Below are 56726 nucleotides of genomic sequence, written 5' to 3'. Positions count from 1 at the left end.
GCTCGAGCGTTTTGGCGAACGCTTTGTCAATCGGTGCTTCACAGACATAGAGATTGCAAAATCGGACGGCCGCAAAAACCGCGCCGCCTCCTATGCCAAGCGCTTCGCCGCCAAGGAGGCCTGTTCGAAGGCACTGGGCACCGGCTTGGCTCAAGGGGTCTTCTGGAAGGATATGGGCGTCGTCAACATGCCCGGAGGGAAACCGACGATGCAACTGACCGGCGGCGCAGCCGAGCGGCTCCAGAAAATATTACCCGCAGGTCATCGTGCTGCCATCCACTTGACGATCACGGACGACTTCCCGCTCGCACAAGCCTTCGTGATTATCGAGGCGCTGCCCGTTGCCCCGGTGGAGGGAACGGTTTAGAGCATTCTGCTGAAAGACGGACCGGCGGTCGCTTGAAGCGCAGAGTTCCGGCAACATATACGATCGAATTGCGTGGCGACGCGCAGCACGGAGCCTGAAGCGCAGGTATCGGGCATCCGAAGCAGGATGACAAAGGAAGACAGCAGCGTGCGAGAAAAGACAGAAACGAAGCAGAGCGGCCTCTGGGAGAATGTCAAGGTCATCATCCAGGCGCTGCTTTTGGCGGTCGTCATCCGAACAGTCTTCTTCCAGCCCTTTACGATCCCGTCGGGTTCTATGATGCCGACTCTGCTTGTGGGCGACTACATTTTCGTAAACAAGTTCGCCTACGGCTATTCGAAGTACTCGCTGCCGTTCTCGCCTGACCTTTTTAACGGGCGAATTTTCGCGAGCGAGCCAAAACGCGGCGATATCGTGGTCTTCCGCTTTCCGCCGAATCCCGACATCGACTACATCAAGCGTCTCGTCGGCCTCCCGGGTGACCGGATCCAGGTGAGGAACAGCATCCTCTACGTCAACGACAAGCCCGTCGATCGCGTTCCGGCCGGCGCATTCCGCGCCGACGACCAGTACGACACCGGTGGCGATGTGCCGGTCTACCGTGAGACGATGGACGACGGGGTTTCCTACGACACGCTCGACCAGTTTCCGGATTCGCGCGGCGACAACACGCGTGAGTTCATCGTCCCCGACGGCCACTATTTCATGATGGGCGACAACCGCGACAATTCCGCCGACAGCCGCTTCGACGTCGGCTTCGTACCGGCCGAGAACCTGGTGGGCCGGGCTAGCCTGATCTTCTTCTCGCTCGGCAACGACACGTCGTTCCGCGAGGTCTGGAAATGGCCGGCAAACCTGCGTTATGACCGCCTGTTCAAGGTGGTCGACTGATGAAGGGGCGATCGCTGAGCGCGGAGGATCGGGCGAGGCTCGAGGCCGTGATCGGTTATCAGTTCTCCGAGAAGGAACGTCTGGACCGGGCGCTGACGCATTCCAGTGCCCGCAGCGCCAAGGGCAGCAACTACCAACGTCTCGAATTCCTGGGGGATCGGGTCCTCGGCCTGTGCGTTGCCGAACTGCTGTTTCAGACTTTTCGCGATGCGAACGAGGGTGAACTTTCCGTCCGACTGAACCAACTGGTCAGCGCCGAAAGCTGCGCGAAGGTCGCCGACGATCTGTCGCTGCACGAGTTCATTCGCACCGGTTCGGACGTGAAAAAGATCACCGGCAAGCACATGATGAATGTGCGCGCCGATGTGGTAGAGTCGCTGATCGCCGCCATCTATCTCGACGGCGGTCTGGAGGCGGCGCGCCGCTTCGTGCTGCTTCACTGGACGGACCGGGCGGCCAGCGCCGACGGAGCCCGTCGCGATGCGAAGACCGAATTGCAGGAATGGGCGCACGCCAAATTCGGGGTTGCGCCGAAATACAGGACGGATGATCGCTCTGGCCCCGATCACGACCCGCGCTTCACAGTGACGGTCGAGGTTGCGGGCCTTCAACCGGAGACGGGAACCGATCGCTCCAAACGCGGCGCCGAACAGGTTGCCGCGACACGATTGTTGGAGCGTGAAGGGGTTTGGCAGCAGAAATCTGCTGGAAATTGACGGAAGCTATGACGAATATTGAACATGATACGGCCGCCACCGGCGCGCCGACCCGCTCGGGTTTCGTGGCGCTGATCGGCGCCACCAATGCCGGTAAATCGACGCTCGTCAACCGCCTCGTCGGTGCGAAGGTATCGATCGTCAGTCACAAGGTGCAGACGACGCGCGCCATCGTGCGCGGCATCGCGATCCATGACAACGCGCAGATTGTCTTCATGGATACGCCCGGCATCTTCAAGCCGCGGCGCAGGCTCGACCGCGCCATGGTGACGACCGCCTGGGGTGGTGCCAAGGATGCCGATGTGATCACGCTACTGATCGACAGCGAACGCGGATTGAAGGGCGACGCGGAGGCGATCCTCGAAGGCCTGAAGGAAGTGCATCAGCCGAAGATCCTGTTGCTCAACAAGATCGATCAGGTTCGCCCGGAAGATTTGCTCAAGCTTGCGGCTGCCGCAAACGAAGTGGTCAAGTTCGAACGCACTTTCATGATCTCGGCGCTTTCCGGCTCCGGTTGTGACGATGTCATGGATTATCTTGCGAAGGCGCTGCCGGAAGGCCCCTGGTACTACCCGGAGGATCAGATTTCGGATCTTCCGATGCGCCAGCTTGCCGCCGAGATCACCCGCGAGAAACTGTTCCTCCGGCTGCATCAGGAGCTCCCCTATGCCTCCCACGTCGAGACGGAGAGATGGGAGGAGCGCAAGGACGGTTCCGTGCGCATCGAGCAGGTGATCTATGTCGAGCGCGATAGCCAGAAGAAGATCGCGCTCGGCAAGGGAGGAGAGGCGATCAAGGCGATCTCGACCGCCGCGCGCAAGGAAATCTCTGAAATCCTCGAGCAACCCGTGCACCTTTTTCTGTTCGTAAAAGTGCGCGAGAACTGGGGCGACGATCCGGAGCGCTTCCGCGAGATGGGGCTCGAATTCCCGCGATGACCGCTGATTACAGCGCCGCGCCTCTTATCAGAACGCTGTAATACTTTGAATTGCTGCATGTTTTTATCCTTAAATCGAGTACGATCTGAGGAACGTGCAGGAGGCTGCGGCTATTCGTTGTTGGCTTGGTGGTTCGTGGCCGCCATCCGTTTGCCGAGAAGCGGGGCAATCGTCTCCGCCCGGTTGGTCCAGACGTAGCCGGCGAAATTCTTGGGTACGAGCGTCAAGTCGTCGGCACTGTCGATGCCAGAGGTAAAATCGCCGCCACCATAGCGCCCGAGAAGGATGACCTCACTTCCGGCGTCTCTCATGCGCGCGGCAAAGCGGTCGGGCCAGCCCCAAAGGAACGGCGCGTAGTTGGCCGGCACGGCGACAAGTGTATCGCGGCAGGCTTCCGGTACGATGCCGGTCCATCCGTAGGCGGCATAGCGGCCAAGGCAGGCAAGCGTGGTTTGCTTGTCATAGCCGCGCAAGCCAGGAACCAGCCGCAGGGTTTCTTGCGTCGGCGCGCTGCCGCCATAGACGCCGAAGACGGATTTCCGCCATTCGGGATGGGCGCGCAGCAGGACCGCCAATGTCGCGCCTTCCGCCCGCCGCTCGCTCTTGAAATTGATGAGGAAACGGCCCTGGGGCAGGGCGTTGAATACTTCCGTCAAGGTCGGCATCTGGCCTTGCGCGCGGCCGCGGAAGGGAAAGCTCTTGCCGCCGTCGGCGGTGTAGCCGTAGCCGATGTCGAGCGTCTTCAGTTTCGACATCGGCGTTTGCTCGGTCACGCCCGTTCCATCCGTGCGGCAGTCGAGCGTCCAGTCGTGAAACACAGCAAACTCGCGATCGGGAGTGAGGTGAACATCGAGTTCCACCACCTCCGCGCCGCTGTCCATAGCCGCTTGCATGGAGGCGATCGTGTTTTCGAGATAGGCGTGGCGTGGCGGCTCGATCCGCTCGGCCGTGCATGTATCGTTTTCAACGCCGTCCGGTTTGAACACCTGATGAATGCCGCGATGCGCAAGGATTTTCACCGCGCCGGACGGCGGCGTCACGAGCATGGATGTATTTAGAAACCAGAGGGCGGCAACAATGGCAAACACCGCAACGATGAGCTTCTTCATCGTGACTTCTCCTCTGACGCCGCTTCACCCGGCAATGGGGCCTGAGGATGATGCGAACGCAGGCACGGATTGCGAACGATCTGTCACCTCCGCGCGCAATTGACCGGAAATCAACCCTGTGGAACCTAAGCCATCGGTGCCGGTTTAGGCAACGCCTGCAGGAGGACTCAAATGCCGCAGCTCGTCGATGGAAAATGGGTCAAGGGTGACGTCGCCGCGAGCGAGATGAAGGACGGTGCCTTCCATCGTGAACCGACCCGGTTCCACAGCTGGGTCACGCCCGACGGACGGTCGGGCCCAGATGGGCAACCGGCGCTGCCCGCGGAAACAGGGCGGTACCGGCTGTTCGTCGCTTACCCGTGTCCCTGGGCTTCACGCACGATCGCCATGCGCAACCTCAAAGGCCTCGAAGCCATAGTTGGCGTGACGGTCGCCGAACCCGTTCTGGATGAAGATGGCTGGACCTATGGCCAGCCTGTCGACGCCGGCGTGCGTGTTGGGGAGATTCGATACCATCATCAGCTCTACACGGCGAGCGATCCGCACTATACCGGCAAGGTGTCGGTACCGGTGCTGTGGGACATGAAGGAAGGCCGCATCGTCAACAACGAATCGGCCGACATTATTCGCATCCTCAATTCGGCATTCGACCATCTGACCGGCAATCGGCTGGATTTCTATCCCGCCGCCCTCCATGCGGAGATCGATCGTTGGAACGAGCCGATCTATGCCCGCGTCAACAATGGCGTCTATCGCGCCGGTTTTGCCAAGACGCAGGCAGCCTATGACGAGGCGGTTTTCAGCCTATTCGACATGCTCGACGAACTCGAGCGGCATCTTGCTGCAAATCGATATCTCGCCGGCGCCTATCTCACCGAGGCCGATATCCGGCTCTTCGTCACCTTGATCCGTTTCGATGTTGCCTATCACGGCGTCTTCAAGTGCAACATCCGCCGGATCGAGGACTACCCGTCGCTGTCGAACTATATGCGCGAAATCTATCAATGGCCGGGCATCCGCGAGTCTGTGCGCATCGATCACATCAAACGTGGCTACTACGGCATCCGCCATGTCAATCCGACCGGAATCGTTCCGGCGGGACCGGTGCTTGATTTCGACCGCCCGCACGATCGCAATCGTCTTCGCGGCCTCGGCGTGTTCGGCAGGTAAAGCGGATGGGTGACATACGCGCAGCGGACAGTTCGCCTTTCTTCGAATTTACTAAGGAAGCAGATCTTTGAGGGGCCACAGAGAGCCCCATTGATAAACTGTGGAACGCCGCTAAGTTAATGGAAGTTCTGATGGATAGGAGCCCGGTGGGCCAGCCTGACGAAATTCCCGGTGCGCGGCGACCTTGCGGTGCCTGCCAGCCGGAAGCCGTGGGGCTGCTGCCAAGTCGGTTCTCGCTTTTCAGGATGCGTCGGCGCCGTCTCTTGAAGTGCATGCCGGCGCGCAATCCTCCAAAAGCCGATCGAACCGCCCGAGCATCTCCTATGCGGAAGAACGTTATGTCCGTGTAGGTCTGATGCTGAGGTAGGATATGAATGCGGGATTATTGAACATGCTCCGCCGTCTTGTCCAAAAGGGCAAACTGACGGTTGTTTTCTCATCGGGCGAAGAGGTCGTCCTCGGGGATGGCAGGGGCAAACCCGCCACCATACGGATCGCCGATGCCGAGGCTGAAAAAGCCATCGTACGGGACCCCGGTCTCAAGTTCGGTGAAATGTACATGGACGGTCGCGTCCTCGTCGAGGAAGGCGATATTTTCGACGTGCTGTCCATCGTCAAGAGCAACGATCTCGGAAACGCTGCGACCTTCCGAAATTCGATCGTGGCGCTGCTGCATGTGCTGCGTCAGCAGCTGAAGAGCCGGCTCCCCGTCAACCGCAATCGCTACAATGTCGCGCACCACTATGATCTCGACGGGAAGCTCTTCAATCTCTTCCTCGATGAGGATTGGCAATATTCCTGCGCCTATTTCCATCCGCCGGGAATTTCGCTCGACGAGGCGCAGCGCGCCAAGAAGCGGCACATCGCGGCGAAGCTCTTGCTCGAGCCCGGCCAGAAGGTGCTCGAAGTCGGTTCCGGCTGGGGCGGCATGGCGATGTATCTTGCCGAAGCGTCCGACGTCGAAGTCACCGGCATCACGCTCAGCGAGGAGCAACTGAAGGTCTCGCGCGAACGAGCGGAGCGGCGCGGGCTCGCGGATCGCGTGCGCTTCGAGCTGCAGGACTACCGTACGATGCAGGGGCGGCAGTTCGACCGCATCGTTTCCGTCGGCATGTTCGAGCACGTGGGCATCGGCAACTACGGCAACTTTTTCCGTAAGATGAAAGAGCTGCTGACGCCCGAAGGGGTGATGCTGCTTCACTCCATCGGCCAAATCTACAAGCCCTGGGCCACCAATCCGTGGATCGAGAAATACATCTTCCCCGGCGGCTACATCCCGGCGCTCTCCGAAGTGCTGCCGCCCGTCGAGAGCACTCGGCTGCTCGTCAAGGATATCGAGATTCTGCCGATGCACTATGCCTGGACACTAAGGGCCTGGCGTGAGCGCTTCGTGGCGAAACGGGAGGAGGCGGTCAGGCTCTACGACGAACGCTTCTTCCGGATGTGGGAATTCTATCTCGCGGCCTCGGAAACCGCCTTTCTCTACGACAAGCACTTCGTCTTCCAGCTGCAGCTTTCGCCATCGTTGGGATCGGTGCCGGTATCGCGGGACTATATCGCTCAAAAGGAGCGCGAACTGCTCGAATTCGAGAGAACGCGTCGGCGATTGGAACTGGTTGCGGTCTAGAGCCGGCATAGGAACCACCCCTGATCCTGCTGCCCCTTCTCCTCCAGGCTGGAGAAGGGGGAAAGCCCGGCGCTTCCGCTGAGTGAAGCGGCAGGCATCCTCTGCCATCTTCTGTGGAGTTCGGCCGCGATAGCATCGGCCTTCACTTGGCCTTGATGGTCTGCGCCAGTATGGTCCGCACGGAAACAGAATACGGAACGCAGAATGACCGCGAAGCCCATTGCCGCCATCATCGCCAGCGAGATCAAGGCAAGCGCCGCCCAGGTTGCCGCTGCCGTCGACCTGCTCGACGGGGGAGCAACGGTGCCTTTCATTGCCCGCTATCGCAAGGAGGTCACCGGCGGCCTCGACGATACGCAGTTGCGCGTGCTTTCGGAACGGCTCACTTATCTGCGTGAACTCGCGGCGCGTCGGAACTCGATCCTCGAATCGATCCGCGGCCAGGACAAGCTCACCGGCGAGCTCGAAGCCAAGATTGCGGCTGCCGTCACAAAGGCGGAGCTTGAAGACATCTATTTGCCCTATAAGCCGAAGCGGAGAACCAAGGCCGAAATTGCCCGGGAGCGGGGCCTTGGACCACTGGCGGAGGCGATTCTTGCCGATCGGTCGGTCGCAGCGTCTGACCGCGCTGGCGCGTTCCTGTCGGCCGACGTAACGGACATCAAGGCGGCGCTCGACGGCGCACGCGACATCATTGCCGAAGGCATGACTGAAAATGCCGACCTTTTGGGGCGTCTGCGCAATTACATGAAGGATGCGGCCTACCTGCGCGCCAGAGTGGTCGACGGCAAACAGGAAGCGGGTGCGAAATTCTCGGACTATTTCGACCATTCCGAACGCTGGGCGACGGCACCCGGCCATCGGGCGCTTGCGATGTTGCGCGGCTGGAACGAGGAGATCCTCTCCGTCGATATCGTCATTGACCAGGACGACGTGTCGCCGATGAAACCGGTCGAGCGCATGATCGCGGCCGCCTACAATGTCGGCGCGCACCTGCCCGGCGACAAGTGGCTCGCGGACGTGATCGGCTGGACCTGGCGCGTCAAGCTTTCCATGTCGCTCTCGCTGGACCTGATGCGTGAGTTACGGGAACGGGCGGAAGAAGAGGCAATCCGCGTCTTCGCGCGCAATCTCAAGGATCTGCTGCTTGCCGCGCCTGCCGGCTCGCGCGCGACGATGGGCCTTGATCCGGGCATCCGCACCGGGGTCAAGGTCGCGGTTGTCGACGGCACCGGCAAGTTGCTCGACACGACAACGGTTTATCCGTTTCCGCCGAAGAACGACATTCGCGGCACGCAGGCGGAGCTCGCGTCGCTCATCCGCAAGCACAAGGTCGAACTGGTTGCCATCGGCAACGGCACCGGCAGCCGTGAGACCGAGAAGCTTGTGGCCGACATGCTTCAGCAGCTCCCGGCGCCGAAACCCACAAAGGTCATCGTCTCCGAGGCTGGGGCATCGGTATATTCCGCGTCCGAGACCGCGGCAGCCGAATTTCCCACGCTCGACGTCTCGCTACGCGGTGCCGTTTCGATCGCCCGGAGATTGCAGGATCCGCTCGCCGAGCTCGTCAAGATCGAGCCGAAATCGATCGGCGTCGGTCAATACCAGCACGATGTCGACCAGTCGAAGCTCAGCCGCTCGCTCGACGCGGTCGTCGAAGATGCGGTGAACGCCGTCGGCGTCGATCTCAACACCGCTTCGGCATCGCTGCTGGCGCGCGTATCTGGTCTCGGCAAATCCTCTGCGGAAGCGATCGTCGCGCACCGTGACGCGACCGGGCCCTTTTCCAGTCGTCAGCAACTTTTGAAGGTACCGCGTCTTGGTGCCCGCACCTTTGAGCAATGTGCCGGCTTTCTGCGGATACCGAACGGAACGGAGCCGCTCGATGCGTCCTCGGTGCACCCGGAGGCCTACGGGGTCGCGAAAAAGATCGTCGCCGCTTGCGGTCGCGACGTCCGGTCGCTGATGGGCGACAGCGCTGCTCTGAAGAAACTCGATCCGCGTGCCTTTGTCGACGAGCGTTTCGGCCTGCCGACGGTCAAGGATATTCTCGCGGAGCTGGAAAAACCGGGTCGCGATCCGCGCCCGAGCTTCAAGACGGCGACCTTTGCCGAGGGCGTCGATGACATCAAGGATCTGAAAGTCGGGATGCAACTCGAGGGTACCGTCACGAATGTCGCCGCCTTCGGTGCATTCGTCGACATCGGCGTACATCAGGATGGCCTTGTCCATGTGTCGCAACTGGCCGACCGCTTCATCAAGGATCCGCATGAGGTCGTGAAGGCGGGCGACGTCGTGCAGGTGCGTGTCACCGAAGTCGACGTTGCCCGCAAGCGTATCGGGCTTTCGATGCGCAAGGACGGCGGCGCAGACAGGGGCCGAGAGGCGAGGGGATCGGCATCGAATGGTGGCGGCGCCCGCAACGCAGCCGAGCGTCAGCCGCGATCGCAACCGCCCGCTCAGGGCGCGCTTGGCGCCGCATTGATGGCGGCAATGAAAGAAAAGTGATCGGGAACGTGGAACGGCCAGTGCCAACGATCGTTTCTCCAACATCGACTGTTGGCATGGCGGCTTTCAGGTGAACGATTTATATATTAGTGAATTGAAATATACCCTGCTCTCCGCCATACTCCTCTCGTGGCGACACCGGTCTCGGGTCGCGAGCAGGTGTCGACCATAGAATGCCGGTCCACGGCGGAACAGGTCAGCGGAAATCCTCTTCCGCCGGGAGCCCCCGGCGAAAGGAGGTGCCTCATGGTAGGCAATGTGATCCGCGGCCTCACGAGAGCCATCATATTGGCTGTAGCGGTGATGGCACATCCCTATCCGGCGGACTCGCAGGCGATCGCGAATTGTGCCGAGCGATCCCAGGTGATCGAGTTTCTAGCGCAGAAATACGACGAGAAGCCCGCGGCGATCGGATTGATCAACCCGCAGGCTGTCATGGAAGTTTTTGCCGCCGACAACGGCAGTTGGACCCTGATCGTGACGGATGTCTCGGGCCGAAGCTGCGTCATTCTCGCAGGAAAGAGCTGGGACCCGATGCCGCAGGTAGGTCCGAAGGCGTGAGGACGAGGGTCCCGCCTGACGGCTCCTCGCAGCTGCACTGTCACGTGACGGCGCGATAAACCCGCCGTCACGTGAAGACTTCTCTATCCCAGTTTTCCGGAACGCACCCTATCGGTCAATCCGGCCGGCCGATGCTGGCATAGCTGAAACCGTGCCGCGTCACTTCGTCCTTGCGGTAGATGTTGCGCAAGTCGACAAGCAACGGCGTCTTCATCACGGTCTTGAGCCGCGCGAAATCGAGCGCCCGGAATTCGTTCCACTCGGTGACGATGACCAGTGCGTCGGCGTCGGTCGCTGCATCGTAGGGGTCGGTCGCATAGTCCATGCCGTCGATCACCTTGCGGGCATTCTCGATCCCCTCCGGATCGTAGCCGACAACCTTGGCGCCGACATCCTGCAGCGTCTGTACGATCGCGATCGCGGGGCTGTCGCGCATATCGTCCGTGTTCGGCTTGAAAGTGAGGCCGAGGACGGCGACCTTGCGCCCGCGCACATCACCACCTGCGGCGGCAACCACCTTGCGGCCCATCGCGCGCTTGCGGTTGTCGTTGATCGCAACGGTCGTCTCGACGAGGCGAACCGGGCTGTCGTGATCCTGGGCGGTCTTGACCAGTGCCAGCGTATCCTTGGGGAAGCAGGAGCCGCCATAACCCGGCCCGGCATGGAGGAACTTCGAGCCGATGCGGCCGTCGAGGCCAATGCCGCGGGCGACATCCTGGACATCGGCGCCGACTTTTTCGCACAGATCGGCCATTTCGTTGATGAAGGTGATCTTCATGGCCAGGAAGGCGTTACCGGCATATTTGATCAGTTCGGAGGTACGACGAGTGGTAAAGACAAGCGGCGCCTGGTTGAGGTAGAGCGGGCGATAGACCTCGGTCATCACGTCGCGTGCCCGCTGGTCATTGCCGTTAAGGCCGAGCACAATGCGATCCGGCCGCTTGAAGTCCTCGATGGCTGCACCCTCGCGCAGGAACTCCGGATTGGAGACCACGGCGAAATCGGCTTCCGGATTGGTTTCACGGATAATGCGCTCGACCTCATCGCCCGTTCCGACGGGAACCGTCGACTTCGTCACGACGACGGTGAAGCCGGTGAGATTGGTCGCGAGCTCCCGGGCGGCGGCATAGACGTAGGAGAGATCGGCATGCCCGTCGCCGCGCCGCGACGGCGTGCCGACGGCGATGAAGATCACATCGCTTTCTGCGACGGCCGACTTGAGGTCGGTCGTAAAGCTCAGGCGTCCCGACGCGACATTGCTGGCGACAAGATGGTCCAGGCCCGGCTCGAAGATCGGGATTTGCCCCTGCTTGAGCGCCTCGATCTTGCCCTCATCCTTGTCGAGGCAGACGACGTCGTGACCAAAATCCGCAAAGCAGACTCCCGAAACAAGGCCGACGTAGCCGGCGCCGATCATCGTGATTTTCATCGGTTTTTCCTTTGTTTGATGGGTTTTTCTTGAGGATGTCGGTTAGATAAGCCCATGTATTAAAGGCTAAATAGACCTATTTGCGACCATTTTGAGCCGGATCTGAGGTTTTACCGAACCCTGTTGGCTGACAACACGGTCATGCGATCCGGCCGGTCTTACGATAATATTGCTCATACCATTCAGCAAAGCGGGCAACGCCTTCCTCGACCGAAATCGACGGCTTGAAATCAGTCAGCGCTTCGAGCAGATCCGGCGAAGCGTAGGTGCGTGGAACGTCACCCTGTTGCATCGGAAGCATGTTGCGGATGGCGGGCCGACCGACTGCTTTTTCGATCGTTTCGACGAAGGTCATCAATTCGACGGGCTGGCCGCCGCCGATATTGACGACGCGAAACGGCGCCTGATGGGAGAGCGTGTCCTTCGCCTTTGCCGTCGGGACGCGATTTTCCTCTGCCGGCGCGACATGCGAAAGCCTGAGGATACCTTCGACGAGGTCATCGATATAGGTGAAATCCCGGCTCATCCGGCCCTGACCGTAGACGTCGATCGGCCGATCGTTGTAAATCGCGTCCACGAACTTGAACAGCGCCATGTCCGGGCGTCCCCACGGACCGTAGACCGTGAAGAAGCGGAACGCCGTCGTCGGCACCGTGTAGAGATGGGCGTAGCTATGCGCCATCAATTCCATCGATTTCTTCGTTGCCGCATAGAGCGTCAGCGGCTCGTCGGCCCGGTCCATCTCAGAAAAGGGGATCTTCTCGTTGGCGCCGTAGATCGACGACGTTGAGGCGAGCATCAGATGTTTGGGGCCAATCGCGCGCGCAAGTTCCAGTATGTTCCAGGTGCCGACGAGGTTCGAGTCGACATAGGCCTTGGGATTTTCGAGGCTGTAGCGTACGCCGGCCTGCGCGGCGAGATGAATGATGACCTCGGGCTCGGCAAGCTCTGCGGCGTGGTCGAGCGCGGCCCGGTCTTCAAGCATCGCTGTCACCGCCTTGAAGCCATTGGAGCGCTTCAGGATCCCGTGGCGACGCTCCTTGAGCGTCACATCGTAATAGGGCGTCATGCCATCGAAGCCGACCACGAAGTGGCCCTCGTCGATCAGCCGTTTTGCGACGTGAAAACCGATGAAGCCTGCTGTGCCGGTAATGAGGTAGCGCACGACGGTATCCCCAAGTTGCATAGTCGGACCGTTCATACGAAGAAAGCAGAGCGATGGAAAGCCGAATCCGTCACTCGGGCGGGCTTTCGAGCCCGCGATGCAAGGCCGTCAGGACAGACATGGCGTGGTCCGCATACTGGCTGATCCAGCGATCGTGAATGGCTTGGATTGGTAACGCGTTCAAATGGTTCCATCGCTCGCGTCCCTCGCGGTGGACGAGGATCAGACTTGCATCCTCCAGGACCTTCAGGTGCTGCATCACGGTGCAGCGGTCGAGCTGGGAGAATTGTTCGCAAAGCATGCCGGTCGTCTGGGGCGCGGCTTTCAGGGCGTCCAGCATCTGCCGGCGCAAGCCATTGGCCAGTGCCTTGAAAACGGCGTCGTCTTTCGAATCGGTTGACATGTTATATTTTTATAACATATTATCGTGTCACACAATGGCAAGGAGGAAGACATGACCTTGGAGTTTCGTGTGAATGGTCGCATCGCCCGTCCTGTCGATGAGGTGTTCGACGCCGTCGTCAATCCGGATCAACTCAGCCGCTATTTCGTGACGCTAGGCGGTGTCAGCGCACCACTGGTCGCCGGCACGACCGTGACCTGGTGGGGCGAGGTGCCGGTGGAGGTGGAAACCGTCGAGCCGAATGAGAGGATCGTATTCCGTTGGGACGCCAAGGTGGCCGAGGGCGAAGCGCCCTATCGGACAAAGGTGGAGATGCGCTTCAAGTCTCTCGATGACGGCGCAACGATGGTCACGATTGCCGAAACCGGTTGGCGGGAAAACGAGCAGGGGCAGAAAAGCTCCTACATGAACTGCGAAGGCTGGTCGCAGATGCTCGCCTGCATGAAGGCTTGGCTCGAATACGGCATCAACTTGCGCGAGGGTTATTACGTCAGCGAACTCTCGGGCAACCCGGCACTCGAGCCGCAGGCGTAGGAGGGCGTGCGATGTCGACAGAGATCAAGGGCGGGTTCAACATCGCCATGAAGGTTCCGAGCCATCAATACGAGGCTGTGATCGCCTTCTACCGCGACGTCGTCGGGCTTCCGCCTTTCGATGAGAAGACGCCCGCGAAGGGGTTCATTCTCGGCCCAAACCGCCTCTGGATAGATGAGGCGCCGAACTACAGCCAAGCGGAAATCTGGCTGGAGCTTTTCACCAACGACCACGAGAAGGCGCTCGACCATCTCGCGGCGAAGGGAGCCGTGCGTTGCGACGCGGTCGAGGAACTGGGTGAAGGCTTTCGCGGGGGCTGGATCATGAACCCTGCGAACATCGTGCACCTGGTGCGGGAGCCGGATGCCTGGTAGGCCCTGGGCGTCAAATGCGCGTCAAGTGGCCAGCCGTTACATGGGAAGCGGCTGCCCCGCATTGGTGGCAGCCGACACTGGCACTCCGAGCGGTCCGTCCATAGGCGGCTCGGATTGCAGCACGACAACGCGCGTATCTGTCGGCACGCGGCTGTAAAGATCGATGATGTCCGGATTGAAAAGCCGTATGCAGCCGCTTGAAACTGCCTTGCCGATCGACCACGCCTCCGTGGTGCCGTGGATGCGAAACAGCGTGTCGCGGTTGCCCTGGTAAAGATAGAGAGCGCGCGGGCCAAGCGGGTTGCGGATTCCCGGCTCCATGCCGCCGGCGAGCGGTCCGTAGCGTTCCGGTTCGCGTGCGACCATGTCCGACGTAGGCGTCCAGCGCGGCCACTCGACCTTGCGTCCGACACGCGCCTCGCCCTGGAATTCCAGCCCCGCCTTGCCGACACCGATTCCATAGCGCAACGCCATGCCGCCATCCTGAACGAGATAGAGGAAGCGATTCTGGGTGTCGACAACGATCGTGCCGGGCGGTTCCGAGGTGGGATAGACCACCTGCTGGCGCAGAAAGCGAGGCTCGACCTTGCTGATGTCGGTGGCGGCAAGCGGGAACCTTTCCTCCGGTTTCGGCCCGTACATTGCGACGTAATAGGGGTCCGGTCCTCTCGGCTTGGCATTTTGGCCGCTTGTCGCGCAGCCCGCGAGAACTGCCGAAACGAGGAGAAGGGCGAAGAGCTGCGCGGAGCGACCGGCGCTGTTCCGGGACACACACATAATCGATCCTGCTGACTGCAAATTCTTGGACTCGGAAGGCATTCCAACCACATGCTCGGCTTGAGCGCCAAAAGCGTCCGAGAAGAGGCAAAAGAAGGGCAGAAATGTGGCCAACGGCCGGTGTCGCGAAAAGGTGACAGTGGCGTAGAGGCAGTTCTCGCTGGCTCGTCCGGGGCCAAGCATCTGTGCTTGATCCGCTTTCGGCCCCGGGTGTATGCCATGTCCCATGCAGTGGAGCGACCAAGCCATCATACTGGGCATCCGGCGGCATGGCGAAAGCTCTGTCATAGCGGAAGTCATGACCGCCGCGCACGGACGCCATCTCGGCCTCGTGCGCTCCGGCCGTTCGCGCGCGATGCAGCTGGTACTGCAGCCCGGCAACTCCGTCGAGGTGACCTGGCGGGCGCGGCTGGACGAGCATCTCGGCGAGTTTCGGGTGGAGCCGCTTCAACTGCGCGCCGCAAGGCTGATGGAGGCGGCGACCTCCGTCTATGGCATCCAGGCCCTCGGTGCGCTGTTGCGGCTGCTGCCGGAGCGCGATCCTCACCCGCATCTATACGAGGCGCTTGCCGTCATCGTCGACCATCTTCAGGACCCGGCGGATGCCGGGGAGCTGTTCGTGCGCTTCGAACTCGCCGTCTTGAACGACCTCGGCTTCGGCCTTGATCTGTCGGAATGTGCGGCGACCGGCGCACGGAAGGATCTCGTCTATGTCTCGCCCAAGTCCGGTCGCGCCGTCAGCCGGGAGGCGGGCGCGCGCTATGCCGAACGCATGCTCGCCCTTCCGGATTTCCTGTCTCCCGGTGGACACCAGGCGGCCGACCACGACAGCCTTGCGGCCGCGTTCCGGCTGACCGCTTATTTTCTCAACCGCCATGTTTATGAGCCGCGCGGTCTAGACGCCTCTTCCGTGCGTGAAGCCTTTGTTCACGCGGCGCTGAAGGCGCTGAAATCTTCTCCACCGTCTGCGGCCTGATCGAGCCTACTGGCAACTACAGCGCCGCGCGTCCGATCGGACGCGCAAAGGTCGCTGTAGCACTTTGAATCGCTGCATGATTTTGTCCTCAAATCGATTCCGATTTGAGGAATCATGCAGTAGGGACGATGAAGCCGGACGCCGCGTCCGCGACGCGGCGTCCGTTGCATGCGAGGTCAGCCGATCCGGCCGCCGCCCTGCTTGGTGACGGCCAGCACAGCCGGGCGCACCGGCATGTCGTCCTTGAAATCGGGCCAGCGCGTTGCCGGCGTCTCGTAGGTGGCGAGGCCGGCGTCGCCCGGGTGCTGCACGGCGAGGAAGAACGTGTCGGATGTCGGGTTGAAGCAGGGTCCGCACATCTCGGCGCCGACCGGAACGCGGAAGAACAGCTTGGAGGTTCCGCGTGCTCCGCCCTCGGTGTCGATCGCCCAGACGCCGTCGGTGCGGCCGGTTTCTTTTTCGCTGTTGCCGTCCGTAGAAACCCAGAGCCTGCCGTCTGCGTCGATCGTGCAGTTATCCGGCATGCCGAACCAGCCGTTCTTGGTCGTTGCCGTCGAGAACGACGCACCGACTTCGGCCACGCTCGGATCGCCGCATTTCAAAAGCACGTCCCAACGGCTGCTGAGCGAGGCGAAGTCGCCATCGGTTTCGGTGATTTCGATGATGTGGCCGAAGGCATTCTTGGCGCGCGGGTTGGCGGCGTTGATTTCTTCCGCCTTGCGCTTGGTGTTGTTGGTCAGCATGACGTAGACCTTGCCGGTCTTCGGGTTGGGCTGGATGTCCTCAGGGCGGTCCATCTTGGTGGCGCCGAGCGCGTCGGAAGCAAGCCGGGTGTTGATCAGAACGTCGGCCTGCGAAGCAAAACCGTTCTCGGCGGTCAGCGGTCCCTCGCCATGGACGAGCGGCATCCAGGTGACCGTGCCGTCCTCATCGAACTTCGCCACATAGAGCGTGCCTTCGTCGAAGAGGTCCATGTTGGCGGAACGGTCGTTCGGATTGTAGGTGCCCTTGGTCACGAATTTGTAGACATAGTCATAGCGCTCGTCGTCGCCGCTATAGAGCACGACGCGCCCGTCCTTGTTGACGATGGATTCGCAGCCTTCGTGCTTGAAGCGGCCAAGCGCCGTGCGCTTCTTCGGAACCGAGGTCGGGTCGAGGGCATCCACTTCGACGATCCAGCCGAAGCGATTGGCCTCGGTCGGCTCCTTCGACACGTCGAAACGATCGTAGAATTTCGACCACTCGTATTGTCCGCCCGGTGCTCCAAGACGCTTCAACTGCTTGAACTCCGGATGGTCCTCGGCAAGTTCGCCGCCGAAATAGCCGTTGAAGTTCTCCTCGGCCATCATGTAGGTGCCCCAGGCGGTGACGCCGCCGGCGCAATTGTTGACCGTGCCAAAGACTTTTTTGCCGGTCGGGTCGGACGGGGTCTTCACACGGTCATGGCCCGCGGCCGGCCCGGAAAGCTGCATTTCGGTGTTGAGCGTGATGCGGCGGTTGTATTTGCCGTCGAGCACCGGCTGCCACTTGCCGTCCACCTTGCGGATTTCGATGATCGTGCCGCCGTGTGCGGCCATTTCGATGTCGACGAGGTCCTTGGTGTATTCGCCAAGTGTAACCTTTTCCTCTTCGACTTCCTTGCCGTCCTTGGTCACCTTCTCCTTCACAATCGAAGCGAAGGCCGGGAACATCAGCTCTGCGTTGGTGTACTCATGGTTGACGACCAGCAGACCATGATCCGGACTGCCCTCGAGCGGGATGAAGCCGACATAGTCATTGTTATAACCGAAGAGCTTCTCCTGGGCCGCGGCCGTCTGGTTCTTCGGGTCGAAGTCCGGGCTGTCGGCAAAAACCTTGTCGCCCCAGCGCAGGAGGATATCGGCATCATAGCCGTCGGCGACATGATGTTTTTCATCGACGCCCGCCTCGACTTCGGCGAAGTCGAAACGCGAGGCGCCCTCGGCACGCGCTTCACCGGCCGTCAATAGCGCGAGCGGGCTCACCGTCGTCGAAATTGCGGCAACGGCCAGGGAGCCGCCAATGAAGGAGCGGCGCGAGAAACGGCGATTGATGATGTCGCCCATGGTCGGGTTGGTGGAACAGTTCTGGCCGATATCTTCCAGTTCCTCCCTGCGTTCCGTCAGCGTCTTGAATTCAGTTTCTTCCGTTGAGGCAAGATGCTTGTCCATTGCCGGTTCTCCTCATTGAACGATAGAGCCGCCGCCTATCCTGCGACGTCCACCTGCCGCTGTAGCAGCAAGTTCATGACAGTTCCGCGACAGTTCAGTGAAGAGATTGCTGCGCCCCGCTGTCAATGCATTTGGCGATGTGCGAAAACCTGTATGGTCGCGAGCAGCCTGCGAAGATTGCAGCCACTGCATGATTCTTTAAATCGGAATCGATTAAGGACAAAATCATGCAGCAATTCAAAGTGCTACAGCGACCTTAGCGCGTCCGATTGAACGCGCGGCGCTGTAGGGGGGAAGATGCTGGAAATCATTGCCTTCGTTGCCTTTGCCATGGCGCTTGCCGCTTTTCTCGGTGGCCGAAAGACCGCGGAGCGGCTGGCGAACGAGATCAATTCGCTGAAAGTCGAGATCGCTCGATTGAGCGAGCGGCAGACCGCGGCCGAACCTGCTCCCTCGCAGGCGGCCGACGAGGCGCAGGCTCCGGATGCGACCGCCGCTGGAGGCGAAGGAAAGGTGGGCCCCTGGTCGCGGACGGCGCGCGAGGGTGCGCGCATCTTCGGCGGGGAGACGTCAGACCGGGAGAAGGCCGAGAAGGCGGGCCAGGACGAGCAAGTTGCGCCGGCAGCCATGGCAGAGGCACCGACACCCGCGACCGAAAGCCTCGAAAGCCGAATCGGCGGCCAGTGGCCCGTTTGGGTCGGTGGTCTCGCGCTGGCGCTCGGTGGTTACTTCCTGGTGCAATATTCGATCGATGCAGGGCTGCTGAGCCCGGCCGTTCGACTGACGCTCGCGGCGGCTTTCGGTCTTGTGCTTGGGATGGCCGGCGAAGTGATCCGCCGTCGTGCGGTGCCGACGATTGCCGACAGGTTCCGACATGCGATGATCCCGGGCGTTCTGACGGCGGCCGGCGCTGTCACGCTGTTCGGTGTCGTCTATGCCGCCCACGGCATCTACGGATTCATCGGCACGGCAACCGCTTTCGTACTGCTGGCGCTGGTTTCGCTGGTGACGGTGGCTTTGTCCCTGCTGCATGGCCAGGCGCTTGCCGGACTCGGGCTTCTCGCCTCATTGCTCACACCATTGTTTGTATCGAGCGCAGAACCTCGACCCTGGGTGCTGTTCGGCTTCCTCTCGATTGCCTGGCTTGCGACGCTCTGCGCCTCGCGCCTGCGCCAGTGGACGGTCGTGCCGACGCTCGCCAATGCCGGGCTTGGCCTTTGGGGGCTCGCCTATGTTGCGGGCGTGACACCCTTCGAGGCACCGCCGGTCACTTTCGCGCTGCTGGTGATGATTGCGGGCGTCGGATTGATCTGGCCTGGCGCCGCCGAGCGATCTGTAACAGCAGAGCGCGAGCCGGACGCCAGTCGTGTCACCGCAACTGCAGCCGGTCCATGGGAGAGACTGTTCGCGCCGCCCCATGCGGCAGTCACCGTTTCGGCCGCGATCGCGGCAACGGTTCTGGCACTCCTCTTCATCAGTCCGGCCGTCACCGCCGAGCGTTTCCCTATCCAGGAATTTGTCGTGGTGATCGCAGCGCTTGCCATGGTCGGCGCACTGAGGGCAACGGCAATCTATCCGGCTCTCTTCGCCGCCTTCGGCGCGATCGCCGGCACGTGGAGCCTGACGGCGCTCAGCAATGTTCTTGCCTATCTCGACCCTTCGCGTGCGCAGCTTTCGCCCGAGATCGTCGTTTCCGGCAGCACGGCGATGTTGACCGCAATGGTGCTGTCGGCCGTCTTCGTCCTGCTGGCTTCCTTCGTGCTCGGCAGGCGTCTCGAGACACAATCCCAGCTTGCCATCGTCTGGGCGGGCATTGCCGCCATCGTGCCAAACGCGCTTCTGGCCATGTCCTTCCTCATGACGGGCAAATTCGCCTTCGATCTGTCGCATGGGCTCGCAGCCTTCATTGGCGGCTTGTTTCTACTTGTTGTCGTGGAGTGGTTATACCGCCGAAGCGCCGAAACAAGGGATTTGCATATCGCCGGCGGGCTGTCGGTGGCGGGCTCCTTCGGCCTCTTCGTCCTCGGTCTGCATGCCTGGACGGACGGCCTCGTCACCACCCTTGCCGTCGCGCTGCTCGGCGCCGGATACACCTTCGCCACACGCGCTCGCTCGTGGCCCGTGCTGCCCTGGATAACCGTTGGATCTGCCCTTGTCGTTCTGGCGCGGATCGGCTGGGAGCCGACGATCGTCGGTGCAGGCAATCTCTCGACGACGCCTGTCTTCAATGCCCTCCTGCCGGGCTACGGCATTCCGGCATTGCTGCTGGTGGCATCCGCCTATCTGCTTCGCGCGACGCCAGCGACGCGCGTGCGCAATCTGCTGCAGGCGCTCGCAAGCCTCTTTGTGCTGCTGACACTGGCGATCCTTGTTCGTCACGCAATGAATGGCGGTGTTCTGGACAGCTCCGTTCCGACGCTTGCGGAGCAGTCTATTTATACGCTGCTCGCAATCGGGGCGTCCGGCATCTTCATGACACTGGACACGAGATCGCCGAGTCCGGTGTTCCGTTACGGCGGCATGGTGCTCGGCGTGCTCTCGATGCTGTCGGTGCTTTCGGCGCACCTTGTCGGCCTCAATCCCTATTTCAGCGGAGAACTGCTCGGCAGGATCCCATTCTTCGATCTGCTCTTTATCGGCTATCTGCTGCCCGGCATCGCCTATGCCGGCCTCTCCTGGTATGCGCGCGACAAACGCCCCTGGCCCTATGTCGCCGCTCTTGCCGTAAGCGGTGCCGTCCTCGCCTTTGCCTGGGCGAGCCTCAGTGTTCGCCGCTTCTGGCAAGGGGAGAATGTCGCGGATTGGAAGGGCTTCCTCCAGGGAGAAACCTACACCTATTCGGTGGTCTGGCTCGTACTCGGCGTGCTGCTCCTGGTCGTCGGCTCTCGCTTCAATGCGAAGAGCGTCCGCATTGCTTCGGCCGTACTCGTCTTCATCGCCGTGCTCAAGGTCTTCCTTATCGACATGTCGAATCTGGAAGGCTTCCTGCGCGCCCTGTCCTTCATCGGCCTCGGTGGCGTACTGATCGGTATCGGCCTCTTCTACCAGAAGATCCTCTCCAATACGGGGAACGGCGGCCCGCCAGACACTGCTGGAACCACGACAGAAAGGACAAGCCGCGCATGACACGTCTTCCGGAGCTGGCCGCAGCCTTTGCGCCTCATGACGAGCTAGCGAGGGAGCTCCTGCCGCATGCTTTTGACGATGGCGACGGTTCGCACGATGCGTCGCATCTCATTCGCGTCTGGAAAAACGCCGCGCGCATACAGGCGGAGGAGGGGGGCGACACGGGCATTCTCGCAGCCGCCGTCCTGCTCCACGATTGCGTTTCGGTCGAGAAGAATTCACCGCAGCGTGCCGAAGCTTCCCGGCTTGCCGCCGAGAAGGCATGGCAAATCCTCGACGGGCTGGGCTGGCGCACGGCGGATATTTCGCCAGTCGCCCACGCGATCCTGACGCACAGCTTTTCCGCCAACTTGCCGCCCGAGACGCTCGAGGCGAAAATTCTGCAGGACGCCGACAGGCTGGACGCGATCGGCATGGTTGGCGCGGCGCGCTGCTTCTACATCGCCGGACGCATGGGCAGCGGGCTCTACGATCCGCTTGACCCGCTGGCCGACGATCGGCCGCTCGATGACAAGGCCTTCGCGATCGACCATTTCGAGACAAAGCTCTTTCGTCTCGCGGACGGCTTCCAGACGGCGACAGGGCGCCGGTTGGCGACGGAGCGGCAAGCAAGGCTGCGTGGCGTGCTTGCCATGCTGCTGGATGAAATCTAAATCTTTCAACGGATTGGCGCCGCTCCGTGAATCAGGTTGCGAGCGGCCTGAATCAATTTCTGAGCTCGGGAAGATCGACATGAAAGTGACCGGCCTTAACATCCATCCCCTGAAGAGCGGCCGCGCCATTCCGCAAACCGTCGTGATGGTCAATGTCGATGGGCTCGCCGGCGACCGGCGCTTCATGGTGGTCGAACCGGATGGCCGTTTCATCACCCAGCGCGAGTTGCAGGCGCTGGCACAGGTCGAAGCGGCGCACATCGACGGCGGCGTACGGCTGAAAATGAACGGCAATGAATTGTCCGTGCGCTTTGATCCGGACCGGCGGCTCGACGTCCGCGTCTGGTCGAGCGATGTCGACGCGGCGTTGGCCGATGATGCGGCCAATGACGTGCTTTCCGGCTGGTTCGGGCGGCCGGTGAAGCTCGTCCACATGGACCAACAGGCGGAGCGCTTCGTCGGCGCCGAATGGGCGGGCGTGGCAGCGCCGGTCGGATTTGCCGATGGCTTTCCGATCCTCGTCACGACGACCGGGTCGCTTGCCGATCTCAACCGCACGCTGGTCGAGAAGGGGCAGGAGCCAGTCGGCATGGAGCGTTTCCGCACCAATATCCTGATCGATTGCAATGACCCATGGGAGGAGGATTGGTGGGAAAGCCTGGAGATCGCGGGCATCGCCTTTGATCTCGTCAAGCCCTGCGCCCGATGCATCATGACCACGCAGGACCAGTTGACGGGCGAGAGGGTCGGCGGCAATCCGATCCAGGGTCTTGGCGAAAAGCGCATGTCCGCCGACCGGCGCGTGGCGGGTGTTCTCTTCGGTTGGAATGCGGTGCCCCGAGGCGAGGGCACGGTCAAACTCGGCGACGAGGCTACGGTCATTCGGCGGCGCAGCGAGCGCTGGCCGATGAAGATGCGCAACGCCAATTGAAGCATCTTACGCTGCGGCGATGGCGGCTTTGCCGGCATGCGCTATCAATTCCTGTGATCACATCGTCAAATTAATTGGCTTTCCTCAATATGAGTGCCGCCATAGGATGCGCCCTCACAAATCGGAGCTCTCCTATGTCCGCGATTTCCTCAGCCGCCGCGCGTTCAGCCGATAACAGCCTGCCGTGGCTGATCATCGCCGCCGGTTCCATCATTGCGATGCTCACCTTCGGTCCGCGCTCCGCCATGGGCTTCTTCCAGTTGCCGATGCTCGCTGATACGGGATGGGACCGAACGACCTTTGGCCTTGCAATGGCGCTGCAGAATCTCTGCTGGGGCCTTGGTCAGCCGTTCTTCGGCGCCGTAGCCGACAAGTTCGGCACCTGGCGCGTGCTGGCGCTGTCTGGTCTTGTTTACGCGGCGGGTCTCATCATCATGGCCTTTGCCAATGCTCCGATCTGGCTGCATATCGGCGGCGGCGTGCTGGTCGGTCTCGGTGTGGCGTCCGGTTCCTTCGGCATCGTACTTTCCGCTTTTGCCCGCAATGTCGCGCCGGAGCAGCGTTCGCTCGCCTTCGGCATCGGCACGGCTGCTGGCTCGGCCGGCATGTTCCTGTTCGCGCCGCTCAGCCAGGGGTTGATTTCCGCCTTTGGCTGGTCCGACAGCCTCGTCTATCTCGGGGTGCTGATGCTGCTCGTCCCGCTTGTCGCAATTCCTTTGCGCGGCAACGCGTCTTCCGGTCGTCAATCGGAAATGCAGTACAAGCAGACAGTCGGTGAGGCCCTGAGGGAGGCATTGGGGCATGGAAGCTATCTGCTGCTGGTTTCAGGCTTCTTCGTCTGCGGCTATCAGGTCGCCTTCATCACCGCCCATTTCCCCGCCTATATCGGCGACATCGGCATCGATGCCCGTTATGCGGTGATTGCGCTTGCGCTGATCGGCTTCTTCAACATCATCGGATCGTTCTCGGCCGGCATCATCGGCCAGCGCTATTCGAAGCCCTATTTCTTGGCGCTGATCTATCTTGCCCGCTCGGTCGCTGTCGCGGCCTTCCTGCTGCTGCCGCAGTCGCCGACCTCGGTCATTATCTTTGCCATTGTCATGGGCTTGCTGTGGCTGTCGACCGTGCCGCCGACCAATGGCCTGGTGGCGATCATGTTCGGAACGAGACATCTCGGCCTGCTTGGCGGTATCGTCTTCCTTTCCCACCAGATTGGCTCCTTCCTCGGCGTCTGGATGGGCGGCTACCTCTACGACCGCTTCGGCTCCTATGACCCGGTCTGGTGGCTGGGTGTCGCGCTCGGCGTCTTTGCGGCCATTGTCCACTGGCCGATCGAGGAGCGCGGCGTCGTAAGACCGGCGATGGCCTGACCGGCGACAATACCGATGCGCCCGAAATGGGCGCATCCTCCTTGAAATCTGTCACAAAACTTTCTAAATCAGTCGCCGCGGCTTCGCCGCTTTTGTTTTGACCTAATTATGCTCAATATGAGCATAATTAGAAACTGCCGGAAACGGCGGGAGAGGAGAGACGATGACCAATCTTGACCTTCGCGCAGACGCAGTGCCAGCCCCGGCATTCGTCAGCGCGGCCGCGCGCTTCGGTGTCATCGAAAAGCCGGACCTTGCGTATACACCGGCGATCGCCCGCGAAACCGCGCATCTCTACGAGAAGGTCAAGGATTTCATCCCGGCCATCGAATGGCCCGCCTACGCGCCTTACGTTCATGCGATCAACCGACTGAAGAAGGAGCGCAACGCCGTCATTCTGGCGCATAACTACCAGACGCCGGACATCTTCCATTGCGTCGCCGATATCGTCGGCGATTCGCTGCAGCTCGCGCGCGACGCCACCAAGGTCGACGCCGAAATCATCGTCCAGTGCGGCGTGCATTTCATGGCCGAGACCTCGAAGCTCCTCAATCCGGAAAAGACTGTGCTGATCCCGGACGCCAAGGCGGGTTGCTCGTTGTCCGAATCGATCACCGGCGCGGATGTACGCTTGCTCAAGGAGCGTTACCCCGGTGTGCCGGTCGTTACCTACGTCAACACCTCGGCCGAAGTGAAGGCGGAGACCGACATCTGCTGCACGTCGTCCAACGTGCTGGCGGTCGTCGAGAGCCTGGCGTCCGACACGGTCCTCTGCATTCCCGACGAATACCTCGCGATGAATGTCGCGCGCCAAACGAACAAGAAAATCCTCACCTGGAAGGGCCACTGCGAGGTCCATGAACGCTTCACCGCGGCGGAACTCCTCGCTTATAAGGAGGCCAACCCGGGCATCGAGATCATCGGTCATCCGGAATGCCACCCCGACGTCATCGCCGTCTGCGATTTCTCCGGCTCCACGTCGGGCATGATCAACTACGTCAAAGACAAGCAGCCGCCAAAGGTACTTCTCGTCACCGAATGTTCCATGGCTTCCAATATTCAGGCGGAAGTCGAGGGCGTTGATTTCATCAAACCCTGCAATCTCTGTCCGCACATGAAGCGCATCACGCTGCCGAAGATCCTCGACAGCCTGCTCACCATGACGGAAGAGGTTCTGGTCGACCCGGTGATCGCCGGTCGCGCACGCCTTGCGGTCGAGCGCATGGTGAACCTCAAGCAGTAATCGATGCCCGGGCCGCGGCTCGGCACCCACGCATGTGGTTGGAGGAGCTACCGAACCATGCTGAAAGACCATTTTCGCCCGCAATCCTTCAACGGCATCGATGACATCGTCATCGTCGGCGGCGGGCTTGCCGGGCTCTTCTGCGCACTGAAGCTGGCGCCGCGTCCCGTGACCATCCTTGCCGCCGCCCCGATCGGCCATGGCGCCTCGTCTGCCTGGGCACAAGGCGGCATCGCTGCCGCGATGAGTCCGGGTGACACGTTCGAAAAGCACGTCGCCGATACGGTCACGGCCGGTGCCGGTATCGTCGACGAGAAAATGACACGGATGATGGTCGCCGAGGGGCCGGCGCGTATTCACGACCTGCTCGAATACGGCGTGCCCTTCGACCGGGATCTTGAAGGCAAGCTCCTGCTTTCGCGCGAGGCGGCGCACTCCGAACGGCGTATCGTTCGCGTCAGGGGCGACATGGCCGGCAAGGCGATCATGGAAGCGCTGATCGCTGCCGTGCGCAGGACTCCGTCTATCCGGATTATCGAAGGCTATGTGGTCGAGGAGCTGGTGCGTGAGGGGCGCTTCATCTCCGGCGTCGTCGCAAGGCCGGACGCCGGTCAATCGAAGACCCGCGTTTCCTTCCCGGCGCGCGCTGTCGTGCTGTGCTCCGGCGGCATCGGGCATCTCTATGCCGTCACCACCAACCCGTGGGAGGCCTGCGGCCAGGGTGTTGGCATGGCTGCGCGGGCGGGCGCCATCATCGCCGATCCGGAATTCGTCCAGTTCCATCCGACCGCGATCAATATCGGCAAGGACCCGGCGCCGTTGGCTACCGAGGCGCTGCGTGGTGACGGCGCCGTACTTGTCAATTCCAGAGGTCACCGTTTCATGCTCGACATTCATCCCGACGGCGAACTCGCGCCGCGGGATATCGTCTCGCGTGGCGTTTTTGCCGAGGTGCAGGCCGGGCGTGGCGCCTTCCTCGATTGCACCAAGGCGGTCGGCAAACATTTCTCGGAGATGTTCCCGACCGTTTATGCCTCCTGCCTTGCGGCGGGCATCGATCCCGTGACTCAGCCGATCCCGGTCGTTCCTGCGGTTCATTATCACATGGGCGGCGTGTTGACCGACGGGCAGGGCCGCACCTCGATCGATGGTCTCTGGGCAGCGGGCGAGGTGACCTCGACCGGCGTTCACGGCGCCAACCGTCTTGCTTCCAACTCGTTGCTCGAGGCCGTCGTCTTCGCCGCGCGCATCGCGGAAAGCATCAAGGGCACATTGCCGGCGCCGAAGCTCACCGAATGGGGAGACAACGCTGGCGAAAGCGACGATCCGGTAACGGTCGAGGATAGCCCGCCACTCAAGATCCTGCGCAGCCTGATGAGCGAGTGCGTCGGCGTTATCCGCACGCGCGAGAGCCTGACGCGGGCGATCCGCGAGATTGCGGCGCTGGAGCGCGCCAACAACCGCCTGCGCTTCGCCAACATCATCACCACCGCGAAGCTCATCGCCGTCGCAGCCCTTCAGCGCACCGAGAGCCGCGGCGGCCATTTCCGCGCTGATTGCGCGTCCGAGCGCCCCGAATGGCAGCGGCGCACGTACCTGACGCTGGCGCAGGCCGAACGCCTGGCCGCAGAAGTAGCCGAAACCGAGCCGGCGTGACGCCGGCCGGATATAATCTCCAAGCGTTATCGACATCCAGACAGATGCAGGAGCCAAGCCCATGACTGCCGCGCTACGCCCGGAACTGCCCGCCCTCATGGTCGAAGATCAGGTGAGGGCTGCTCTCCTGGAAGATCTCGGCCGCGCCGGCGATATCACGACTCTATCGACGATCGGTCCGGATGTGACGGCATCGGCGGACATGCGCGTCCGCGATGCGGGGGTGATCGCCGGGCTGGAACTGGCAAGAACGGCATTTCGGCTGATCGATCCGTCAATCCGCTTCGATGCGTTGGCTGCAGATGGCGATCGTGCCGCGCCCGGTACGACCATTGCGCGGATATCCGGTCGCGCAAGGGGTCTGCTGTCCGCCGAGCGCGTCGCTCTCAATTTCCTGATGCACCTCTCCGGGATCGCCAGTTACACGGCGAAATTCGCCGACGAGATCGCTGATACCGCCGCCAAGGTCTGTTGCACGCGCAAGACCATCCCCGGCCTGCGTGCCCTGGAGAAATACGCCGTCCGTCTCGGCGGGGGCTCCAACCATCGCTATGGCCTCGATGACGCGGTGCTGATCAAGGACAACCACATCGCCGTTTCCGGTGGTGTTGCCGACGCCATTCGTGCCGCACGCGCCTATTGCGGCCATCTCGTCAAGGTGGAGGTCGAGGTCGACGGGCTTGCACAGATGCGCGAGGCGCTGACTGCTGCGCCGGACGTGATCCTGCTCGACAATATGGGACCGGATTTGCTGCGCGAGGCCGTCGCCGTCAATGCCGAACATTGGCGGCTTAGCGCAGCCGACTATGCCTCCGACCCGCGCCGCACGCGGCTCGAAGCATCCGGAAACGTGAGGATGGACACTATCCGGGCAATCGCCGAGACGGGTGTCGACTACATCTCCACATCGAAGATCACCATGGCGGCGCCGACGCTCGATATCGGGCTCGACGTGACAATTTAGTGTCGCCGCGAGCCGCGCCCTCGAAATCACCAACCACAACTCTTCCGCGCTCGCGTGGAACGACATTACCACCCGCGCGTTGGTTTCTCTGTGCCGTGAGCGAGGAAGGATTTTGGTGATGATCAGAACATTAGCTGTAGTTGCGCTGGCCATCGGCGCGGCAGCCACTGCGCCTGCTATCGCGTCTGCGCAAGAGTCGTCGCAGACCGCTGTCGCGAATTTCGTCGGCAAGGATGGCAAGGAGACGGGCCGGGCTGCGCTGACCGCGGCCGGAAAAGGGGTGCTGATCGAGATGGAGGTCAACGGCCTGCCAAAGGATACCTGGGTTGCCTTCCACGTTCACGAAGTCGGAAGCTGTGATCCTGCGGGCGGCTTCGAGTCGGCGGGCAAGCATTTTGCGGGCGAAGATGAGAACGCCGAACACGGATTCCTGGCGACAAAAGGTCCGCATGCAGGCGATATGCCGAACCAATATGTCGGCGCCGACGGGACCCTGCGCGCGCAGATATTCAACAGCTTCGTCACTCTCGACGACAAGGGCACCGCGATCCGCGGCCGCGCCCTGATGGTCCATGCGCGTTCCGATGACAACCGCAGCCAACCGGCGGGTGATGCAGGTGGCCGGCTGGCTTGTGCCGTCATCCAGTAGGTCCGTTGTTTTATCGCCCGCCGACTTTCAGGCCGGGCGCAGGCCGCTCGTCGAGGATCTGGCGGCGGAAGCGGAAAAGCGCGGCCGGCCGCCCGCCTGTGGAGGCGAGCGTTCCGCCGGTCGGCTCGACGAGTTCCGCCCCCTCAACCAGACGTCGGAAGTTCTGCTTGTGCAAGTGACGGCCGGAGATCGCTTCGACGGTTGCCTGCAGATCGGTTAGCGTGAATTCCGGTGGCATCAGTTCGAACACGACGGGCCGGTACTTGATCTTGCCGCGCAATCTGGCGACGGCCGTCGCGACGATGCGACGGTGATCGTGGCGCATCGCCAAGCCGATGGCCGGATTGTCGAGATCGCGGCAATGCCCGTCGATCACCGCCTCACGCACAAGGCCGGCCTCGTAAAGCAACTCGTAGCGTTCGAGCACGCGCTCCTCGTCCCAGGGGAAATCGTCAAGGCCGAAGGCGAGCCGAATGCGGGAGCGACGCTGCGCGGCGGAAGCCGATCGTTCGTCATATGGTGGACTGTTTTCCCAGCGAGCGAGCGCCGGCAGGATGACCTGATCGAGGAGGGCGGGACGCCCCCACCGCCAATCCTCCCACGGCAGATAGCCGTACCAGTCTCGCCAATGGGCGCCGGCCTCGGCCAACCGCTCGTTGTTCTCGGCGTCGGTGCGCGTTAGCGCCAGATAACCGACGGAGACCATGTGCTTGCCTTCCTCGCCGGGCAACCGCTGGCGACCGCGGTCGCCGAAGGTGTAGAGCTGTTCGATATATCCAAGCCTGAGGGCGATGCGTTTTTCGACGCGGTCGCGCAGCCCTGTCTCGAAGGTGCGGTGACGCGCCGGATCGAATGGACCGAAGGGCAGGCTGTCACGCGCGTCGCCATCTGCCTCGCTGACGGCGAGGATATGCGGGCTGCGGTTGACCACCGCGACGATCGCCGCATTGAGGCCGATCTCGACCGTGACTGCAGGCACGTCAGTCGGCATGCCGGGCGCTCTCCGCTCGAGTGGTGAGCATGAATGGCGCATTGCCATCGGCGTCGGCGCCGCGGCCGATGGACCGTACGGCAGCAACGAGCTTGCCCCTTCGCGACAGCGCCTCGTCGCCGATCTCCACCAGTCGCGGGTTGGGTGTCGCGAATGGCGAGGCGTGGCGCAGGCGCGCTGCGAGCGTGGCATCGTCCTGGTCCGGCTCGACCGCCAGCGCCGCGATCAATGCCGCTGCCGGCGAGCGAGAAACGCCCATCCAGCAATGGATGAGGAGCGGTCGGGTACGGTCCCAGTTGCGGGCAAAATCAATAATCCGCCGGACGTGTTCCTCCTGCGGCGCAATCAGGTCGCCCGTTCCCGCGAAGCTGATGTCGTTGACACCGATCGTCAGGTGTTTGGCTCGGTCGATGACGGCGGGACGGTGAAAATCCTGCCCCTTGGCAAGCAGGCTCACCATTTCGCGGCAACCGTGGCGAACGGCCATTTCTGCGATGCGCGCAAGCGGCGAAACGACAATGCCGGTCATTCAGGCTTCTGCCTTTGCCATGGTTCGCTCCCCTTCGAGAGAATTGAACCGTTCGGCGAAGAGCCGCTGCGCCTCGACCGCCGGCAGCGGATCGATCAGCAGGGTCTCCCGCGTAATGCCGCGCGGTTGGCCGAAGAACTTGCGGGCCTCTTCCGCCGAGAAACCGGCAAGCTCTGTCGCCTCGAAATAGGCGGCAATGCGATCGGCCTTCTTGATCCGCTCCTTGAGTTCCTTTGGCGTATGAGGCGGCAAGCCGAAGCGCAGGTGTATGGCGCTTTCGAGGCGCTTTTCCACGGACTTGTAACCACCGCCGACGACCGCTTTGAACGGTGAGATCATGTCGCCGATGACATATTCGGGGGCGTCGTGAAGGAGCGCCATCAAGCATTCGTCCGTATTGCAGCGGTTGGTCCGACGGAAGATATCCTCGACGATCAGGCTATGCTGGGCGACGGAAAAGGCGTGATCGCCCGACGTCTGGCCGTTCCAGCGCGCCACGCGAGCAAGGCCGTGGGCGATGTCGGAAAGTTCGACGTCGAGCGGAGAGGGGTCGAGCAGATCGAGCCGCCGGCCGGAAAGCATACGCTGCCAGGCTCTCGCATTCATCATGCGCTTGCCTCGTCCGCCTCGGTCGGGAACGAAAGGCCGGTCCAGCCGGGCAAGGTCAACGTCACCGGCACGTCGCCCGCAAGAATGGTGTCCCCCTTGGCGATCGCTTCGCCGGCCTTGTCGATCCGGACGATGGCGAGAGCCGCCTTATCCCGTACGGTGCCGAGCGTGCCAATCGATCGGCCATTGACGGAGACGTTCGCACCCGTCGGCGGCAGCGGCGCTTCGCCGGTAGCGATCACAACACGGCGGCGGGCCGTGGCTCGGTGCTGCATGCGGGAAATGACCTCCTGGCCGACATAGCAGCCCTTCCTGAAGGAGAGCCCGCCATTGAGGTCCATCAACACATCGTGCGGAAAGGCATCCTGCAAGGCGAAATCGGCCCCGGAAACGGCAATGCCGCCCGCGATCCTCAACTGCTCGAGATCGGCCACGGTCGCGTCCGCGCCCTCCATTTCGCGATAAAGACGGAAAACGGAAAGCCCGGCCTTTTCAAATCGCTGGTCGCGATAGCTCCCCGCCGGCGGCTCTTCGCCGAACACGGCCGTGACCGGCGCGGGCGACCGCAACGAGAGGTCGACGGCAGAGCGCAGTTTATACATGCTCAGCCGCTTCAGCAGCGGCTCGGCCTGGTCACTTGTTGTCTCCAGCCTCAGCGCTTCGCCATCCCGGGAAATCAGAAAGTCGAACAGGATCTTGCCCTGCGGCGTCAGCAAGGCGCCAGGGCGTGCTTCGTCGGCGCCGAGCCCGCCAATGTCGGTGGTGATCAGGCTTTGCAGAAGATCTTCGGCGTCCTTGCCGGAAACGCTGACGACCGCGCGGTCATCGAGGCAAACCTTTGACATCGTTCGAATCCTGTTCTCTTTGTCGAAGAGGTAGGATGTTCTCAGGTCATCGGCAAGCGTACCGCCGGAACAGGGCGAGAAAAGTGCTCCACTCCGGGTCGCTGGATCACTCAGTCACCGCCCACGAAAAATTTCCACCGGCCGTCAGGTGTGATGCCGACTCGGTAGAAGTTGTAGCTGCCGAATTCTTCCATTTCGGCGAAGTCGCCGGCAGTGACGAGGCGGAACAGGTCCACTTTTTCTGGCGCCGTCAGTGAAGACAACGGCTTCTCGGCAAAGTAGGGCCACACGTAGGCTTCTTCCGGCGTGCCCTTGTCAGCAAGAACGAAACCAGTCGATAGAACGTCGAGAAGGATCGCCAGGATTTCGACGCCGTCCTGGTCGCCGGAAAGACCCTTGAGTGTTGTAACTGGGTCCTCGTCGCTGTTGACGCCTGTCACCTGTGTCTGGGTCGGTCCCTTGCCGAGCAGTGGCCGCAACCTTTCGATATCGCCCGAGGCGGCGGCTTCGACGATCAGTTGACGCATGCGAGCAACGGGCGCCGGAATCTTGGAGACATCCGTCAGCACTTCGATCGGCTCAACGATTTGCGGGACCTCGATTTCGTCATCCTTCGCTGCCGCATTGTCGACCAATGGGTCAGGCATCGGAATTTCGAGAGGCGCCTTCTCCTCTGGCTCGACCTGCTCAGGCTGGTCGGAGGGCGCCCTATTCTGATCGCTGGCAATGGGGCCAGGAACCCCTTGGAGCTCGCTGAGCGCAAACGTCGGAGCAGCCATGAGCGGCGTGCACGCGGCTACGCCGGCCAAAAGCAGCGTAGCAAGGCGAACCGAGGAAACCCGGTTTGCAAGGTTCCGTCTCATTGAGGCAGTCCCGATATTATTGGATTGTCCGCTGCGGCGAGAACTCTCCGGCCAGCATTCGCTCACGAAGCGAATTCAGCATCGCTTCAGCACCTTCTTCGCCATGGAGACGGATGGTTTCCCGCATGGCTAGCGCGATCGCGGCATCGGCGATGATCTCCGGCTCGATACCGTCAGCCATGCCGTCCGCCCAGGCTTCGTTCTGATGTTCGAGGGCCGCCTGCATTTTCTCGTGGACGATCATGTCGTCGATGTCGGTCAGGCTTGGTTCCATCATTCGTTCCATGCGACTTCCAATACGTGCACTTGGCTCAACTTAACGACGTTCCGCTGAACCGCAACTGAACGGGGCGGAGAGGCCGGCGACTTCTTACTGCTCTCTTAACAAACTTAGCAGCCTTTTCCCGAAACGACACGGGGTCCCGAAAAAAGAGGTTAATTTATCCCTAATTTCCAAAGCGGGCGACGATTTCTGACGCAAGTGTTGCACCTTCGGCACGGTAGCGCTGCTCGGCGAGCGTGGCGGGTTCGGTGCAAGTCGTGTAGACGGACGCGAAGGTTCGATACCCACGGTTGAAAGCGGCGGTCAGACGCTCGCGCCGCTTCGGTTCGTCGCCCGTCTCCTTGTCGATCAATTCCTGTGTCGAACGACGCCACGTGTCTTCCTCGGCCTTGAGGCAGAGATTGCGCAGATAATGGACCGATCCGAGAATTTCGGCGAGGCGAATCAGTCGCTGGTCGTAGGGCGTCGCGTTTTCCCCAGTCACAGGAGGCGCCGCCTTGTCCGGTTGTGGCGTCTCTTCTTGCTGAGCCGCGGCGCCGACAGCGAATACGAGAAGGGCGCCAGTCAAGGCAAGCCGGACAATGGGCGGGGTGTTGATCATGATCCCATCAAATCCGAATCAGCGTCGGTTTTATGGCAAACGTCACTTCTAGGAAGCTTTGGCCGGAGCCCCGACAGTCTTTCCACGCATTGGCGAACGCTCTCGGGAATCGGCAATTCGTAGATCTCCTCAGGTGTAAACCAGCCGACGCCTGCGGCGTCATCGTTGGCGATCGCGACGGCGTCGGTATCCGCCTGGACCCTGAAAACCGAAAGCAGGAAATGCCGCCCCTCCGATTCCTTTCCTGGCAGATCGTAGGTTTCGAAGAGCACCGGGTCGCGGCCGCTGATGCCGGTCTCCTCGGCAAGTTCGCGCAGCGCAGTGTCCGCCGGCGTCTCGCCCGGCTCTGCCCGGCCGCCGGGAAAGGCGTACATGTCGGCCGACGGCGGGTTGGCGCGCCGGACGAGGAGATAGCGCCCGTCCCGTTCGAGGATGGCGGAGGAGGCGAGTTGGGGCTGCTTTCGCATCGCAGAATCAAAATGGCGTTGGATCGTTGACCCATCCTACGTGAAGTGCCACATCCGTGTCATGTGCGGACGATTTGCGCTGACAGCGACGCCGAAAGAACTGATGGAACTGTTTGGCCTGCTGGAGGCGGAAGACTTCCCGGCGCGCTACAACATCGCGCCAACGCAGCCGATCATCGTGGTCGTCGCCTCGGATCGCGCGAAGCCGGGCAGCAACCTGCCGGAGCGCAAAGCTATGCTTGTCCGCTGGGGCTTCACACCCGGCTGGGTGAAGGATCCACGCAAGTTCCCGCTGCTCATTAATGCCCGTTCAGAATCGGCGATCGGAAAGGCGGCCTTCCGCGCGGCGATGCGGCATCGCCGCATTCTGGTGCCGGCTTCCGGCTTCTATGAGTGGCACCGCCCGGCAAAAGACAGCGGCGAAGCTTCCCAGGCCTACTGGGTCCGCCCGAAGAGGGGTGGGATCGTCGCTTTTGCCGGCCTCATGGAGACGTGGTCTTCGGCAGACGGCTCGGAGGTCGATACGGCAGCGATCCTCACCACGGGTGCAAACAAGGTGATTCGGCATATCCATGATCGCATGCCGGTCGTCATCCAGCCGGAAGACTTTGCCCGCTGGCTGGATTGCAGGACCCAGGAACCGCGCGAAGTTGCCGATCTCATGACGCCGGCTCCGGACGACTATTTCGAGGCAATCGCTGTATCGGACAGGGTCAACAAGGTCGCCAATACCGGACCAGAACTCCAGGAAGAAGTCGTTCCTGTCAGGTCGCCGGAAGCGGCAAGTCGGAACCGCGCCGACGACCGGAACGGCGACGACAGGCAGATGTCCCTGTTTTAGCGAGGTGCCGTGTCAGCGGGATTTAGGCGGTGCGCTTGACGAGCTTGCCTGCCGGCTTAACCTTGACCTGGAGCGCGGCGGCGAGCACGGCCTTCAGGCCAAGCGGCCGATACATAGTTACCAGATCGGCGACGGGCGGTTTCGTTTCGGTGATCTTGGCGGCCTTCACTTTGCATTCTCTCCTTGATGCAGTCCCCTACCGGAAACACTTTGTTTTCCCGTTATGCGCGAAAACAAAGCTCCTCCTTGTTCCTCCGGAAACAGGGATCGGATGCAGGGGCCAATCTGCAATCGCGAATCTCCTTCCCGTTGCGGCGATCCAAATAAGCCAAATGATGACAAAACCATGGCCGCCAGCATTCGATGATACCGGTCGTTGCTTGCCTGTGGTTGACCTCTTGACCGGCGTGATGTGAAGCGCGATAAGTGTCGCCATGAAAACGGTTATCTGCATTATTTGCCGAAAGATTATTCGCTAGCGATCCGCTGGCCTGACCGTTTTCGTCTCCCGAAATCCAAGATGACAAACGTGCGGGCCGCCCGGACGCTGTATATTCCGACGGTTGCACGCAGGCTTGGAGATTTGGGATGGGCGCAATGCCGACGTTGAAGCTGTACAACACACTGACGCGGGAGAAGGCCGATTTCCGGCCCATCGATCCGAAGAACGTCCGTATGTATGTCTGCGGCCCCACGGTTTACGACTATGCCCATATCGGCAACGCGCGTCCGAACATCGTCTTCGACGTTCTTTTTCGGTTGCTGCGCCATGTCTACGGCGCGAACCATGTCACCTATGCCCGCAACATCACCGACGTCGACGACAAGATCAACGCACGGGCGCTGCGCGATTATCCGGGACTGCCGCTGAATGAGGCGATCCGGCGCGTCACCGAGAAAACCTTGACGCAGTTTCTCGAAGATGTCGCGACGCTCGGCTGCCTCGATCCTGACCTGCAGCCGCGCGCAACCGAGAACATCGCCCAGATGATCGAGATCATCGAGAAGCTCATTGCGAAGGGACATGCCTATCAAGCTGCCGGGGAAGTGCTGTTCGACACGAAGTCGATGGCCGACTATGGCCAGCTTTCGAAACGCAACCTCGACGAACAGCAGGCCGGTGCCCGCATCGCGGTCGATGCCCACAAGAAAAACCCCGGCGATTTCGTGCTCTGGAAGCTTTCCGAGGACGACGAGCCTGGCTGGGAGAGCCCCTGGGGACGCGGTCGCCCCGGCTGGCACATCGAATGCTCGGCCATGAGCGGACGTTATCTCGGCGAAGTGTTCGACATTCATGGAGGCGGGCTGGATCTGATATTCCCGCATCATGAAAACGAAATCGCCCAGTCGCGTTGCGCCCATGGTACCGAGGTGATGGCGAACGTCTGGATGCACAATGGCTTCCTGCAGGTCGAGGGCCGCAAGATGTCGAAGTCCGAGGGCAATTTCGTCACGATCTACGAACTCCTCCACACCGAGAAATTCGGCGGGCGCAAGTGGCCGGGCGAGGTCTTGCGGCTTGCAATGCTGATGACTCACTATCGCGAGCCGATCGACTTCTCCATCAAGCGGCTTGAGGAGGCCGAGCACCTGCTGTCAAAATGGCCTGTGCCCGGAGAGGCAGTCGGCGAGCCGGATCCTGCAATCGTCGCAGCGCTTGCGGATGACCTCAACACCGTCGCCGCGGTTCAGGCACTGCATGCGCTTGCCCAGAAGGCATCCGTCGATTCGCGTCAGGCGGGCGTTTTCGCTGCAAGTGCAGCTCTGCTTGGCGTTGCGCCGAAGGAAATCGAACTCGACGAGGCAGTCGTGCATGAAATCGACGAGCGCGTGCGTGCCCGTCTCGAACTCATCAAGGCGAAGAACTTCGCTGAAGCGGACAGCATTCGTGACGATCTTCAGGCGCGAGGAATCCAACTCAAGGACGGCAAGGACCCGGAAACCGGCGAACGGGTGACGACCTGGGAAGTCAAACGGTCGCAGGCATGAGGTAGCCGACAATAAGGCGACGATCCCGGCGGAAGGAAGAGGAGCGTGATATGACGGACGAAATCCATACTGGCGGATGCCAATGTGGCGCCATCCGCTTTTGCGTCGAGGGAGAGCTCGGCGACGCCTCGGTTTGCCATTGCCGCATGTGCCAGAAGGCGAGCGGAAACTTCTATCTGCCGCTCGTCTCCGTGCGCGGAGCGAAGGTCACATGGACGCGCGGCGAGCGCAGGCGCTTCCAGTCGTCGAACGCCGTCTGGCGCGGTTTCTGCGGTGATTGCGGCACGCCGCTGACCTATGAGGCGCCGGATGGCATGGCACTGGCGATCGCAGCCTTCGACAGGCCTCAAGGCATCGTACCGACGATCCAGTGGGGCATCGAGGCAAAGCTGCCCTATGTCGACCGGGTGCACGAACTGCCGGGCGAAGAGACCATGGCCGATGTGGCGGCGGACTCTTTTCTCGCTGATCTCGTTTCCTATCAGCACCCCGATCACGACACCGAAACCTGGCCACCGGAGGCAAAGCGATGACCGATGCTGTACGAACAGGAGGATGCCAATGCGGAGCCGTGCGCTTTCGCATCCATGGAAAGCTTGGCCGACCGTCGATCTGCCACTGCCGCATGTGTCAGAAGCAGTTCGGATCGTTCTTTTCGGCTCTCGTTACGGCCCCGAAGGAGGGGGTCGAATGGACCCGCGACGAACCGAGCTACTTCCAGTCTTCCGTCAATATCGATCGCGGCTTCTGCCCGAAATGCGGCACGCCGCTGACCTATCGGCATCCGGGCGGCCTCGAAATCGCGATCGGCGCCTTTGATGACCGTTCCGACCTCGCTCCGAAAATCCAGGTCAATTACGCCTCAAGGCTGCCCTGGGTCGAAACGATTTTCGAGCAGCCGGTGCACGAAGACCCGGACTATTACGCCCGGCAGGAACAGATCATCTCCTTCCAGCACCCCGACCATGAGACGGATCAGTGGCCGGCGGGAGGGGCTTGGAAGTGATGATCAGACGAATCTTTACCGGCGGCTGCCAGTGCGGGGCGGTGCGATATCGGGCCGAGGGCACGCTCGACGATCCGCATCTTTGCCATTGCCGCATGTGCCAGAAGGCAGCGGGCAACTACTTCATGCCGCTCGCCAACATCAAGCGGGACGATTTTCTGATCACCCGCGGACAGCCGTCCTGGTTCCAGTCGTCGGATCTCGTCCGGCGCGGCTTCTGCCGCGATTGCGGCACGCCGCTCTTCTACGACATGCCGGGCGAGGATTTTTTGAACATCGCACTTGGCTCACTCGACGATCCGGACGACGTGCAGCCGATCTATCAGTCCGGAATCGAGTCGCGTGTGTTGTGGTTTTCTCATCTGCCGCGTCTTCCTGAAAAGGAGACCGACGACCGCAGCGAAGCATCGGCCGCGCGTCACCTGGTTGTGCTGGAATCGAACCGCCAGCATCCCGACTACGACACCGTGCATTGGCCACCCAAGGAAGACCTGTTGTGAGCGTTCCATTGCGTACCCTTTATCCGGAAATCGAACCCTATGCCTCCGGGCGCCTCGACGTGGGCCACGGCCACGTGATTTATTGGGAGCGCGTGGGGACGCCCGGGGCAAAGCCGGCGGTCTTCCTGCATGGCGGACCCGGCGGCACGATCTCGCCGAACCACCGTCGCCTTTTCAACCCAGCACTTTACGACGTCACGCTGTTCGATCAGCGCGGCTGCGGCAAGTCCACGCCACACGCGGAGATCGAGGCGAATACGACGTGGCATCTCGTTGCCGATATCGAACGCTTGCGTGAGTTGGCCGGCGTTGAAAAATGGCTGGTTTTTGGCGGCTCCTGGGGCTCGACGCTGGCGCTTGCCTATGCCGAGACCCACCCGGACCGTGTTTCCGAACTCGTCGTCCGGGGCATCTATACGCTGACCAAGGCCGAACTCGACTGGTACTATCAGTTCGGCGTCTCGGAAATGTTCCCGGACAAGTGGGAACGCTTCGTCGCCCCAATACCGCCGGAAGAACGCCACGAGATGATGCTCGCCTATCATCGCCGGCTGACGAGCGGGGACCGCGCGACCCGGCTTGCCGCCGCCAAAGCCTGGAGCATCTGGGAGGGCGAGACGATTACGCTGCTACCGGAACCGGAGACGAGCGGGAAGTTCGAGGATGAGGAATTCGCCCACGCCTTTGCCCGGATCGAAAACCATTTCTTCGTCAATGCCGGCTGGCTGGAGGAGGGGCAGTTGCTGCGCGACGCGCACAAGCTTCACGGCATTTCGGGCTTGATCGTGCATGGCCGCTACGACATGCCGTGCCCGGCCAAATATGCCTGGCAGTTGCACAAGGCCTGGCCGGAGGCGGAATTCCATCTGATCGAGGGAGCGGGACATGCCTATTCGGAGCCGGGCATTCTCGACCGCCTGATCCGAGCGACGGACAAATTTGCAGGCAAGACGGAATAGTACGGAAAGTGTCTGCGGTTTTTCGCAGGCATTCCGCGCTGACTTATTAGCACGTTGGAACTGAGCCATGACCAGGGAACGCATCTATCTCTTCGACACCACGCTTCGGGACGGGCAGCAGACGCCCGGCATCGATTTTTCGGTCGAGGACAAGATTGCGATTGCGACCATGCTCGACGAATTCGGCATGGACTATGTCGAAGGCGGCTACCCGGGTGCCAACCCGACGGACACGGAGTTCTTCAAGCGGACGCGCACGCAGAAGGCATCATTCGTGGCGTTCGGCATGACCAAGCGTGCCGGCGTCTCTGCCTCCAACGACCCGGGTCTGCGCGCCTTGCTCGATGCCAAGAGCGATGCGATCTGTCTCGTCGCCAAGAGCTGGGACTATCATGTCGACGTAGCGCTCGGCTGCTCGAACGAGGAGAACCTCGACAATATCCGCGCCTCGGTCGAGGCCGTTGTCGCCTCCGGCCGCGAGGCCATGGTCGATTGCGAGCATTTCTTCGACGGCTACAAGGCAAACCCGGCCTATGCGCTTGCCTGTGCGCGAACGGCACTTGAGGCAGGAGCGCGCTGGGTCGTGCTGTGCGATACCAATGGCGGCACGCAGCCGCCGGAGGTGCGGGAGATCGTTGGCGCCGTGATCGCCGGAGGCGTGCCCGGCGCCAATCTCGGCATCCATTCCCACAATGACACCGGCCAGGCGGTGGCGAATTCGCTTGCCGCGGTGGAGGCCGGTGTCCGCCAGATCCAGGGAACGCTGAACGGAATCGGCGAACGCTGCGGCAATGCCAATCTCGTGACCCTGATTGCGACGCTGGCACTGAAGGAAACTTATTCGAGTCGCTTCGAAACCGGGGTCGATTCGGAAAAACTGCAGGAATTGACGACGCTCGCCCATGCATTCGACGAGCTTTTGAACCGCTCGCCGGATCCGCAGGCGCCCTATGTCGGCGCATCGGCCTTTGCGACCAAGGCAGGGATCCACGCTTCAGCCCTGTTGAAGGACCCCAAAACCTACGAGCATGTCGCGCCCGAAAGCGTCGGCAATCTGCGCAGGGTCATGGTCTCGGACCAGGGCGGCAAGGCAAATTTCATCAATGCACTCAAGCGGCGCGGCATCAGCGTCGCCAAGGACGACCCGAGGCTCGACAAGCTGATCGCTATCGTCAAGGAGCGTGAGGCCACCGGCTATGCTTACGAGGGTGCGGATGCGAGTTTTGCCTTGCTCGCAAGCCGCATCCTCGGGACCGTCCCCGATTTCTTCCACGTCGAGAGCTTCCGCGTGATGGTCGAACGGCGTTTCGATGCGAACGGCAACTTGAAGACCGTCTCGGAAGCGGTGGTCAAGGTCGTCGTCGATGGGGAAGTCATGATGTCCGTTGCCGAAGGCCACGGTCCGGTCAATGCGCTCGACCTTGCGTTACGCAAGGACCTCGGCAAATACCAGTCGGAGATCGCCGATCTCGAGCTTGCCGACTACAAGGTGCGCATCCTCAACGGCGGTACCGAGGCGGTCACGCGCGTCCTGATCGAATCGACCGACCGCACCGGTGCGCGCTGGTGGACGGTCGGCGTTTCCGACAACATCATCGACGCGTCCTTCCAGGCGCTTATGGATAGTATCGTCTACAAGCTGCTTAAGAACCGCGATCGGATCGGCTTGATTGCGGCGGAGTAGGGGCAGCTTCGCGGTTGCTTTTTTCAGGCTCGCGCTAGCCTCACTCCCTCTGCCTGCCGGGAAGAGGGGGGTGAAGTGTGCTATCACTCGCGCGATATTAAGCGGCTCTTACTCTTCGTTTCACGGAAATGAATTGGTGTATCACCATTCGTTGGAGTAGGACGCTGAAGGAACGGCGGTCCACTGAGGCCCGGCCGTTGATTGATGCCGGAGCGGTTGCGGACCTTCGCGCGGCTCCAGTGAGGCTTTCAGGAAAAAGATCATGGCCGAGCCCAACGCGAAGATCCCCGCCGAAAATACCGATTCCGCCAAGGGGTTCGCTTTTGCGCTTTCCGCCTATCTGCTCTGGGGCTTCCTGCCGTTCTTCATGAAGGCGGTGGCACACATCCCGGCGCCGGAAGTCGTCGCCCATCGCATCGTGTGGTCCGTGCCCCTTGCTGGCCTCGTGTTGTTGTTGCTCGGTCGCACGCAAGAGCTGAAGACGGCGCTCAGGTCCCCGAGCATGCTGAGAATGGCGACACTCACCGCTGTGCTCATCACAATCAACTGGGGCATCTATGTCTGGGCGATCGGTGCCGGCCGGGCGATCGAGACGGCACTCGGCTATTACATCAATCCGCTGTTTTCGATCTTCCTCGGTGCGGTTCTCCTCAAGGAAAGGCCGAACGCGGCACAAATGGTGGCGATCGCGCTCGCCGCTATCGCCGTCGCCGTGCTCGCGTTCGATGCCGGCGGCCTGCCATGGGTCTCGATCGGGCTTTGCATCTCCTGGGGCTTCTACGCGTTTTTTCGCAAGACGCTCCCGATCGGACCGAACCAGGGCTTCTTCCTCGAGGTGCTGCTGCTCAGCATTCCGGCAATTGGCTACATCATCTGGCTCGAAGCCACCGGCCAGGGCCACTTTGGCGATACCGGTGTTGCCGATGTCCTGTGGTTGCTCTCCTGCGGCATCGTCACGGCCGTGCCGCTGATGATCTATGCCAATGGCGCGAAGCTCTTGCGGCTCTCCACCATCGGCATCATGCAGTATATCGCCCCGACGATGATCTTCGTCATTGCGGTCTTCGTCTTTCACGAGCCCTTCGGGACGGCGAAACTCATCGCCTTTGCGCTGATCTGGGCCGCACTCGTTGTCTATTCGGGTGCTATGCTTGCCGAAAGCAGAGCTCGTCGCGCGGCGCAGCCGGCTCCGGCTGAGTAGAATAGCGTCGCGCGTCCTTGCGGACGCGCAAATGTGATCGACCGGCGGCGCTTCTAGAGCGGGATGAGGAAAAGTGTGCGCGGTTTTCCGCCGGCATCACGCTCTAACTTATTAGAATCGCTCACGTTTATGATTTCGGGTCGATTGGACCCAAAATCATCGTGATCTAGAGCTTGGAAATGATCTCTGTCTCGCCCTCGCGACCCATCCCGGCGGTCGAGGCGAGAATTGCGGGGACGATGTCTTCTGCCCGGTCGACCACCAATGGCTGGACGAGATGGGCCGTGTGCACGAATCCCTGATCGCGCATATGCTGCAACAGTTCCAGCATCGGGTTCCAGAAGCTGTTGATGTTGCCGAAGACCATCGGCTTCCTGTGGCGGCCGAGCTGCGCCCAGGTCATGACTTCGACGATTTCCTCAAGCGTGCCGATGCCGCCCGGCAGCGCCACGAATGCATCGGAACGCTCGAACATCTTGTGCTTGCGCTCATGCATATCGGCGGTGACAACGAGTTCGTTGAGCTGTCCCAGTGAATGGCGGGTTGCTTCCTTGTCCATGAGGAATTCCGGAATGATGCCGGTAACCTCGCCGCCTGCCGAAAGCACGCCGCTTGCCACCGCGCCCATAATGCCGCGCGTGCCGCCGCCATAGACGAGGCGCAGGCCATGATCGGCGATCGATTTTCCCAGTGTGCGACCGGCCTGTATGTGGTCCGCATCTCGTCCTGGCTGAGAACCGCAGTAGACGCAGATCGATCGAATCGGGGTGTTTTGTTTGATCATGGAGCCAAAAAACATTGCAGCGCAGCATCGGTCAAGAAAAATGAGGGATAAAGCAGCCGCAATGAGGCCCGCATGAGACTTGGGAGCTTGTATGAAACTATAGGAAACGTTAGCAATTTCAGTAATACGTTGAAGAATTCGGACGGGTAGGCCGCTGTTGCGCTATAATGGCAAAAAAGGTCCGCGCCGCGGGCCGATAAAAGGGGACATGCGCGGAGCGTTGTATTGCTCCGCCCCGTGTGGAGAGTAGCATGATGAAGAACAAAGCCGGTTGGGTGGCGCTGAGCGTCTTGGCAGCCGCGACCGCCTTGATGGTTTTCGTGGTCCAGCCAAATCTGCGTAACGACGACAAGGAGCAGGCCGCACAGCCGACAGCGAGCGGCGGCCAGTCGGCCGAGACGAAGTCGGCGGCCAAGGTCGAAACCTCCCCGGGCGCGCCGGAAGGTCAGGCGGGTGCGCCGGATGTCGTGAGCAAGGCGACCGCTGACGTGTCCAATCCTGCGAACTGGACGGTACCGGGCTTCGACATCCTTCGCGTCGAGCCTGATGGATCGACCGTCATTGCCGGGCGCGCCCAGCCTGGCACCAAACTCGAAATCCTCAGCGGCAATACCGTTATCGGCACGGCGGACGTCGGCGCCGCCGGCGATTTCGCCGCCGTCTTTGACGAGCCCCTTGTCGCCGGCGACCACCAGCTGACGCTGCGCAGTGTCGGTGCGGGTGGCGCGACCAAAACGTCCGAAGAAGTGGCAACGGTCTCCGTGCCGAAGGACTCGACCGGCCAGTTGCTGGCAATGGTGTCCAAGCCCGGCGAAGCGAGCCGCCTGATCACCACGCCTGAGGTCGGTGCAAAGCCGGCGGAAGCTGCTGTTCAACCGAATGCGCAAGGCGGTGAGCCAGCGGGCAAAATCGAGGCGCCGGCCAAACCCGCTGGCGTTCCGGGTCTTCAGGTTACCGCTGTCGAGATCGAGGGCGGGACGATGTACGTTGCCGGCAACGCCAGGCCTGGCGCGCTGGTGCGCATCTATGCCGATGACAAGTTCGTCGGCGAGATGAAGGCCGACGACAAGGGCAAATTCGTCGTCGACGGCTCGATCGATCTGGCTGTCGGCAGCCACGTCATCCGGGCCGACATGCTGAACGAGAACGGCGGCAAGGTGGCGATGCGCGCATCGGTGCCCTTCGACCGACCGGCAGGCAGTCAGGTGGCAGCCGTCGCTGGCCAGCAGTCGGAGGCGGCGAGCAACGGGCTTGATCGCTTGCGGAGCGAGGCGAGGAAGGCGGTTGCATTGCTGCAGGGACTTTTCGCCGACGGCAAACGGCCCTCCGCCGAGCAGCTTGCGGCGGCCCGTTCGGCCACGGAATTCGCGCTGCAATCGCTCGCCGACTTCAAACCGGCGGACAACGCAAACGAGGCGCTGGCTTCCGCCGCAGCCGCGGCATCAAAAGCCGCAGCCGATGCACTGGCGGTGCTCAAGTCGTCACAGCAGGACCCGGCTAGCGTCGCGACGGCACTGGCAGAGGTTGAGGCAACGGTTGGCCCTGCACTGACCCGGCCGAGTGCTGTCGCCGAGGCGGTTGTTGAGCCTGGGGCCACGACGACGGCGGACGCCGCCAAGCCGGCGGTGCCGCCGGTGGTCGAAGGTGCCGGCAGTGCTGCCGCAGCGCCGGCTTCCGAACAGGCGGCAGCATCGACATCGGTCGAGACACCCGGGCAGCCCGCGACGATCGAGCAGGCTCCGCTCAAGGAGAGCAAGACCTCGGTCATCATCCGCCGCGGCGACACGCTGTGGCAGATTTCGCGCCGGGTTTACGGGGCAGGGGTTCGCTACACGACGATCTACCTTGCCAACCGGGAGCAGATCGAAAATCCCGACTTGATCCGTCCAGGCCAGGTTTTCGGTGTTCCCGACGAGGCGATGTCCGAAGACGAATCGCGGGAAATACACCGCAAGCACGTGAAGCACGAAGAATAGTCCGCCTCTTGCCGGCAATTCCATTGCGGCGAGAGGCATGCGGACCTATCTGTCAGAAAACGCGGCGTCTCTAAAAGGCGCCGCTTTTCATTGACGATCTACAGCGCCGTGCGTCTTCTCAGACGCACAAAGGACGCTGTAGCACTTTGAATTGCCGCATGTTTTATCCTTGAATCGGCTCCGATTTAAGGAAACATGCAGTAGAACCGGAAGCGGACTGAGACGTGGCACCCCAAAACCAGAAAAAGACGGTTTCCGCCAACACGAGCAATCCGTTGGAGACCATCGCGAACCTCTGGCCCTATATGTGGCCGGCCGATCGCGCGGATCTGAAAATGCGGGTGGTGTGGGCGACGGTGATTCTCGTGATCGCCAAGGTCGTCCTTATTCTCGTTCCCTATTTCTTCAAGTGGGCCACCGACGCCCTCAACAGCAGGCCGGACGCACTGGCCTCTCTGCCGCAGTTCCTGACCGGCGCGGTCATGCTGGTGCTCGCCTACAACCTCGCGCGTCTGCTGCAGGCGGGTCTGAACCAACTGCGTGACGCACTCTTCGCGAGCGTAGGCCAGCATGCCGTGCGGCAGCTTGCCTACAGGACCTTCGTCCACATGCATCAGCTCTCGCTCCGCTTTCATCTCGAGCGGCGCACGGGCGGGCTTTCGCGCATTATCGAGCGGGGGACCAAGGGCATCGAGACGATCGTCCGGTTTACCATCCTGAACAGCGTTCCGACGCTCATCGAATTCCTGCTGACGGCGGTGATCTTCTGGTGGGGTTATGGCTTCAGCTATCTCTTCGTGACGGCCGTAACGGTCTGGCTCTACATCTGGTTCACGGTGCGCGCCAGCGACTGGCGCATCGCTATTCGCCGCTCGATGAACGACAGCGACACCGACGCGAACACCAAGGCGATCGACTCGCTCCTTAACTTCGAGACCGTCAAATATTTCGGCAACGAAGAGATGGAGGCCAAGCGCTTCGACAAGTCGATGGAGCGTTACGAGCGCGCCGCGACCCAGGTCTGGACTTCGCTCGGCTGGCTGAACTTCGGTCAGGCGCTGATCTTCGGCGCGGGTACCGCCGTGATGATGACGATATCGGCGCTCGCGGTGCAGCGCGGCGATCAGACGATCGGTGATTTCGTCTTCGTCAACGCCATGCTGATCCAACTTGCCATCCCGCTGAATTTCATCGGCTTTGTCTACCGCGAAATCCGCCAGGGCCTGACCGATATCGAGCACATGTTCGATCTGCTCGATGTTCAGGCGGAGGTGGTCGATAAGCCGGACGCGAAGGAGCTAATGATCGACAAGGGCGCGATCTCCTTCACGGACGTGCATTTCGCCTACGATCCTGCCCGCCCCATCCTCAAGGGGATTTCCATTGACGTTCCCGCCGGCAAGACGGTGGCGGTCGTTGGACCGTCCGGAGCGGGCAAGTCGACATTGTCGCGGCTGCTTTACCGCTTCTACGATGTTCAGGGGGGATCGATCACCGTCGACGGACAGGACGTTCGCGACGTGACTCAGAAAAGCCTGCGCGCGGTGATCGGCATGGTCCCGCAGGACACGGTGCTCTTCAACGATACGATCGCCTACAACATCCGCTACGGTCGCATCGAGGCGTCCGACTCTGATGTCGAGGCGGCTGCCGAGGCGGCGCAGATCGCTGATTTCATCCGCAGCCTTCCGGAAGGTTTCCGGGCCATGGTCGGCGAACGTGGGCTGAAGCTTTCAGGTGGCGAAAAGCAGCGCGTGGCGATCGCGCGCACGATCCTGAAGGCACCGCCGATCCTTATCCTCGACGAGGCGACATCCGCGCTCGATACCAAGACCGAACAGGAAATTCAGGCGGCACTGGACATCGTGTCCCGCAACCGCACGACGCTCGTCATCGCCCACCGCCTGTCGACGGTCATCCATGCGGACGAGATCATCGTCCTCAAGGACGGCGTCATCGCCGAGCGCGGTACGCACGGGGAACTGATCGATCGCGATGGCCTTTACGCTTCCATGTGGAGCCGCCAGCGCGAGGCGACACAGGCGGAAGAGCAGTTGAAGCGAGTGCGCGAGAGCGACGATCTGGGCATCGTCGACCGTGGCCAGCCAGCCGCCTGACGATGGGTGGCGAGCGCGCGGTGCCGATTGTTGCCGCTTCGACGTTGCCGGAGTCCGGATTTCGCGCTACTGCATGTTTCCTTAAATCGTAGCCGATTTAAGGAAACATGCAGCAATTCAAAGTGCTACAGCGTCCTTTGTGCGTCTGATTAGACGTGCGGCGCTGTAGGTCACGTTCCAAGTCAAATCTGGAGTAGAGTTCATGAGCTTGGTCAACACGGTGCGTAACACGCTCGTTCCGGTGCACAAGGAAGGCTATCGCTTCATTGCGATCTTCTTCGTTGTATCGCTGGTGCTTGGCTTGCTGTGGGAACCGCTGATGTGGATCGGCTTCCTGTTGACCGCGTGGTGCGCCTACTTCTTCCGCGATCCCGAACGCATGACGCCGATCGACGACGACCTCGTGATCAGCCCAGCCGATGGCCGCGTCTCCTCGATTGCAGTGGTGACGCCGCCGGATGAATTGGGCCTGGGGTCGACGCCGATGCTGCGCATCTCGGTTTTCATGAATGTCTTCAATTGCCATGTGAACCGCGCTCCGATGAGTGGAACCGTGCGCCGCATCGCCTATCGGGCCGGCAGGTTCGTAAACGCCGAGCTCGACAAGGCCAGCCACGAAAACGAACGCAATGGCCTCGTTATCGAGACAAAGCACGGCGAAATCGGCGTGGTCCAGATTGCCGGCCTCGTAGCTCGGCGCATTCTCTGCTGGACAGCACAAAACGCGCCGCTCGAAGCGGGCGAGCGCTTCGGCCTCATCCGGTTCGGCTCCCGGCTTGATGTGTTTCTGCCAGAAGGAGCCGAACCGCGTGTCAGCGTCGGGCAGACCGCCGTCGCCGGCGAAACAGTGCTTGCTGAATTCGGCTCCGCGAAGGGGCCGGTGGTCAGCCGCCGCGCATAGGAGCCGTCATGGAAGAGCCCCAGCACGAAAAGCCGACGGAAGCGGTGCAAACGGCCGCGGAGGCGGATGGATCGAACGACAAGGCGCGCGGGCCGCGTCTGCGCGAAATTCCGCTTCGCCTGATGATCCCCAACATGATTACCGTGCTGGCGATCTGCGCCGGCCTGTCCGGCATCCGGCTCGCCTTCGAGAACCGTGTCGAACTGGCAGTCGCCATGGTGCTGTTTGCAGCGTTTCTGGACGGTATCGATGGACGGGTCGCCCGCCTGCTCAAGGCGACGTCGAGCTTCGGTGGCCAGATGGATTCGCTCGCAGACATCATCAATTTCGGCGTCGCTCCGGCCCTGGTTCTTTATGTTTTCGTGCTTGACCAAGCGCGGTCGATCGGTTGGATCGCCGCATTGATCTACGCGATTGCCACAGGATTGCGACTGGCACGCTTCAACGTCATGGCCGAGCGCCAGGTCAAGGCATCCTGGCAGTCGGAATATTTCGTCGGTGTTCCAGCACCCGCCGGCGCCATGCTGGTGCTACTGCCGGTCTATCTCGGTCTGCTCGGCCTTGCGCCGGAGCGGCTGTTTGCGCTCATCGCTTCGGCCTATACGGTGTTGATTGCCTTCCTTCTGGTCAGCCGCCTGCCGGTCTGGTCCGGCAAGTCGGAGAACCGACTGCGCCGCGATCTCGTCCTGCCGGCCATCCTCGTTGCCGTCTTCTATGTCGCGACGCTGATGACCTATACCTGGGAAACGATGGTGGTGACGGCGCTCGCCTATCTGATCAGCCTGCCGTTCGGCGCTCGCTCCTGGCAGCGCAAATATGGCGACTGGCCGGCACACCCGGCGCACGGCGGCGATGGACTGCCCGGCGACAACGACGAGAGTGGGGCGTAAGCGGGATTCCCGCGCATTTGGCGGTTAGGTGTGCACCTCATCCGCCTGCCGGCACCTCCTCCCCGCGAGCGGGCGAAGGGGACTCGCGGCAATGTTCCGCCTGGAAGCGGGCTACAACCGGGTAATCCCCTCTTCCCGCCTGCGGGAAGAGGGGAACTGCATGTTTCCTTAAATCGGAACATTCCCGTTGGAACGGACGTTTGCGAAGAGCCTCCCGCAAAGGCGTCGACATGCCGAAAGAGACAAATCGACCGACCGTTCTCGTCACCGGATCGAGCGGCTTTCTTGGCCAAGCGGTCGCCCGTGGCTTGCGAGATTCATACCGTGTGATCGGCTTCGACCTGGCCGCTCCGAAAGGACCTTCCGACAGCTTCGAAACGATCGAGATAGACCTTACCTCCGATGACAGTGTGAAGGCGGCTGTAGAGGCCTTGAGTGAGCGCAGCGGCGGTCACTTGGTCTCGGTCATCCATCTCGCCGCCTACTACGACACGACCGGCAAGAGCAACCCGAAGTATGATGCGGTGAATGTTCAGGGAACGCGCCGGCTGCTCGCCGCACTGCAAGAGCTGGAGACAGAGCAGTTCATCTTCGCAAGCACGCTGCTGGTGCACGCTCCGAGTCCCGAGAAAGGCGTGCCGATCGACGAGGACTCTCCGCTCGAACCGTCCTGGGCCTACCCGAAGTCGAAGGCCGAGACAGAGGCGATGATCGCGAAAGAGCGCCGCAGGATCAAGACAGTGATCCTCCGGCTTGCCGGCGTCTATGACGAGGACTGCCGCGCCACATTCATCGCGCAACAGATCGCCCGCATCTTCGAGCGACTGCCCACAGCCTACGTTTTCAGTGGTGATCTTGGGGCAGGGCAGCCCTACCTGCACAAAGACGATTTGGTTGAAGTCTTTGTGCGCGCCATCGACCGCCGCGGCGTATTGCCGGACGAAAGCGTGATGCTGATCGGCGAGGAAGAAACCCTGTCCTATGGGAATCTGCAGAAACGCTTCGGTGAGCTTATCCATGGCGAGCACTGGCGCACGCTCGTCCTGCCCAAGGGTCTCGCCAAGACGGGGGCATGGGTACAGACGGAGGTGCTGGACCAGGAGACGGACATCAAACCCTGGATGATCGAGAATTCGGACGATCACTATGAGATCGACATTTCCCGCGCCCGAACTCTGCTCGACTGGAAGCCGAAACATAGCCTTGCAGACACGCTGCCGGAAATAGTCGAACGGCTGAAGGAGGATCCGACCGACTGGTACGCGAAGAACAAGTTGGAGCCCTCTGCAGTGGCCGCCTCGGAGCCGGAGATCGAGCAGGCCGAAAAGAGGCTCGGCCAACCGCTGGAGCGCAGCGACGAAGAGGTTGAGGCGGCCGTGGAACAACACCGGCTGCGTACGCTCTGGGCGCCGCTGTCAAACGTCGCGCTGGGCCTGTGGCTTGTCGCCTCGCCGATGACGCTCGGTCTTTTTGATCCCGTCGGCGCCCCATTACCTCCCGCGCTGGGGCACGAGATTGCTGAAGCCGCTATCCGCAATGCGCGTCTCGGTGTGAGCGAGATCGTGTCCGGACTGCTCGTAGTCGCATTCGCGCTGTTCGGCATGTATCGCCGTTGGTCCTGGGGGCAATGGATCACGACGGGTCTTGGCGTCTGGATCATGTTCGCCCCGCTTGTCTTCTGGACGACAAATTCCGCTGCGTACGCGATTGACACGCTCACCGGCATGCTGATCCCGGTCTTCGCCGTAATGACCCCGCCGACCCCGGGCATCAGCAGGCGGGCGCTGGCGGCGGACGACGACCGCCCGCTCGGCTGGAGCTACTCGCCGTCCTCCTTCACCCAGCGTATCCCGATCGTGGCGCTCGCCTTCGTCGGCCTGTTCGTCTCGCGCTACCTCGCCGCCTACCAGATGGGGCATATCGACGGTTTGTGGGACCCGTTCTTCGGGCCGGGCGAGGCCCCAGTCCGCAATGGCAGCGAGGCCGTCGTCACGTCGTGGGTGTCGAAGGGCTTCCCGATCGCCGACGCCGGGCTCGGCGCCTTTGCCTATGCGCTCGACATCCTTGCCGGCGCGATCGGTGACCGCCGCCGATGGCGCACGATGCCTTGGATGGTGCTGCTGTTCGGTTTGCTGATCATCCCGCTCGGCGCGGTCAGTGTCTCCTTCATCATTATCCAGCCGCCGCTGATCGGCGCGCTTTGCACCCTCTGCATCATCCAGGCAGCGGTTACCGTCGTGCTGATCCCCTATTCAATCGACGAGGTGTTAGCGACAATCCAGTATCTGTGGCGGGCGAAGAGGGCCGGCGAGCCGTTCTGGCGGACATTCTGGATGGGCGGCCCTGCGCTTTCAGAAAACCAGACGCCAGGACCCGACCTCGACCGTCCCGCCTCCCAACTGCTAAAGGAATTCATCACGGGCGGCGTGAATTTCCCCGGGACGCTGGTGGCGAGCGTCCTGCTCGGCGCGATATTGATGGCGACACCGCTCGCCTTCGGGAGTAATCCGCCTCTCTATTACAGCGATCACGTCGTCGGCTCCACCGTCATCATGGTCGCGGTCACGGCGATGGCGGAGGTCGTCCGCCCGGTGCGCTTCCTGAACGTCGTGCTCGGTGCATGGGTTGCAGCATCGCCATTTTTGCTTGATGGGGGTGGCATGGTCGGCGCATTCGCGGACATCGCGATCGGGTTGGCGCTGATCGCACTCAGCCTGCCGCGCGGGACGCGCAGTGAGGAGCACTATGGGGGATGGGACCGTGCTATTGTCTGAGATGCACGGTCTGATCAGATTAGTTCCGCAAGAGCCATCATCAGCAGGAAGCCGACGGCATTGGCAATCGCCGAGGACTGCTGGAACTGATGCGACTCTGCCTCGGGCACGAGGTCGGTAATGGTCAGGTAGAACATGCCGCCCGCTCCCATCGCAAAAAGGAAGCCCAGGACCGTTTCCGAAAGCCCCTTCAGAAAGAACCACCCGGCCACAGTCGAAACGAACAAAGAGAGGGCGATGAGCGAGGTCCACCCGAGTATTTGCCGGTTCGCGCCCTTCTGCTCCTCGTCGAGGATCAATTCACCGATGCTCATGCCCTCGCTGAGATTGTCGATACAAATGGCCAGACCCACGATCAGCGCCACGCCAGGTTCGAAGGCCGCGCCGACGCCGATCGCCATACCTTCGATCAGTTCTTCCGCACTCGTGCCGCCGGCGAGCACGGCAACATTGCCGCCGAGCGGCTTCCAGCGCCGGTGCAAGCGCTCGACCGCACGCTTTTGATCCGCCGCCGGCCCTGCGATTTGCCAGCGATTGACGTAGAGGTCGAGAATGTAGACGAGAGCCAAGCCGAGCAGAAATCCGGTGACCACGAGCGGGACACTGGCCAGTTCCAGGGACTTCGGCATCATTTCAAACGCGAAAGTGCCGAGCAGAACGCCGGCGGCGAAGCCGACGGTAATCGAAACCACCAGGCTGGACGGCCTGATCGAGATCGCGATCAGCCCACCCATCGGCGACGCGAGAGCCGCGGCAGAGGCGACTCCCAACGTAATCAGCAGATCATTGTTCATCACCAGCCAGGAAAGATTCAGACCTTGTCTTCCGGCGGACGCTCGTCAAGCCTGTCAATCTTACGCTTTTGCGCTTCAGAGGACGAAGGCACCAGCCGCAGTAGCCGCCGGCAGATATAATCCATCAACGTGGTCGCGCCTCTTCACTGAATGCAACCGCCGCTACAGCCGAAGGTTCCAAAGCGAAGATATTGCTTTGCGGTCTGCTTTCTCCGCGAGGGCCTTGGTCACTACAGGGCAGGGACAGAGCCCGGTTGCTCAATCCGGCAAGCGATAGTCGACGATCTTCTTTTCGCGCACGATGAAGAGCTTGCCGGTCTCCGTCTGGTCAGGTCCGAGAAGCGGCATCAGCGCCGCCGCGACTTCGGAGGGATGCGGCACTGTCGCCGGATCCTCGCCCGGCATCGCCTGCGCCCGCATCGCGGTGCGGGTCGGCCCCGGATCGACGCTGAGAATGCGCAGCGGCAGCCGCTGGGTTTCGTGCGCCCAGGTGCGTGCAAGCGCCTCGACAGCGGCCTTGGAAGCGGAGTAGGGGCCCCAGAAGGGCTTGCACTTGTGCGCAGCACCCGATGAGACAATAAGCGCACGGCCCGCGTCGGATTTAACGAGCAACGGCTCGACCGACCGGATCAGCCGCCAGGTCGCGGTGACGTTGATCGTCATCACCTTTTCGAACACCTTGGCCTCGACATGGCCGATCGGCGAAATCGTGCCGAGCACACCGGCATTGGCAACGAGGATGTCGAGTTTGCCCCAACGCTCGTGGATCGCTCCTCCAAGCTTGTCGATTGCCGCCATGTCCGCGAGATCGAAGGGGACGAGCGTGGCGGAGCCGCCGACCGCCTTGATGGCATCGTCCAGTTCTTCCAGGCCGCCGACCGTGCGCGCGCAGGCGATGACGTGAGCGCCAGCCTTGGCAAGTTCGAGGGCGGTGAAATAGCCGATGCCGCGCGATGCGCCGGTGACCAGGGCGACCCGGTCCTTCAGATTAGGCGTCATTTGATTGTCTTTTATCCGTTGCTGGCGAGAACCGAGAGTTTGCGGACGTTGCTCGCGCCTTCTTGGTCGAGCAGGCGCGTCGGGTAGTCACCGGTGAAATAATGATCGGTGAATTGCGGTGCCATGGGATCGCGCGCAACACCGCCCACGGCTTGATAAAGCCCATCGATCGACAGGAATTCGAGCGAATCGGCGCCGATGAAGCGGCACATGGACTCGAGATCGCGGTGCTGGTTGGCGAGCAGTTTGTCGCGGTCCGGCGTATCGATGCCGTAGAAGTCCGGATGGAAGATCATCGGGCTGGCTACGCGGATATGTACCTCGCGTGCCCCGGCATCGCGGATCATCTGTACGATCTTGACCGACGTCGTCCCGCGCACGATGGAATCGTCGACGAGTACCACGCGCTTGTCCTTGATCATGGCGCGGTTGGCCGAATGCTTCAACTTGACGCCGAACGCCCGGATCTGCTGCGTCGGCTCGATGAACGTCCGTCCGACATAGTGATTGCGGATGATGCCGTATTCGAAGGGAATGCCGCTCTGCTGTGCATAGCCGAGCGCGGCCGGAGTGCCGCCATCGGGCACAGGAACGACCACATCCGCCTCGACCGGCGATTCCTTGGCGAGATTGACGCCCATATTCTTGCGCGCCACATAGACGCTGCGACCGCCGACGACCGAATCCGGGCGGGCGAAATAGACGTATTCGAAGAGGCAGAGCCGTTCCGGCTGCCGCGCTTCCGGCTTGCGTGCGTCGATCGAGATCGAGCCGTCCGGCTGGATCTCGCAAATAACCACTTCGCCGTTTTCGACATCACGGATGTACTTGGCGCCAATAATCTCGAGCGCGCAGGTCTCCGAGCAGAAGATCGGTTTGCCGTCGAGTTCGCCCATGACGAGGGGGCGGATACCGATCGGGTCGCGTGCGGCAATCAGCTTGGTGCGAGTCATCGCCAGCATTGAATAGCCGCCTTCCATCTGGCGGATGGCGTCGATGAAGCGATCGGAGGAGGAGGTTTGCTTGGAGCGGGCGATGAGGTGAAGGACGACTTCGGTGTCCGAGGTCGACTGACAGATCGCGCCGTCTGCAATCAATTGGCGGCGCTGCGTCAGCCCGTTGGTGAAGTTGCCGTTATGGGCGATAGCGATGCCGCCGACTTCGAGCTCGGCAAAGAGCGGCTGGACATTGCGCAGCGCGACCTCGCCGGTCGTCGAGTAGCGCGTATGCCCGATCGAAATGTAACCGGGCAGCTTGGCCAGCGTTGCGGGGTCGGTATAGTGATCTCCGACGAGACCCATGCGCTTTTCGGTATAGAACTGCTTGCCGTCGAATGTGACGATACCGGCCGCTTCCTGGCCGCGATGCTGGAGCGCGTGCAATCCAAGTGCCGTCAGGGTGGCTGCATCCGGATGTCCCAGAATGCCAAAGACTCCGCATTCCTCGTGCAGGGTGTCGCCATCGAGTTCGTCGTGGATTTCACTGGATCTGAGATCGGTCATCACAAGTTCGCCTTTTGCTCCATGCCGGTGCGCATATCGTGATCAGGCTGCCCGTCTTCAAGCGATCTTAGCCGAAAACAGTGGCAAGCGTTATTCCAAATGGACAAAGCCCGCATAGCGGGCCTTGTCGCAAACTGATGTCCTGTCTCAGCCGTTCGTCGGCGCATCCTCGACGGGGGGCTGTTCGGTCGCGCCCGGAGGGGTTTCAGGTTCGCCTTCGCCCGTGGTGTCCTTGCCGCGCAAACGGTCGAGAATGGTGGCGTCGGCCTCTTCCGGCAAAAGTGCAATCAGCTTGTTGCCGAGATTGTCGAGCAGCGGCTTCGATTTCGCCTGGGTAACCCAGATCGGTTGCTGTTGCGGTGCAACCAGCCAGTTGAAGAACAGCATGGCGACAACGACAAGCAGGATGCCGCGGGCGGCGCCGAACAGGAAGCCAAGGGTCCGGTCGAGCGCGCCGATGCGGCTGTCGATGATGAAGTCGGCAATACGCATCGTGATGAAGGAAATGACGATCAGCGCCACCAGGAAGATGACGGCGGCCGAGCCGATCATCGCGACCGTGTCACTGCTGGTGTATTGCGAGGCGTAGGGTAGCAGGTAGGGATAGAGGAAATAGGCGGCCACTGCCGCGCCGACCCAGCTCGCGACCGACAGGACCTCGCGCGAGAACCCGCGGACCATGGCGAGGATGGCCGAAAACAGCGCTACGGCGAGAACGATACCATCGAGAATTGTAATGGGCATGTTGTCCTTACTCCGACCCCGTCTTGATCCGGGCCACACCAAGCTTATCCGCCGTCGATCCTGTCTGCACGCACTCAGAGCGTCTTTCCACGACCAATTGTCAAGGCGCACTTCTGCGGATGCTCTTGCTGATCCCCGCCGAGGTCATTCGTCTTCGCCTTCCGCCTGCCTCAGAGCGCTTCGCGATCCGGCGATACGCGCCACGAGATCCGGCAGGCTCTCCATTTCGCTCCACCGGCCGTTGCCGTTCTTCGGCAGCTCGGTCGATGCAGACGGCAATACGGCCTGGGAGAAACCGAGCTTCTCGGCTTCCTTGAGACGTTGGGCGGTATGCGCAACCGGCCGGATGGCGCCCGACAAGCTGACTTCGCCGAAATAGACGCAATCGGCGGGAAGGGCAAGCCCGGCAAGCGACGAAACCAGCGCGGAAGCAACCGCAAGGTCGGCGGCAGGCTCGGAAATGCGATAACCGCCGGCAATATTGAGATAAACGTCGTGTTGCCCGAGGCGAACGCCGCAATGGGCTTCAAGCACCGCGAGGATCATCGAGAGGCGGGCGGAATCCCAGCCGACGACCGCACGGCGCGGTGTCCCGAGCGAGGTCGGCGCGACGAGCGCCTGCACTTCCACCAGCACCGGCCGGGTTCCTTCCATGCCGGCGAAGACGGCGGCCCCCGGTGACTTCTCGTTGCGCTCTCCGAGAAACAGCTCCGAAGGATTGGCGACTTCGCGCAGGCCCTTGCCCGACATCTCGAACACGCCGATCTCGTCGGTCGGACCGAAGCGGTTCTTGACCGTTCTGAGAATGCGGTAGTGATGTCCGCGATCCCCTTCGAAATAGAGCACGGCGTCGACCATGTGCTCGACGACACGCGGGCCGGCGATCTGGCCCTCCTTCGTCACATGGCCCACGAGCACGACTGCCGTGCCGGTCTGCTTGGCGAAGCGGATCATCGCCTGGACGCCGGTTCGTACCTGGGTCACGGTCCCGGGGGCAGAATCGACGATGTCGCTCCAGAGAGTCTGGATCGAATCGATAATGACGAGGTCTGGGCGCTTGCCGTCGGCAAGCGTCGCCAGGATGTCCTCGACATTGGTCTCTGCGGCAAGAAGCACATCGCTGTCGGCTGCCCCGAGCCGCTGGGCGCGCAGACGCACCTGGGCGATGGCCTCTTCGCCAGAGACATAGATGACGCGATGCTTGCGGCGCGAAAGGGCGGCTGCCGCCTGCATCAGCACGGTCGACTTGCCAATGCCGGGATCGCCACCGACGAGCAATGCCGAGCCGCGCACGAAGCCGCCGCCGGTGACGCGGTCGAGTTCGGATATCCCGGTCTGGATACGAGGCGCGTCCTCGATTTCCCCGGAAAGCGTGGTGAGCGCGACCGGTCGTCCCTTCTTCGGCGCGCGCGACGGACCGCCACCGATGCCCGCGGTCGGATCGTCCTCGATGATCGTGTTCCACTCGCCGCAGCCATCGCACTTGCCCGCCCAGCGGGAATGGACGGTGCCGCAATTTTGGCAGATGAACTGGGTGCGGGCTTTCGCCAT

Annotated in this window: 53 protein-coding genes (1 of these 53 running past the window's edge); 32 read left to right on the top strand and 21 right to left on the bottom strand. The window is 61.7% G+C overall.

Features of this window, described 5'->3' with window-relative positions:
- From acpS to era, 4 genes are all read left to right on the top strand, one after another.
- Positions 1-367 carry the 3' portion of a holo-ACP synthase gene (gene acpS / locus PZN02_RS00265; RefSeq protein WP_180940558.1) on the top strand. The gene continues 53 nt to the left of window position 1, outside the view, so only the last 367 of its 420 coding nucleotides appear in the window; the start codon falls outside the window, past its left edge; the stop codon is at positions 365-367.
- Between the two features lie 147 nt (positions 368-514).
- Positions 515-1258 carry a signal peptidase I gene (gene lepB / locus PZN02_RS00260; RefSeq protein WP_280659660.1) on the top strand — a complete coding sequence of 248 codons (744 nt, stop codon included), beginning with the start codon at positions 515-517 and terminating at the stop codon, positions 1256-1258.
- Complete coding sequence (rnc, locus tag PZN02_RS00255; RefSeq protein WP_280659659.1) at positions 1258-1974, top strand: ribonuclease III; 717 nt, start codon at positions 1258-1260, stop codon at positions 1972-1974. Before lepB ends, rnc begins: the two co-directional genes overlap by 1 nt.
- A gap of 8 nt (positions 1975-1982) precedes the next feature.
- Positions 1983-2912: a GTPase Era gene (era, locus tag PZN02_RS00250; protein ID WP_280659658.1), complete on the top strand. Its 930-nt coding sequence runs from the start codon at positions 1983-1985 to the stop codon at positions 2910-2912.
- 110 nt (positions 2913-3022) lie between these two features.
- Here era and PZN02_RS00245 read toward each other — a convergent pair whose 3' ends face one another.
- Positions 3023-4021 carry a glycerophosphodiester phosphodiesterase family protein gene (locus PZN02_RS00245; RefSeq protein ID WP_280659657.1) on the bottom strand — a complete coding sequence of 333 codons (999 nt, stop codon included), beginning with the start codon at positions 4019-4021 and terminating at the stop codon, positions 3023-3025.
- Between the two features lie 171 nt (positions 4022-4192).
- Here PZN02_RS00245 and PZN02_RS00240 point away from each other — a divergent pair, with 171 nt between their 5' ends.
- From PZN02_RS00240 to PZN02_RS00225, 4 genes are all read left to right on the top strand, one after another.
- Positions 4193-5191, top strand: a complete 999-nt coding sequence (locus tag PZN02_RS00240) for a glutathione S-transferase family protein (RefSeq protein WP_280659656.1) — start codon at positions 4193-4195, stop codon at positions 5189-5191.
- Between the two features lie 370 nt (positions 5192-5561).
- Positions 5562-6818, top strand: coding sequence for a cyclopropane fatty acid synthase (locus tag PZN02_RS00235; RefSeq protein ID WP_280659655.1), 1257 nt, complete (start codon positions 5562-5564; stop codon positions 6816-6818).
- A 204-nt stretch (positions 6819-7022) separates the two neighbouring features.
- Positions 7023-9326 (top strand): Tex family protein, encoded by a 2304-nt coding sequence (locus PZN02_RS00230; RefSeq protein WP_280659654.1) that lies wholly within the window; start codon positions 7023-7025, stop codon positions 9324-9326.
- A gap of 246 nt (positions 9327-9572) precedes the next feature.
- Positions 9573-9887: a hypothetical protein gene (locus PZN02_RS00225; RefSeq protein WP_280659653.1), complete on the top strand. Its 315-nt coding sequence runs from the start codon at positions 9573-9575 to the stop codon at positions 9885-9887.
- 115 nt (positions 9888-10002) lie between these two features.
- Here PZN02_RS00225 and rkpK read toward each other — a convergent pair whose 3' ends face one another.
- The 3 genes from rkpK to PZN02_RS00210 form a co-directional block, all read right to left on the bottom strand.
- Complete coding sequence (gene rkpK / locus PZN02_RS00220; protein WP_280659652.1) at positions 10003-11316, bottom strand: UDP-glucose 6-dehydrogenase; 1314 nt, start codon at positions 11314-11316, stop codon at positions 10003-10005.
- A 139-nt stretch (positions 11317-11455) separates the two neighbouring features.
- A complete protein-coding gene (locus PZN02_RS00215; RefSeq protein WP_280659651.1) occupies positions 11456-12481 on the bottom strand; it encodes an NAD-dependent epimerase in 1026 nt (341 codons plus the stop codon).
- Positions 12482-12551: 70 nt separating this feature from the next.
- Positions 12552-12884 carry an ArsR/SmtB family transcription factor gene (locus PZN02_RS00210; protein ID WP_280659650.1) on the bottom strand — a complete coding sequence of 111 codons (333 nt, stop codon included), beginning with the start codon at positions 12882-12884 and terminating at the stop codon, positions 12552-12554.
- Between the two features lie 51 nt (positions 12885-12935).
- On the opposite strand from PZN02_RS00210, the gene PZN02_RS00205 reads away from it, so the two are divergent.
- Entirely contained in the window at positions 12936-13418 is a 483-nt protein-coding gene (locus tag PZN02_RS00205) for an SRPBCC domain-containing protein (protein ID WP_225105094.1), read from the top strand.
- A gap of 11 nt (positions 13419-13429) precedes the next feature.
- Positions 13430-13792, top strand: coding sequence for a hypothetical protein (locus PZN02_RS00200; protein ID WP_280659649.1), 363 nt, complete (start codon positions 13430-13432; stop codon positions 13790-13792).
- A gap of 36 nt (positions 13793-13828) precedes the next feature.
- On the opposite strand, the gene PZN02_RS00195 is transcribed toward PZN02_RS00200, so the two are convergent.
- A complete protein-coding gene (locus tag PZN02_RS00195) occupies positions 13829-14569 on the bottom strand; it encodes a L,D-transpeptidase (RefSeq protein ID WP_280659648.1) in 741 nt (246 codons plus the stop codon).
- Positions 14570-14795: 226 nt separating this feature from the next.
- Between PZN02_RS00195 and recO the strand changes: the two genes are divergently transcribed.
- Positions 14796-15545, top strand: a complete 750-nt coding sequence (gene recO, locus PZN02_RS00190) for a DNA repair protein RecO (RefSeq protein ID WP_280659647.1) — start codon at positions 14796-14798, stop codon at positions 15543-15545.
- Between the two features lie 176 nt (positions 15546-15721).
- Here recO and PZN02_RS00185 read toward each other — a convergent pair whose 3' ends face one another.
- Positions 15722-17734, bottom strand: coding sequence for a PhoX family protein (locus PZN02_RS00185; RefSeq protein WP_280659646.1), 2013 nt, complete (start codon positions 17732-17734; stop codon positions 15722-15724).
- Positions 17735-18031: 297 nt separating this feature from the next.
- Here PZN02_RS00185 and PZN02_RS00180 point away from each other — a divergent pair, with 297 nt between their 5' ends.
- The 8 genes from PZN02_RS00180 to PZN02_RS00145 all read left to right on the top strand — a co-directional run bounded on the left by PZN02_RS00180 (position 18032) and on the right by PZN02_RS00145 (position 28326).
- Positions 18032-20860: a DUF2339 domain-containing protein gene (locus PZN02_RS00180; RefSeq protein WP_280659645.1), complete on the top strand. Its 2829-nt coding sequence runs from the start codon at positions 18032-18034 to the stop codon at positions 20858-20860.
- Positions 20857-21513: an HD domain-containing protein gene (locus PZN02_RS00175; protein ID WP_280659644.1), complete on the top strand. Its 657-nt coding sequence runs from the start codon at positions 20857-20859 to the stop codon at positions 21511-21513. Before PZN02_RS00180 ends, PZN02_RS00175 begins: the two co-directional genes overlap by 4 nt.
- Before the next feature lie 79 nt (positions 21514-21592).
- Positions 21593-22444 carry an MOSC domain-containing protein gene (locus tag PZN02_RS00170; RefSeq protein WP_280659643.1) on the top strand — a complete coding sequence of 284 codons (852 nt, stop codon included), beginning with the start codon at positions 21593-21595 and terminating at the stop codon, positions 22442-22444.
- Positions 22445-22578: 134 nt separating this feature from the next.
- Positions 22579-23814, top strand: a complete 1236-nt coding sequence (locus tag PZN02_RS00165; protein ID WP_280659642.1) for an MFS transporter — start codon at positions 22579-22581, stop codon at positions 23812-23814.
- Positions 23815-23977: 163 nt separating this feature from the next.
- The gene (gene nadA / locus PZN02_RS00160; RefSeq protein ID WP_280659641.1) at positions 23978-25057 is read left to right on the top strand and encodes a quinolinate synthase NadA; all 1080 of its coding nucleotides are present in this window, start codon (positions 23978-23980) and stop codon (positions 25055-25057) included.
- 57 nt (positions 25058-25114) lie between these two features.
- On the top strand, positions 25115-26713 hold the full coding sequence (locus PZN02_RS00155) for an L-aspartate oxidase (protein WP_280659639.1): 1599 nt from the start codon (positions 25115-25117) through the stop codon (positions 26711-26713).
- A gap of 61 nt (positions 26714-26774) precedes the next feature.
- The gene (gene nadC / locus PZN02_RS00150) at positions 26775-27677 is read left to right on the top strand and encodes a carboxylating nicotinate-nucleotide diphosphorylase (protein WP_280659638.1); all 903 of its coding nucleotides are present in this window, start codon (positions 26775-26777) and stop codon (positions 27675-27677) included.
- Between the two features lie 118 nt (positions 27678-27795).
- On the top strand, positions 27796-28326 hold the full coding sequence (locus PZN02_RS00145) for a superoxide dismutase family protein (protein ID WP_280661563.1): 531 nt from the start codon (positions 27796-27798) through the stop codon (positions 28324-28326).
- Between the two features lie 10 nt (positions 28327-28336).
- On the opposite strand, the gene PZN02_RS00140 is transcribed toward PZN02_RS00145, so the two are convergent.
- The 8 genes from PZN02_RS00140 to PZN02_RS00105 all read right to left on the bottom strand — a co-directional run bounded on the left by PZN02_RS00140 (position 28337) and on the right by PZN02_RS00105 (position 33514).
- Positions 28337-29317: an NUDIX hydrolase gene (locus PZN02_RS00140; protein WP_280659637.1), complete on the bottom strand. Its 981-nt coding sequence runs from the start codon at positions 29315-29317 to the stop codon at positions 28337-28339.
- Positions 29307-29846 carry a tyrosine phosphatase family protein gene (locus PZN02_RS00135; protein ID WP_280659636.1) on the bottom strand — a complete coding sequence of 180 codons (540 nt, stop codon included), beginning with the start codon at positions 29844-29846 and terminating at the stop codon, positions 29307-29309. The genes PZN02_RS00140 and PZN02_RS00135 overlap by 11 nt, the downstream gene beginning before the upstream one ends.
- Positions 29847-30455 (bottom strand): YfbR-like 5'-deoxynucleotidase, encoded by a 609-nt coding sequence (locus tag PZN02_RS00130; protein WP_280659635.1) that lies wholly within the window; start codon positions 30453-30455, stop codon positions 29847-29849.
- On the bottom strand, positions 30452-31300 hold the full coding sequence (gene ygfZ / locus PZN02_RS00125; RefSeq protein ID WP_280659634.1) for a CAF17-like 4Fe-4S cluster assembly/insertion protein YgfZ: 849 nt from the start codon (positions 31298-31300) through the stop codon (positions 30452-30454). Before ygfZ ends, PZN02_RS00130 begins: the two co-directional genes overlap by 4 nt.
- Before the next feature lie 110 nt (positions 31301-31410).
- Positions 31411-32163: a hypothetical protein gene (locus PZN02_RS00120; RefSeq protein ID WP_280659633.1), complete on the bottom strand. Its 753-nt coding sequence runs from the start codon at positions 32161-32163 to the stop codon at positions 31411-31413.
- A 16-nt stretch (positions 32164-32179) separates the two neighbouring features.
- The gene (locus PZN02_RS00115; RefSeq protein WP_085939040.1) at positions 32180-32449 is read right to left on the bottom strand and encodes a hypothetical protein; all 270 of its coding nucleotides are present in this window, start codon (positions 32447-32449) and stop codon (positions 32180-32182) included.
- Between the two features lie 160 nt (positions 32450-32609).
- Positions 32610-33047 (bottom strand): TIGR02301 family protein, encoded by a 438-nt coding sequence (locus PZN02_RS00110; protein WP_280659632.1) that lies wholly within the window; start codon positions 33045-33047, stop codon positions 32610-32612.
- Positions 33044-33514 (bottom strand): NUDIX hydrolase, encoded by a 471-nt coding sequence (locus PZN02_RS00105; RefSeq protein ID WP_280659631.1) that lies wholly within the window; start codon positions 33512-33514, stop codon positions 33044-33046. The genes PZN02_RS00110 and PZN02_RS00105 overlap by 4 nt, the downstream gene beginning before the upstream one ends.
- A 61-nt stretch (positions 33515-33575) precedes the next feature.
- On the opposite strand from PZN02_RS00105, the gene PZN02_RS00100 reads away from it, so the two are divergent.
- On the top strand, positions 33576-34355 hold the full coding sequence (locus PZN02_RS00100) for an SOS response-associated peptidase (protein WP_280659630.1): 780 nt from the start codon (positions 33576-33578) through the stop codon (positions 34353-34355).
- A gap of 22 nt (positions 34356-34377) precedes the next feature.
- Here the strand turns inward: PZN02_RS00100 and PZN02_RS00095 are convergent, their stop codons facing one another.
- Positions 34378-34524: a hypothetical protein gene (locus PZN02_RS00095; RefSeq protein WP_225105074.1), complete on the bottom strand. Its 147-nt coding sequence runs from the start codon at positions 34522-34524 to the stop codon at positions 34378-34380.
- 419 nt (positions 34525-34943) lie between these two features.
- Here PZN02_RS00095 and cysS point away from each other — a divergent pair, with 419 nt between their 5' ends.
- From cysS to rarD, 7 genes are all read left to right on the top strand, one after another.
- Positions 34944-36344: a cysteine--tRNA ligase gene (gene cysS / locus PZN02_RS00090; protein ID WP_280659629.1), complete on the top strand. Its 1401-nt coding sequence runs from the start codon at positions 34944-34946 to the stop codon at positions 36342-36344.
- 50 nt (positions 36345-36394) lie between these two features.
- Entirely contained in the window at positions 36395-36877 is a 483-nt protein-coding gene (locus PZN02_RS00085) for a GFA family protein (RefSeq protein ID WP_280659628.1), read from the top strand.
- A complete protein-coding gene (locus tag PZN02_RS00080) occupies positions 36874-37350 on the top strand; it encodes a GFA family protein (protein ID WP_280659627.1) in 477 nt (158 codons plus the stop codon). The genes PZN02_RS00085 and PZN02_RS00080 overlap by 4 nt, the downstream gene beginning before the upstream one ends.
- The gene (locus PZN02_RS00075) at positions 37350-37850 is read left to right on the top strand and encodes a GFA family protein (RefSeq protein ID WP_280661562.1); all 501 of its coding nucleotides are present in this window, start codon (positions 37350-37352) and stop codon (positions 37848-37850) included. Before PZN02_RS00080 ends, PZN02_RS00075 begins: the two co-directional genes overlap by 1 nt.
- A complete protein-coding gene (gene pip, locus PZN02_RS00070; RefSeq protein WP_280659626.1) occupies positions 37847-38809 on the top strand; it encodes a prolyl aminopeptidase in 963 nt (320 codons plus the stop codon). Before PZN02_RS00075 ends, pip begins: the two co-directional genes overlap by 4 nt.
- Positions 38810-38876: 67 nt before the next feature.
- Positions 38877-40493: a citramalate synthase gene (gene cimA, locus PZN02_RS00065; protein ID WP_280659625.1), complete on the top strand. Its 1617-nt coding sequence runs from the start codon at positions 38877-38879 to the stop codon at positions 40491-40493.
- Positions 40494-40755: 262 nt separating this feature from the next.
- On the top strand, positions 40756-41694 hold the full coding sequence (gene rarD, locus PZN02_RS00060) for an EamA family transporter RarD (RefSeq protein ID WP_280659624.1): 939 nt from the start codon (positions 40756-40758) through the stop codon (positions 41692-41694).
- 166 nt (positions 41695-41860) lie between these two features.
- Here the strand turns inward: rarD and PZN02_RS00055 are convergent, their stop codons facing one another.
- Entirely contained in the window at positions 41861-42478 is a 618-nt protein-coding gene (locus PZN02_RS00055) for an LOG family protein (protein WP_280659623.1), read from the bottom strand.
- A gap of 251 nt (positions 42479-42729) precedes the next feature.
- Between PZN02_RS00055 and PZN02_RS00050 the strand changes: the two genes are divergently transcribed.
- The 5 genes from PZN02_RS00050 to PZN02_RS00030 all read left to right on the top strand — a co-directional run bounded on the left by PZN02_RS00050 (position 42730) and on the right by PZN02_RS00030 (position 51136).
- Positions 42730-44454, top strand: coding sequence for a LysM peptidoglycan-binding domain-containing protein (locus tag PZN02_RS00050; protein ID WP_280659622.1), 1725 nt, complete (start codon positions 42730-42732; stop codon positions 44452-44454).
- Positions 44455-44678: 224 nt separating this feature from the next.
- On the top strand, positions 44679-46571 hold the full coding sequence (locus PZN02_RS00045; RefSeq protein WP_280659621.1) for an ABCB family ABC transporter ATP-binding protein/permease: 1893 nt from the start codon (positions 44679-44681) through the stop codon (positions 46569-46571).
- 202 nt (positions 46572-46773) lie between these two features.
- On the top strand, positions 46774-47472 hold the full coding sequence (locus PZN02_RS00040; RefSeq protein WP_280659620.1) for a phosphatidylserine decarboxylase: 699 nt from the start codon (positions 46774-46776) through the stop codon (positions 47470-47472).
- Positions 47473-47480: 8 nt separating this feature from the next.
- On the top strand, positions 47481-48362 hold the full coding sequence (gene pssA, locus PZN02_RS00035; RefSeq protein WP_280659619.1) for a CDP-diacylglycerol--serine O-phosphatidyltransferase: 882 nt from the start codon (positions 47481-47483) through the stop codon (positions 48360-48362).
- A gap of 230 nt (positions 48363-48592) precedes the next feature.
- Complete coding sequence (locus tag PZN02_RS00030) at positions 48593-51136, top strand: NAD-dependent epimerase/dehydratase family protein (RefSeq protein ID WP_280659618.1); 2544 nt, start codon at positions 48593-48595, stop codon at positions 51134-51136.
- A 14-nt stretch (positions 51137-51150) separates the two neighbouring features.
- Here PZN02_RS00030 and PZN02_RS00025 read toward each other — a convergent pair whose 3' ends face one another.
- The 5 genes from PZN02_RS00025 to radA all read right to left on the bottom strand — a co-directional run bounded on the left by PZN02_RS00025 (position 51151) and on the right by radA (position 56726).
- The gene (locus PZN02_RS00025; RefSeq protein WP_280659617.1) at positions 51151-51930 is read right to left on the bottom strand and encodes a ZIP family metal transporter; all 780 of its coding nucleotides are present in this window, start codon (positions 51928-51930) and stop codon (positions 51151-51153) included.
- A gap of 258 nt (positions 51931-52188) precedes the next feature.
- Positions 52189-52929 carry an SDR family NAD(P)-dependent oxidoreductase gene (locus tag PZN02_RS00020; protein ID WP_280659616.1) on the bottom strand — a complete coding sequence of 247 codons (741 nt, stop codon included), beginning with the start codon at positions 52927-52929 and terminating at the stop codon, positions 52189-52191.
- Between the two features lie 11 nt (positions 52930-52940).
- The gene (gene purF / locus PZN02_RS00015; RefSeq protein ID WP_280659615.1) at positions 52941-54431 is read right to left on the bottom strand and encodes an amidophosphoribosyltransferase; all 1491 of its coding nucleotides are present in this window, start codon (positions 54429-54431) and stop codon (positions 52941-52943) included.
- Positions 54432-54578: 147 nt separating this feature from the next.
- Positions 54579-55175, bottom strand: a complete 597-nt coding sequence (locus PZN02_RS00010) for a CvpA family protein (protein ID WP_280659614.1) — start codon at positions 55173-55175, stop codon at positions 54579-54581.
- A 144-nt stretch (positions 55176-55319) separates the two neighbouring features.
- The gene (gene radA, locus PZN02_RS00005; protein ID WP_280659613.1) at positions 55320-56726 is read right to left on the bottom strand and encodes a DNA repair protein RadA; all 1407 of its coding nucleotides are present in this window, start codon (positions 56724-56726) and stop codon (positions 55320-55322) included.

Source organism: Sinorhizobium garamanticum (assembly GCF_029892065.1).
In the GTDB taxonomy this organism is placed as follows: domain Bacteria; phylum Pseudomonadota; class Alphaproteobacteria; order Rhizobiales; family Rhizobiaceae; genus Sinorhizobium; species Sinorhizobium garamanticum.
Note: the sequence above shows the minus strand (reverse complement) of the source record. Positions and strands in the feature narration are given on the sequence as shown.

Excerpts from the sequence above, each read along its gene's own strand:
- rnc (WP_280659659.1), top strand. The coding sequence starts at position 1,258 with ATGAAGGGGCGATCGCTGAGCGCGGAGGATCGGGCGAGGCTCGAGGCC.
- era (WP_280659658.1), top strand. The coding sequence starts at position 1,983 with ATGACGAATATTGAACATGATACGGCCGCCACCGGCGCGCCGACCCGC.
- PZN02_RS00245 (WP_280659657.1), bottom strand. The coding sequence starts at position 4,021 with ATGAAGAAGCTCATCGTTGCGGTGTTTGCCATTGTTGCCGCCCTCTGG.
- PZN02_RS00240 (WP_280659656.1), top strand. The coding sequence starts at position 4,193 with ATGCCGCAGCTCGTCGATGGAAAATGGGTCAAGGGTGACGTCGCCGCG.
- PZN02_RS00235 (WP_280659655.1), top strand. The coding sequence starts at position 5,562 with ATGAATGCGGGATTATTGAACATGCTCCGCCGTCTTGTCCAAAAGGGC.
- PZN02_RS00230 (WP_280659654.1), top strand. The coding sequence starts at position 7,023 with ATGACCGCGAAGCCCATTGCCGCCATCATCGCCAGCGAGATCAAGGCA.
- PZN02_RS00225 (WP_280659653.1), top strand. The coding sequence starts at position 9,573 with ATGGTAGGCAATGTGATCCGCGGCCTCACGAGAGCCATCATATTGGCT.
- rkpK (WP_280659652.1), bottom strand. The coding sequence starts at position 11,316 with ATGAAAATCACGATGATCGGCGCCGGCTACGTCGGCCTTGTTTCGGGA.
- PZN02_RS00210 (WP_280659650.1), bottom strand. The coding sequence starts at position 12,884 with ATGTCAACCGATTCGAAAGACGACGCCGTTTTCAAGGCACTGGCCAAT.
- PZN02_RS00205 (WP_225105094.1), top strand. The coding sequence starts at position 12,936 with ATGACCTTGGAGTTTCGTGTGAATGGTCGCATCGCCCGTCCTGTCGAT.
- PZN02_RS00200 (WP_280659649.1), top strand. The coding sequence starts at position 13,430 with ATGTCGACAGAGATCAAGGGCGGGTTCAACATCGCCATGAAGGTTCCG.
- PZN02_RS00195 (WP_280659648.1), bottom strand. The coding sequence starts at position 14,569 with ATGTGTGTGTCCCGGAACAGCGCCGGTCGCTCCGCGCAGCTCTTCGCC.
- recO (WP_280659647.1), top strand. The coding sequence starts at position 14,796 with ATGCAGTGGAGCGACCAAGCCATCATACTGGGCATCCGGCGGCATGGC.
- PZN02_RS00185 (WP_280659646.1), bottom strand. The coding sequence starts at position 17,734 with ATGGACAAGCATCTTGCCTCAACGGAAGAAACTGAATTCAAGACGCTG.
- PZN02_RS00180 (WP_280659645.1), top strand. The coding sequence starts at position 18,032 with ATGCTGGAAATCATTGCCTTCGTTGCCTTTGCCATGGCGCTTGCCGCT.
- PZN02_RS00175 (WP_280659644.1), top strand. The coding sequence starts at position 20,857 with ATGACACGTCTTCCGGAGCTGGCCGCAGCCTTTGCGCCTCATGACGAG.
- PZN02_RS00170 (WP_280659643.1), top strand. The coding sequence starts at position 21,593 with ATGAAAGTGACCGGCCTTAACATCCATCCCCTGAAGAGCGGCCGCGCC.
- PZN02_RS00165 (WP_280659642.1), top strand. The coding sequence starts at position 22,579 with ATGTCCGCGATTTCCTCAGCCGCCGCGCGTTCAGCCGATAACAGCCTG.
- nadA (WP_280659641.1), top strand. The coding sequence starts at position 23,978 with ATGACCAATCTTGACCTTCGCGCAGACGCAGTGCCAGCCCCGGCATTC.
- PZN02_RS00155 (WP_280659639.1), top strand. The coding sequence starts at position 25,115 with ATGCTGAAAGACCATTTTCGCCCGCAATCCTTCAACGGCATCGATGAC.
- nadC (WP_280659638.1), top strand. The coding sequence starts at position 26,775 with ATGACTGCCGCGCTACGCCCGGAACTGCCCGCCCTCATGGTCGAAGAT.
- PZN02_RS00145 (WP_280661563.1), top strand. The coding sequence starts at position 27,796 with ATGATCAGAACATTAGCTGTAGTTGCGCTGGCCATCGGCGCGGCAGCC.
- PZN02_RS00140 (WP_280659637.1), bottom strand. The coding sequence starts at position 29,317 with ATGCCGACTGACGTGCCTGCAGTCACGGTCGAGATCGGCCTCAATGCG.
- PZN02_RS00135 (WP_280659636.1), bottom strand. The coding sequence starts at position 29,846 with ATGACCGGCATTGTCGTTTCGCCGCTTGCGCGCATCGCAGAAATGGCC.
- PZN02_RS00130 (WP_280659635.1), bottom strand. The coding sequence starts at position 30,455 with ATGATGAATGCGAGAGCCTGGCAGCGTATGCTTTCCGGCCGGCGGCTC.
- ygfZ (WP_280659634.1), bottom strand. The coding sequence starts at position 31,300 with ATGTCAAAGGTTTGCCTCGATGACCGCGCGGTCGTCAGCGTTTCCGGC.
- PZN02_RS00120 (WP_280659633.1), bottom strand. The coding sequence starts at position 32,163 with ATGAGACGGAACCTTGCAAACCGGGTTTCCTCGGTTCGCCTTGCTACG.
- PZN02_RS00115 (WP_085939040.1), bottom strand. The coding sequence starts at position 32,449 with ATGGAACGAATGATGGAACCAAGCCTGACCGACATCGACGACATGATC.
- PZN02_RS00110 (WP_280659632.1), bottom strand. The coding sequence starts at position 33,047 with ATGATCAACACCCCGCCCATTGTCCGGCTTGCCTTGACTGGCGCCCTT.
- PZN02_RS00105 (WP_280659631.1), bottom strand. The coding sequence starts at position 33,514 with ATGCGAAAGCAGCCCCAACTCGCCTCCTCCGCCATCCTCGAACGGGAC.
- PZN02_RS00100 (WP_280659630.1), top strand. The coding sequence starts at position 33,576 with ATGTGCGGACGATTTGCGCTGACAGCGACGCCGAAAGAACTGATGGAA.
- cysS (WP_280659629.1), top strand. The coding sequence starts at position 34,944 with ATGGGCGCAATGCCGACGTTGAAGCTGTACAACACACTGACGCGGGAG.
- PZN02_RS00085 (WP_280659628.1), top strand. The coding sequence starts at position 36,395 with ATGACGGACGAAATCCATACTGGCGGATGCCAATGTGGCGCCATCCGC.
- PZN02_RS00080 (WP_280659627.1), top strand. The coding sequence starts at position 36,874 with ATGACCGATGCTGTACGAACAGGAGGATGCCAATGCGGAGCCGTGCGC.
- PZN02_RS00075 (WP_280661562.1), top strand. The coding sequence starts at position 37,350 with ATGATCAGACGAATCTTTACCGGCGGCTGCCAGTGCGGGGCGGTGCGA.
- cimA (WP_280659625.1), top strand. The coding sequence starts at position 38,877 with ATGACCAGGGAACGCATCTATCTCTTCGACACCACGCTTCGGGACGGG.
- rarD (WP_280659624.1), top strand. The coding sequence starts at position 40,756 with ATGGCCGAGCCCAACGCGAAGATCCCCGCCGAAAATACCGATTCCGCC.
- PZN02_RS00055 (WP_280659623.1), bottom strand. The coding sequence starts at position 42,478 with ATGATCAAACAAAACACCCCGATTCGATCGATCTGCGTCTACTGCGGT.
- PZN02_RS00050 (WP_280659622.1), top strand. The coding sequence starts at position 42,730 with ATGATGAAGAACAAAGCCGGTTGGGTGGCGCTGAGCGTCTTGGCAGCC.
- PZN02_RS00040 (WP_280659620.1), top strand. The coding sequence starts at position 46,774 with ATGAGCTTGGTCAACACGGTGCGTAACACGCTCGTTCCGGTGCACAAG.
- pssA (WP_280659619.1), top strand. The coding sequence starts at position 47,481 with ATGGAAGAGCCCCAGCACGAAAAGCCGACGGAAGCGGTGCAAACGGCC.
- PZN02_RS00030 (WP_280659618.1), top strand. The coding sequence starts at position 48,593 with ATGCCGAAAGAGACAAATCGACCGACCGTTCTCGTCACCGGATCGAGC.
- PZN02_RS00025 (WP_280659617.1), bottom strand. The coding sequence starts at position 51,930 with ATGAACAATGATCTGCTGATTACGTTGGGAGTCGCCTCTGCCGCGGCT.
- PZN02_RS00020 (WP_280659616.1), bottom strand. The coding sequence starts at position 52,929 with ATGACGCCTAATCTGAAGGACCGGGTCGCCCTGGTCACCGGCGCATCG.
- purF (WP_280659615.1), bottom strand. The coding sequence starts at position 54,431 with ATGACCGATCTCAGATCCAGTGAAATCCACGACGAACTCGATGGCGAC.
- PZN02_RS00010 (WP_280659614.1), bottom strand. The coding sequence starts at position 55,175 with ATGCCCATTACAATTCTCGATGGTATCGTTCTCGCCGTAGCGCTGTTT.
- radA (WP_280659613.1), bottom strand. The coding sequence starts at position 56,726 with ATGGCGAAAGCCCGCACCCAGTTCATCTGCCAAAATTGCGGCACCGTC.